Source organism: Streptomyces sp. NPDC001219 (assembly GCF_053597915.1).
The window spans coordinates 1-56,633 of sequence record NZ_JBSFJF010000053.1; the positions used below are offsets into that span (position 1 = coordinate 1).

Genomic DNA, 56,633 nt, shown 5'->3' on the forward strand with positions numbered 1-56,633 from the left:
CCGCTACGAGAAGACCGCAACCATCTACCTGGCCGGACTCCACATCGCAGGCATCTTCCTCTGGTCAGCCAGATGATCCAAACGAAACTGCCTAGGCGCGGGCGCAGGTGTGCTGTCGCGGTCCGGCCGCACGGCAGGCGACGTGGTGCAGGGGGCGTGGCGTATGAATGACCGTCAAAAGCCGGTGGAAGGTGCCGTGGGGGAGGACGGCGGTTATCTTCCCATTGCCGAGCACGGTCTGATCGGGGATCTGCGGACCGCGGCGCTGGTCGGCACCGACGGGCGGATCAGTTGGTTCTGCGCCCCGCGGTTCGATTCGCCGAGCATTTTCGGGGCGCTGCTCGACGCGGAGAACGGCGGACACTGGCAGATCGGCCCCGTCGCGGACGTCGCCAAACGGCAGCAGTACTACTTCCCCGACACCAACATCCTCATGACGCGGATGCTGACCGAGAACGGCATCGTCGAGATCCAGGATTTCATGCCGATACGGGCGGAGGGGGACCGGAATCACCGGCAGCGTCTGGTGCGGCGGGTGGTCAGTGTGCGCGGCAGTTCGCGTCTCCGCACCGTCGTCGCACCGCGGATGAATTACGGCCGGGACCCGCACAAGGTGGAGACCCAGCCGCACGGAGTGCGTTTCACCAGTGAGGCGCTGGATCTCTCGCTCCAGGCGAATGTGACCCTCCGTCCCGAAGGGCCGGATGCCATCGGCGAATTCGACCTGACGGAAGGCGGTTCCGCGCTCTTCGTGCTGGAGTCCACGAAGCCGTCCGAGGCCGACCCGTCCGTCGATCTGGTCGATACCCGAGCCGCCGAGGAGCTGTTTCGGTCCACCGTAGGGTTCTGGCGCCAGTGGCTGAGCCAGTCCACCTATACCGGCCGCTGGCGCGAAATGGTGCACCGCTCCGCGCTGACCCTCAAACTCCTGACCCACGAGCCCACCGGTGCCATGGTCGCCGCGCCGACCCTCGGACTTCCCGAACAACTCGGCGGCGAACGGAACTGGGACTATCGCTATGTCTGGATACGCGACGCGTCCTTCTCGCTGCACGCCCTGCTGCGCCTGGGGTTCACCCGTGAGGCGCAGGCCTTTATCAGCTGGCTGACCTCGTGTCTGCGCGAGGCGCAGGACGGTGACCGGGGGCCGCTACGGGTGCTGTACTCCATCGACGGCGTGGCCGAGCTGCCCGAGCAGGTCCTCGACCACTGGGCCGGCTACCGGGGATCGGCCCCGGTCCGGGTGGGGAACGGCGCCGCCGGCCAGCTCCAGCTCGACATCTACGGTGAACTCTTCGACTCCGTCTATCTGTTCAACAAGCATGGAGCAGGCATTTCCCATGACAGCTGGCGGGATCTGTGCGGCATTCTCGACTGGCTGCTGGAGCACTGGGACAGTCCCGACGCGGGAATATGGGAGACCCGGGCCGGTCAACAGCACCACACCTATTCACGGTTGATGTGCTGGGTGGCGGTGGAGCGCATGATCAGAATGGCCCGGCAGCGCGGGCTGCCCGCTGATATGGAACGCTGGATGGCAGAGCGCGACAAGATCTACCACCAGATCATGGAACAGGGCTGGAACGCGCGGGAGCAGACCTTCGTCCAACGCCTCAGCGAGGAGGAGGGGCAGCCGCCGGAGCACATTCTGGATGCCTCGCTCCTCGTGATGCCGATGGTCAAGTTCCTGTCGCCGGACGACCCGCGCTTCCGCTCCACCGTCCAGGCCATCGGCGAGAACCTCGTCACCGACAGCCTCGTCTTCCGCTACGACCCCAAGGTTTCCCCCGACGGCCTGGACGGCACGGAGGGAACCTTCTCGATCTGTTCGTTCTGGTGGGTCGAGGCGCTTTCCCGCACCGGGCGGATCGAGGAGGCCAGGGTGGCGCTGGAGAAGATGTTCACCTACGCCAATCACCTCGGTCTGTACGCCGAGCAGATCGGGATGACGGGCGAACACCTGGGGAATTTCCCGCAGGCGTTCACCCATCTCGCGCTGATCAGCGCGGCCACGAGCCTGAACGACTTCATGGGCTGAGCGGTGCTTTCCCGGGAAAACGCCGCACGGGCGACGGAATGGTGTCCGTTGTCCGCTGGGCAGCGGGCATACTGACCGGCGGTGCCGCCGGGGCACGAATTCCGGAGCGAAGCGCTGTCCACCCCAGGAAAACCGAAGGGCAGAAAGACCGTGGCTGACTTTCTCACCGACATCACCACCCTCCGCGAGCGCGCCCGCCGCGAGATGGAAAAGGGGCCGGTCACCGAGGCGTACGGAGCCGACCTGGAGCGCGTCCTGCAGGTGTTGAACGAGGCGCTGGCCACGGAAATCGTCTGCACACTGCGCTACAAGCGGCACTACTACACCGCTTCCGGTCTCTATTCGGAGCCGGTCGCCGCGGAGTTCCTGGAACACGCCGCCGAGGAGCAGCAACATGCCGACAAGGTGGCGCAGCGCATCGTGCAGCTCGGCGGAAAGCCCGACTTCAACCCGGAAACCCTGACGCAGCGGGCGCACGCCGGTTATGACGCCAGCGACGACCTGCTGGAGATGATCAAGGAAGATCTGGTGGCCGAACGCGTCGCCATCGCCTCGTACACGGAGATCGCGAAGTGGCTGGGCGACGGCGACCCGACGACGCGACGCGTTTTCGAAGAGCTGCTGGCGCAGGAGGAAGAGCACGCCGACGATCTGCGGGGACTGCTGGAACGCATTCCGCAGGAGAAGAAGACCGTTTGACGGACCCGCCGCGCGGCCAAGGCGCTGCTCCCGGAACCGTCATGACCGGGCCTCACATCCGAGCCGTCCGCGTCACCGCTCCGGCCCGCCCCGCACCCGACGAACGGGGTGGGTGTCCGGCAGCGGTGCCCGGCCGGGCGGCGCAATTGGCCTGATCATGGCGGTGGGGGCGGCGTTCCCGAGGGTGCCGGGGCGCGGTGCGCGCTCCTCTAGGCCGGGGGGTGCGGCGCGCGGACCCTCAGGACTCCAGGGCGTCGGCCATGCCGTCGGCCAGCGTGAAGTACCCGGCGGTGCCGGTGACATCGAAGAGCCGGTGGACGACCTCGCGGAACGGGCCGGCGACGATCAGCTTGCGCTGCTGCCGGTGGTGGGCACGCTGCGCGGCGAGCAGGACGTGCAGCACCGTGGAGTCGGCGAAGTCGGTGAGCGACAGATCGACGACGGTACGTGGAGCACCGGAAGCCTCCGCCAGCGCGCAGGCCTCTTCCAGGAGAGGGGCGCTGTCGTGATCGAGGGACCCGCTGACGCGGACGGCGAAGACGTCGTCCTCGACAGCGTGGGTCACCACAGCCGGTGTGTGAACGTACATGGGCGACAGCATGCCATGCCTTTCGGGCACAGGTTCTAGGCAGCCTCTTGTTCGGCCGGCCCAAAGACCGTCCCCCGTATGGCCCGCACGACCAGGTCACCGAAGTGGTGTCCCGGCGCTGGTGCCCTCGTTCTCCTCCGTCGAGTGCCGAGGAGCCCGTCGCACTTCTCATGAACTATTCAGGAATTCCGCGGACGGATGTCTCCGGTCCACCGGCTGCGCCACTCAGCGGGGTGATTGTTCCGCCGATCCGCATAAGGGCCACAACGCCGGGAAACAGGCCTGTTCAAACGACCTGAATCCCGGAGGTGGAGCATGAACACGGTTTTCGAGGACGTATGCGACACACAACTGCCGGCCCGCTATGACGGACCGTCAGCGAAGGTCGGAAGATATTCCACCGGGCTTCCGCGCATCGCGGATGCCGGGAGTGTGGCCCCGCAGGACGCCAAGGCGCTGTCGCCGCTGTTCTTCGAGCGGCTCGCGGAGGCCGAGGAGGGAACTCCCGAGTATCAGTACGCGCGCAATACGCTCGTCGAGATGAACCTGTCGTTGGTGCGCTATGTGGCGTCGCGGTACAGAAGCCACAGTGACCAGATGGAGGACATCGTCCAGGTCGGCACCATCGGTCTCATCAAGGCCATCGACCGGTTCGATCTCTCCCGCCGGACGGAGTTCTCGGCCTTCGCCATTCCCCATATCCTCGGGGAGATCAAGCGGTTCTTCCGTGACACCAGCTGGGCCGTCCATGTCCCGCGTCGTCTCCAGGAACTCCGCATCGACCTGGCCCAGGCGATGGAACATCTCTCGGCCCTCCTGGACCGGGAACCCACCGTCAGGGAGCTGGCCGAGCACATGCAGCTCACCGAAGAGGAGATCATCGAGGGAATCGTGGCCGGTAACGGCTACACGGCCGTCTCCCTGCACCTCTCCGGCGACAGCGAGGCGGCACAGGCCGGCGGCGGACCCGCCTTCGCCGACATCCTCGGCAGCACCGACCCGGCCACGGAGCAGGTCGAGGACCGGTACGCCCTGGCCTCACTCCTGGAACTGCTCGGTGAGCGCGACCGGCTGATCATCCATCTGCGCTTCGACCGGGAGATGACCCAGGCCCAGATCGGCGCGGTGCTCGGCATCTCCCAGATGCATGTCTCCCGACTGCTCGCCCGCATCATCAAGCAGCTGCGCCAGGGCATGCTCGGCCAGAAGTGACCCACGCGGTCCCATAGAGCTGTCAGCCGGACCACAGCTCCTCCTCGCCGTGGATGGTTCCGACCCGGCCGGGTACCGGGCTCCGGAAGGTCCGCCGACGTGCGGACGGGGCGACAGGCGAGGGGACGGCATGGCAGCAGAAGTCAGCGAGCGACGGACACCGGTGGCCCGCCCGGGCCGGGTTGCCCGGGTCCGGCGGTGGTGGGGACGGGCGCTGGGCTCGGAGGGCCATGAGCGCACCACGGTGCTGCTCATCGCCAAGGGCACGCTGGCGGCGACCATCGCCTGGGTGATCTCCGCGCACGTCCTGAACGCACAGTCGCCCGCGTTCGCCCCGTTCTCCGCCGTGCTGATCATGCAAGTGACCGTCTACCAGTCGCTGTTGCAGTCCTCGCGCTATGTGGCCGCTGTGGTGGCGGGGGTGGCGGTGCAGGCCGCGCTGGGTTTTCTCGTCGGGCCCGAGGTGCTGACGTTCGCCCTGGTGGCGGTGGTGGCGCTCACCATCGGCCGGTGGCCGGCGCTCGGCTCCCAGGGCTCCCAGGTGGCCACCGCGGCCTTCTTCGCCTTCTCCACCTATGTCTCCGCCACGTCGGCCCTCGACAAGGTCACCCAGCTGGGGCAGATCATCCTGCTGGTCCTCATCGGATGCGGGGTGGGCGTCGTCGTGAACGTCACCGTGCTGCCGCCGTTGCGCTACCGCAGCGCCGAACACGGCATCCGCACCCTGGCGCACGCCCTGTGCGACCTGGTGAGCGACGTCTATCCGGCGTTGCGTGAGCGGGGGCTCGACGAGGAGCGCACCGGCCGCTGGCGCTCGCGCGCCGACCAGACCGGAGAGCTGGTCACCCAGGCCCGGACCGGGCTGCGGATGGCCCAGGAGAGCCTCCACTACAACCCGCGCCGGATCTTCCGCCGCCGTGCGCACACCGACTTCCAGGGTTACGCCGCGGTCCTGGAGGCGCTGGAACGCACCCTGCGCCAGTTCACCGCCCTGACCCGGAGCCTCGACAAGTGGAGCGCGGACGAGGACCGTTACCGTTACGGCGCCTTTCTGGCGAGCTACGCGGACTTCCTGGAATCCCTCTCCCGGATCACCCGCGTCTTCGCGGACCTCGACGAGGATCGGCTCGGCGACCAGGTGCGCCGGCTCCGCGAACTCGCCGACCGGGCACAGAACTGCCGCCGGCAGCTGGCCGAACGGGCGGAGCGGGACGATCTGCCGCTCACGGACCCCGGCCGCCCCTATGGAGTGCTGGTCATCGAGGCCGCCCGTCTGATGGAGGAGTTCCAGTACACCTGCGACGTGCTCCGGCATCACGTCGACGCCTGAACTCCTGCCGTGGCGACCGGCGGTGTGCCGCCGGGATGCCGACGGGTGAAGGCCCGGCCTCGCGGCGTGAAGCCCCGCGCGTGAGCGGACCGGACGAGCAAGACAAGGGGGAGGGGCCACCGCACCATAACGGTGGCCCCTCCCCGCGCCGACGGCGCGCCGGAATCGGTTCTGGCCCGGCTCCTATTCCGGTCCGGGCCAGTTATTCCGCGCTCAGCGCTTGAAAGCGTCCTTGACCTTTTCCTTCGCCCCGCGGAGATCTCCCCTGGATTCCGTCGCGGAGCCCTCGGCGGTGGCGCTTTCGTTTCCGACGACTCGGCCGGCTTCCTTCTTGACCTTGCCGATGGCCTGCTCGGCGAGGGCCTTGGCCTTTTCGCTGGCACTCATGGTGGTCCTTCCGTTGGCGGCATTGAAGCGTGTGCCCCCGCATTGCGCTGTCAAACGGCGGAGCGGGATACGGGGGAGCGTGGGTGACCCGGAGCGGACGCTGTAATGGAGGTGAGTCCCCTGCGGGAACAGCGCCCGCCCCGGGCCGTACCTCTCGTGTTTCCCCGCGTGGGGTGATGATGCCTCGGCGAACACAGAAAATCGGGAGGGTCCGGACACCGCCATGGTGTCCGGACCCTCCCGCATGTACGGGCTGCTGTGTCTACCAGCGGTACCACCGGCCGCGCTTACCGCCGGCTCCCGCGGAACGCATGACGAATCCCAGTGCCCATATGACGAGTACGGCCACTGCGACAAACCAGAGTGCCTTCAGGGCGAATCCGGCACCGAAGAGCAGCAGCGCGAGCAGAAGGACGAGAATCAGGGGGACCATAGTTATCAACCTCCGAGAAGTCGTGTGCCCGGGCATGCGGCCCCCACACAACGTTTCTTCGGAGGAAAAGCGGGAAACTGCGTGCGGCCGACTCGATCTGACGCCGGAAAGCGGGGCTGATTCCCTGAAAACAGTCACCCTGTGCGGGCTTTGGGGCGTACGAGGTCCCTGTGGCACCGTTGTCCAGGGATTTCCGCGACCGAAAGGCATCGCGAACTGCCACCCGAGCAGCATCGTGCACGGCACCCCGAAAGGGACCGCAACTGTCCGCGCCCCCAGCGCTGTTGAATCCGTGGGCATGTCCCAGGCATGGGGTGGATGGATCGGGGTAGGCGGCCCGCTGCAGCGTCCGCGGGTGCCGGGCGCGCGGGAAGGCGAGATGACCACCATCGTGAGCGAGACCACCACCGCGCAGCGACAGGCGACCCCGGCTCCTGCTGTTCTGCCGGAGGTGATGCAACCCCAGAAGGTGGCTCCTCGCGACGCGCGGGAGTTGTCAAAGCAGTTCTTCGCACGCCTTCAGGTCCTCGAAGAGGGCACGCACGAGTACCAGTACGCGCGTAACACCCTCATCGAGATGAACATGTCGATGGTGCGCTATGTCGCCCGCCGCTACCGCAATCGCGGCGACGACATGGAAGACGTCATCCAGGTGGGCACCATCGGCCTGATCAAGGCCATCGACCGCTTCGACATCGAGCGGGAGGTGGAGTTCTCCACCTTCGCCGTCCCCTACATCCTGGGCGAGATCAAGCGGTTCTTCCGTGACACCGGCTGGGCGGTGCATGTGCCCCGCCGCCTTCAGGAGCTGCGCAGCGACCTGGCCAAGGCCAAGGAGCACCTCGCCGCCAAGCTCGACCGCGACCCCACCGTCCGCGAACTGGCCGCCCACCTCAACCTGTCCGAGGACGAGGTCATCGAGGGCATCGTCGCCGCCAACGGCTACACCGCCGGCTCCCTCGACACCCCCGCCGACCCCGACCCGTCCGAGCAGCGCCGCACCCTCGTCGACGTCCTGGGCGAGAACGACCCGGCGCTGGAGGCCGTCGAGGACTTCCAGGTGCTGGCCCCGCTGATCGACACGCTCAACGCGCGGGAACGGCGCCTCATCGAGCTGCGCTTCGGCCAGGAGATGACCCAGTCGCAGATCGGTGAAGAGCTGGGCGTCTCCCAGATGCATGTCTCCCGGCTGCTCACCCGGACCCTGACGAAGCTGCGCGCCGGGATGCTCACCGAGAAGTGAGACCACCGGTGCGGTGAGCGGGACCGCGGGCCCGTCGAACCGGCCGCGCAGCCTCGGCGACCTACGAGGTGTGCGGCGGCCGGTTCCGGGCATCCGCGACGGCAGACGCCTTTTCATGCGGGAAGGAAACCGGAAGATGCTGATGGCCCACCCTGCGGTGCTGCGGGAACTCGTCCAGGAATACGAAGCGCTGGAGTTGCTGCACGCGCGGCAGGGCAAGGCCGAGGTGCGCCGCAGGATGGACGACATCGCCTACACCCTGTGCGTCTCCACCGGCACCCGCGACGTGGACGCGGCACTGATCGCCGCCCGCCACCGCCTCCCCGGCGCCGGCACCCTGGACGACTCCCTCGTCACGGGCTGACCGGTCGCGCCGGCCGGCGTCCATGAGCTGCTCCACACGGGCCTCCGACTGTTCAGCGGCGGACGCGGTGGGCGAGGAGGGTGCCGGCCATGGCGAGTCCGAGCCCGCCGAGGGTGAGCGGGCCCGGCCGCTGTCCGAGCAGCAGCGCACCGAGTCCGGCCGTGGTCATCGGCACCAGCTGGAACAGGCTGCTGACCTGGCTCGTCCCATGGCGGCGAAGCAGGCGGTAGAGCAGGCCGACGCCGACGACGGAGTTGACCAGCGCGCTCCACAGGAGCACGGGCCCGAACGCGGCGGTGAGGTGCACGTCCCAGCCCTCGACGAGGAGCGCGGGCACCAGCACCACCAGGGCGGCGGCCAGCAGTTGTACGGCGTTGCCGCTCACCGCGTCCATCTCTCCGCAGAACCGCTTCTGGTAGACGGTGCCGAGGGAGATGCCCAGCAGCCCCAGCGCGATGAAGCCCAGCCCCGGCAGGCAGTCGGCGGACAGCTGGATGCCCTCGGCGACCGCCAGGGCCACCCCGCCGAGCCCGAGGACGAGGCCCAGCAACTGGCCCGCCGAGACCCGCTCATGGAGGAACGGCACCGCCAGCAGCGAGGCGGTCAGCGGGTAGAGGGCGATGATCAGGGCCGCGAGCCCGGACGGCACCCCGAGGTCCATTCCCCGGTAGATGCTGGAGAACTGCACGGCCTGGACGAGCACTCCGGCGACGGCCAGATGCAGCAGCCGGCGCCCCCGGGGCAGTCGCCGACGGCGGATTCCGGCGACGGCCAGCAGTACCAGCCCGGCCAGGGTGAAACGTAACGCCGCGAAGGTGTAGGGCGCCGCGTACCGCAGGCCGAGCATGCCGGAGAGGAAACCCGAACTCCAGACGACCACGAGGGCCACACGGGCGGGCAGTTCGGCGAAGCGTCCCGCGGGCCGTACGGCGGTGTCCGGCACAGCGCTCCGGGGCGCGGACCGGTCGGCGTTCACGAGCGGCGGGGTGGGGGGACTGGTCACGGCTGATACTCCCTTTGTCGTCGCGGGGTGTTCGATAAACTGCACGGTAGGGCAAAATATCGTTCACTACGACGGTTTTGTGCCCGGGGATGCGCGGAGCTGGTCATGGCTGCGGCCGTGAAACGGCAGTCCGGCCCCGGACGACAGAAGAGCCCCACGGACCGTGGTCCGCAGGGCAGTTGGGGGGAGTATGAGAAGCCTCAGTAGAGGCTGGAGAACAGTACGGCGATCATCTGGGCCGGCTCGTCGGTGTCATTGCGGAAGGTATGCGGATGACCGGCCGACCACTGGATGCAGTCCCCGGCGCGCAGCTCGTGATCCCGCCCGTTGTACCGGGCCACCAGAGTGCCCCGCGTCGCCATGATGAGATCGGAGCCCTCGTGCTGAAGGTCCTCGGTGAGTCCGCTGTGCGGTGCGAAGTCCCCCGTCACCACCTGATACCCGAGCTCCGGGGAGCGCAGCACCCGGTAGACGACGCCCGGCGCCCGGTTCAGGACCTCCTGCTTCTCCCGGGGGAAGACCGAGGGGGTGGCCCGCCCTCGGGAGAACCCCAGGAACGAGCCGACATCGTGGTCGAACACCTTGGCCAGACGCCCGAGCCGCTCCAGCGCGATATCGGTCTCCCCGCGCTCCAGAGCGGCGAGGAAGGACACCGACAGGCCGCACTCCGCCGCCACTTGGCGAAGCGACATCCCCTTCTGCGTACGGAGCCGGTGCAGCACCTCACCGGGCGGCGGGAATCCGAGCTCCGGGTCCCGCGCGGGAGGGGTGGAGGGGTCCGCGGCAGCCATGCCCGCATCCTAATGCCGCGGCCCGGGACGCCTGATCACCTCCTGCGGCCTGGTCCAGGCGCCGTTGCCGGAGCACCGTGCCGCAATTCGGGTGTGGACCGCCGGCCGTCGGGCTACGGTGCCCCGGTGACCACCACTCCCGCGCACCGCGACACCGGCCCTCCCGGCGTCGAGTCCGATGAGAAGTCCACGCTGCTGGCGTTCCTGAACTATGTGCGGGACGGGGTGACGGCGAAGACGCAGGGGCTCGCGGACGCGCGGGGACGGGCGCCGGGGGTGCCGTCCGGCACCAGCGTCCTCGGGCTGGTCAAGCATCTGACCGCGGCGGAGGTCTACTGGTTCGAGTGGGCCTTCGAGGGCTCCGGCGCCGCGCCTCCGGACCTGAGCATGGAGCTTGCCGAGGGGGACGGGGCCGAGCGGCTCCTCGCCGCCTATCGTGCCGCGATCGAGCGGTCCAACGAGATCGTCGAGCGCTGTGACGACCTGCGCCGTCCGTGCGCGCGGGCCGCGGGGAAGGCCGGTGCGGTGCGGTCGATGCGGTGGGTCCTGGTGCACATGATCGAGGAGACCGCCCGGCACGCGGGCCATGCCGACATCCTCCGTGAGCAGGCCGACGGCTCCGTGGGGAGATGACGGTGGCGGCGGCGCGGGGTGACGGGGCGCGCGGATGACCCCGATCCGTCTGCCGCGCGGATGACGCCCGATCCGCCCCCTCCCCGCACGGAAGACTCAACCCGCCCGTGGGCGCCGGGCTTTCGGCCCCGTCCCCCGGGAGGCGCGGCTCTGGTACCAGACCGCGGCGACCACCAGGGCGCAGCCGCCGGTCTGGGTCGGGGTCGGGCGTTCGCCGATGGCGAGGCCCAGGGCGAATGCCAGTACCGGCTGCAGGAGCAGCAGCGCGGCGCCGGCGTGCGGCGCCAGCCGGGGCAGGGCGGTGGTGATCAGGAGCCAGGCCAGGACCTGGCCCACCAGGGACAGGGCGAGCAGCCAACCCCACGCGGGCCAGCCCGGGTCGAGGTCGATGCCCGTCCACAGGCCGCCCAGTACCGCCGCCGCCACGGCGGCCGCCGCGGTCGAGGAGCACACCGGCGAGACGGTGTGCTCCCGGCCCCCGCCGAGCCGCATCAGGAACAGATACCCCGCATACGTCACGCCCGCCACGGCCCCGAACGTCACACCGGCGACCGGGTCGCTGCCCGGCGCCGGACGCCCGATCGCGCCGCTCGCCAGGGCGACACCCGTCAGCATCAGCGGGGCCAGCAGCACGAAGCGCCTGGAGAGCCGGGTGCCCGACACCAGCCGGGCGAGCAGCGGGAAGACCACGACCTGGAGGTTCAGCAGCACCGTGGCGACCGAGGCGCCGAGGGTGCGCACCGCGGCCGCCCAGAACACCATGTCGACACCGAGCAGTACCCCGGCCCCGAGGTCCATCGCGCGGTAGCGCAGCGGCCGGGCGCCCACCCTGCGTTCCTCCCGTGCGGCGAGCGGCACCAGGACGAACAGGGCGAGCGCACAGCGCAGAAACGCCGCCGTCCCCGCGTTCGTCCCCGAGAGCTTCATGAACACCGCCGAGGCCGAGATACAGGCCGATCCCGCGATGACCGCCATCACCGGGCGGGCCGTGGAACCGCCCTCCCGCCGTGCGCCGTTCGCGTCCGGGCGTGCGGACGACCGTCTCTCCTGCACCGTCATGAAGACCACTGTGCCCGGCGGGATTCATGACAAAAAGCGTTGATTCAACGGCGGTAATCGGTAGCATCCGTAAGGTGTTCGGACTGGACAGGCTTCGTGCCCTCGCCGCGGTGGCCGCCCACGGTTCGATCGCCCAGGCCGCCCCTGCGCTGCACATGACCCCCTCAGGGGTGTCGCAGCAACTGGCCAAACTGGAGCGCGAAGCCGGGCACGTCCTCCTGGAGCCGCACGGGCGCACCGTCCGCCTCACCCACGCCGGCCGGGTCCTGGCCGGCCACGCCGACCGGCTTCTCGCCCAACTCTCCGTCGCACAGAGCGACTTGGCCGACCTCGGGCGCGAGGTGCTGGGCCCGCTGCGGATCGGCGGTGTGGGCAGCGCCGTCCGTGCCCTGCTGCCCGACGCGCTGGCCGGCCTCACCGTCGACCACCCCCGGCTCACCCCGACCGTGGTCGACGGGGAGACCGTCGATCTGCTGCCCCGGCTGCTCCACGGCGAACTCGACCTGCTGCTGATCGAGAGCTGGGCAGACCGCCCGGTCGCCGCCCCCGCGGGCGTGACCCTGCGGACCCTGGTCAGGGAGGACGTCCGGGTCGCCCTGTCCGAGCGGCATCCGCTCGGCGAGCGCGGGACCGTCGACCTGGCCGACCTGGCGGGCACGCCGTGGGCCTGCTGTCCCCCGGGCACCGCGCCCCACGAAGCCCTCGTCCAGGCCCTGCGCAGCCGTGGCGTCGAACCCGACATCCGCTATCTCCTCGCCGAGCACACCACCCAACTCGCCCTGGTCGCCCGGAACCTCGCCGCGGCCCTCGTCCCCGCGATGTCCGGCCGGCAGGCGCCCGGCGTACGGTTCCTGGCCACCCGCCCCGCGCTGCGCCGCGAGATCCGGGCCGCCTGGCTCACCCGCGCCGAGAGCCCGCCCGTACGCGCCTGCGTCGCCGCCGTGGAGGCCCATCGGGAGACCGCCGGGGAGGTCCGTCCGGAGCGGGAGGACGGGTGACACCGGCCGTCCCGGTACCCGGTGGCGAGATCTGTGCCCTGAGGGGCGGGACATGCCGCTGACGGCGTAATGACCGGGCTGGTCTGTTTGGCCGCGTCAGGCTGTGGCTCTTGATCACACGTCAGGAGCCCGTGTGGACGGATCGGGTGGGTGGAGCCGGGTGTGGCCCGGACGGGACCGCGGGCACCCGGGCGGCCGGCTCGCGGAGGGCGTCGACAACAGGGGGTTCGAAGTGCCCCGGCCGCCCGCGTGGATGCGCTGGCTGCCGGTCGCCTACGTGGTGTTCGTCCTGCTGCTGGAGACCGTCACCCCCACGCCGTGGGCGGTGAGCTTCCTGCTCATCGCCCTGCCGGTGATCGCCGCCTACAGTTTCGGTCCGGTCCTGGTGGCGGTGGCCACGGTGTTCGCGGTCGCCCTGGAGGGGGTGCTGGCCGGGACGCCGTGCTGCACCGGCCACAACGTCCATGCGCTGTGGGAGAACCACCATGTCGCCGCGTATGTCGCCACCGGCCTGGTCGGTGTGCTCGGAGTGGCGCTGGCCGCCCACCGGCGGCGCCAGGAGCGGCACCTGGTGCGGGCCCACTCGGTCGCCGAAGCGCTGATGCGGACCCTGCTGCGGCCGGTGCCGCACCGGGCCGGTCACCTTCTCGCGGCCGGGCTGTACCGGTCCGGCGAGGTCGGCACCATGGTCGGCGGCGACCTCTACGACATCCGGGCCACCGCGTCCGGTGAGCGTGCCGTCATCGGCGACGTCCGCGGCAAGGGGCTCCAGGCCGTCCGCACGGTCGCCGACATCCTCGGCAGCTTCCGTGAGGCGGTCCACCTCCCCGGGGGCCTGCCGGCCGTGGCGGCCCGTATGGAACGGCGGATGGCCCGTGAGGCCGAAGAGCTCCCGGACGACGAGCTGTTCGTCACCGCCGTCCTGGTCGAGTACGACGCCGCCGCCCACCGGGTGACGATCATCAACCACGGGCACATCGAGCCGGTCCTGATCTCCCGCGGTGAGGTGACGCCGCTCATCGGGCCGCCCGCCCTCCCGCTCGGCCTGGGGGCCCTGGCCGACGAGGAACCCGTCGCCTACACCCACCCCTTCACCCGCGGAGACGTCCTGCTCCTGTGCACCGACGGCCTGATCGAGGCCCGCGACCAGAACGGCGCCTTCTATCCCCTCCTCGACCGGCTCCGGCACCGCTTCGCCGACCGGGCCGCCCCCGGGCCCGCCGATGTCATCGACTTCCTCAACACCGATCTGCCCCGCCACACCCGGGTCTTCCACGACGATGTCGCCCTGCTCGCCCTGGCGCCCTACGACGACGGCGCCTAGGCGAGGCGTGCGCGGGCCGGGCGTCCGGCCTGATGCTCTCCGCGGGGTTCAGTCCCGCTGATGGGCGTCCCGCGCCGCGTCCACGAACTCCTCCAGGGCGCGCCAGAAGGGGCGGTAGGCGGCGTCGAAGGCCTCGTGGCCCTCGGGGCCGCCGGTCAGGTCGGAGCGGAGGGCGGTGTAGAAGGGGCGGGTCGCCTTCTGGAGGGCGAGGGCCGGTGCGGCCGCCGAGGGCGGGCCCTCCAGTTCGACGACCCGGGCGCAGCGCCGGATCTTCGCGTACTCGGCGACCTCCCGGTCCTGGAGGGCGCCCAGTGCGGAGGTACGCGCCTCGGAGCGGGGGAGCCGCAGCACGCTGGAGATCTCCCAGAACAACTCGCCCATCCGGTGGGTCTGTTCGATCAGGTCCAGATAGGCGGTGCGGCGGCTCTCCCGCAGCCGCTCGGCACGCTGCGAGCGCGCGGCGATCTCCGCCTGCACCCTGGCGGCCCGGGTGCTGCCGCGGCTGGTGACCCAACTGGCGAGCACCGCCGTGCCACCGGTCACCGCCGCGATCGCCAGAGTCCATACCGTGCTGTCGCCCACGCGGCGCCACACTACCGAGCGGCTCCGGCGCACCGGCGGCCGCCCACTACGACGGGAACTCGCCGGGCGGCACCGTGCTCGTGGAGGCGTTGCCGCCGACCACCTTGTTCAGGGTGAAGGTCAGCACCGTGTACTGGGTCCCGCCGGTCACCCGCACCGTCCGGAAGTTCGCCCTGTCGTCGAACTTCTCGAAGCTGCACCCGCGGGTGAAGGAGTCCTTCGCGCCGTTCCAGTCCTCACCGGTGGTGAAGTACACCGTGTACGAACCGCTGTTGACGCTGCGGACGGTCGCCTTCGAGCCCTTGCGGACGTACACGGAGAACGCCGTCCGGCCGCCGCGGGTCAGCGTCACCACCGCGTCGGAGCTGGTGCCGTTGTTCACGGTCAGCCGGCCCAGGCCGCCCCGGCTGCCGTCGCGTACGAAGGCGCCGTTCGCCAGCCGCCGGTGCTTGGCCCGCTCCGTACGCGGCAGCCGCAGTGAGGCGTCGTAGCCGAGGGCCTTGAGCGCGCGGGTGGCCTCCCTGACGCTCTGCGGGCCATGGGCCGTGTCGAGTCCGACCCGGGGTGAGCTGGCGCAGCGGCCGCCGCTGCCGCGGGCGCTCCGCAGATCCTGGCTCAAGGCCCGTAGGGCGGTGGCGAGTTGACCGTTGCCCGAGATCGCGTTGTCCGGTGTGGCGGCCGACTGCAGTGCGTCGGCGGCGGCCTCGGCCCTGGTCGCGGCGGTGTCCAGCGCCCTGTCGAGGGCCCCGCCCTCATGCGCCCCGTCGACCGTGCGCAGTGCGCCGTCGAGGGGGCCGAGGGCGCCGGTCAGCGCGTGGCGGTAGGTGGCGGGGTCGACGGTCGGTGTGGGGCTGGGAGAGGGCGCCGCGCCGGCCGCCGCGCTGCTGGAGCCGCCCGCCGGATCGCCGCTCGCCCGGTCCGAAGAGCAGGCCGCCAGCGGCAGTGTCAGGGCGAGGGCCGCCGCCCCGATCGCGGCGGCCCGTCCCGTCCCGCGCGCCGTCCGTAACCGCGCCGTCCGGCGGGTGACGGCCCCGGCGCGGGGCCGCACGGGCCCCGATGCCCTGCCCGTGTCCGGCGACTTCCCGCCCGTGTCCGCCGATGTCCCCGCCGTGGTGCGCGCAGGCGTGTGCTTCACCATGAGTCCCCCGATTCCCCCGGTATCCCCCGACATCCGGCAACCGCCGGAAGAAACAGGCTTCTCCGCCCACAAGTGACTGTCAAGGCCGTTGTGGATAACGGCAGTTGTGCGGGGAGCGCGGCGGCGCGGGGATCTCCCGGAATTCTTTGTTCCGCACCGGTGTGCCGATCACCTGCGGATATGTAGAGTCCCCTGCCATGGCAGCGCTGAGTGATCTTCTCCCCGTGGCGGCCGTACGCCTCGACGTCCCTGTGGCGGACTGGCGGGAGGCGGTACGGACGGCGGGCGGGCTCCTGGTGGAGACGGGCGCCGCCACCGGCACCTATACGACGGAGATGATCCGCAACGCCGAGGAGAACGGGCCGTACTTCGTCATCGCGCCCGGCTTCGCCTTCGCCCACGCCCGCCCCTCGCCCGCCGTGCTCCGCACCGGGCTGTCGTGGGTCCGCCTGGAAGCGCCGGTGGAGTTCGGCCACGAGGCGCATGACCCGGTGCGGCTCGTGGTGGCACTGGCCGCCGCGGACTCCGGGGCGCACACGGCGGCGATGGCGGCCCTCGCGAGACTGCTCGCCGATCCGGCCACGGAGCGGACCCTGTGGGAGGCGGCCGACCCGGAGGCGCTGCACGCGGTGCTCGCGGGGGAAACCGGGGAGCGCGGCGAGACGGCGGGGGAGCGCGGCGAGCGGCCGCACGGCGGGCCGGCCGTCCACAAGATCCTCACGGTCTGCGGCAACGGCGTGGGCACCAGCCTCTTCCTCAAGAACACCCTGGAGCAGGTACTCGACCGCTGGGGCTGGGCCCGCCATGTGACCGTGGAGGCGACCGACACCATCTCGGCCAAGGGCAAGGCCGCCGAGGCCGTCGCGATCCTCACCTCCCGGGAGATCGCCAGGACGCTGGGCGAGGTCGGCATACCGGTCACCGTCGTCGAGGACTTCACCAGCGCCGTCGAGATCGACCGCGCACTCCGCGCCACCTACGACGTCTGAGCGGCGGCGCCCGCCCCCGACACCCCACGCCCCATCCACCGAGCCGGGAGGACGGACACCACCATGGACTGGCTCATATCCCTGGCCACGTTTCTCGTGAACGAGATCCTCAGCCAACCCGCGTATCTGATCGGCCTGATCACGGCGGCCGGTCTGATCGCGCTGAAGAAGTCCACGGGCCAGGTCGTCGGCGGGGCCCTCAAGGCCACGCTGGGCTTTCTGCTGATCGGCGCCGGCGCGGGCCTGGTGGTCAGCTCCCTCGGCCCGCTGGGCGGCATGATCCAGGGGACGACCGGCGCCCACGGCGTGATTCCCACCAATGAGGCGATCGTCGGCATCGCCCAGGCGCAGTTCGGCGCCCGGGTCGCCTGGCTGATGATCCTCGGCTTCGCCGTCGCCCTGCTGCTGGCCCGCTTCACCCCGCTGCGCTATGTCTTCCTGACGGGCCACCACATGCTGTTCATGGCGACCCTGCTGACGATGGTCCTGGCGACCTCCGGCCGGTCAGCGGTGAGCGTGGTGGTCGTCGGCGGACTGCTGCTGGGTGTCCTCCTGGTGGCGCTGCCCGCCTTCGCGCACCCCTGGACCAGGCGCGTCACCGGCAACGACAGCATCGCCATCGGCCACTTCGGCACCACCGGCTACGTCCTGGCGGGCGCCGCCGGACAGCTCGTCGGCCGGCGCAGCCGCAGTACCGAGGACATGAAACTGCCCGAGGGCCTGCGCTTCCTGCGGGACTCGATGGTCGCCACGGCACTGTCCATGGTGCTGCTCTACGTCCTCATGTCGCTGGCCTATCTGGCCAGGGCGGGCCGCGCGACGGCGTTCAAGGCGTTCGCTGCCGACGGCGGCAGCGCCGCCACCGGCCTCGGCAACTACGTCATGCAGTCCGTCATGCAGGGCCTCCAGTTCGGCATCGCGGTCGCGGTGATCCTCTTCGGCGTCCGGACGATCCTGGGCGAGCTGGTCCCGGCGTTCCAGGGCATCGCCGGCCGGCTCGTACCGGGCGCGGTGCCGTCGCTCGACGCCCCGATCGTCTTCCCGTACGCGCAGAACGCCGTGCTCATCGGCTTCCTCGCCAGCTTCCTCGGCGGCCTGGCCGGTCTCGCGCTGCTCACCTGGGTGGGCCATCCGGCGTTCGGCCTCGCGCTCGTCCTGCCGGGACTCGTACCGCACTTCTTCACGGGCGGCGCGGCCGGTGTCTACGGCAACGCCACCGGCGGCCGGCGCGGTGCGGTCGTCGGTGCCTTCCTGAACGGTGTGCTGATCACGCTCCTGCCCGCGCTGCTGATCGAGGTGCTCGGCGCGTTCGGCAAGGAGAACACCACCTTCGGCGACGCCGACTTCGGCTGGTTCGGCACCCTGATCGGCAACGCCGCCAAGGCGGGCGCCACCGGAGGCAGCATCGCGATACTGGCGATCGGTGCCGTCCTGCTCGGTGCCGCGGTCCTCTTCCAGAAGCGCGTCGTGGACACCGGCTGGGACCCGGGCGCCCGCCGCGACGCCGTCCTGCCGCGCGCGACACCCGCACCGGGCGGCACGGCCACGGCGGCGGGCCGGACCCACCCGAAGATCGCCCCACCACCGGGGGCGCCGGTTCCGCCGCCCCCTCCTGAGGCGGGCTGACCGGGGGCGCTCCCGGGTGGGCCGTTCGATACCCCGCCCCGCGCGTCCCGGTCCGCGGGTCCTCCCCGGACCTAAAATCGGAGCATGCCCGCAGGGAGTCCCACCCCGCCCGCTGAGGACGGGCGCCGGTGTCCAGCGGCTGATCCGGAGGGCACATGACCACCGACGACGAGGGCGGACGGGAACGGCTGACCGGCCCCGCGGGGTCGGACGAACGGCCCCCCTCCCCGCCCGCCCGCACTCCCGACGGGCCCGGCCCGTACGCGGCCGCACCCGGAGCCCCCGGCCCGTACCCGCCCGCTCCCGACGCGGTGACCTGCCGCGCCCTGCGCTACTCCTTCGGCGAGACCAAGGCCGTGGACGGCGTCGACCTCGCTGTCCGGCCCGGCGAGGTCTTCGGCCTATTGGGCCCGAACGGCGCGGGCAAGACCACCGCGATCCGCTGTATCACCACCCTGCTGCCCGTCCCCGCCGGCATGGTGCGCGTCTTCGGGCATGACGCGGCGAAGGAGCGGATGGCGGTGCGCCGGCTGCTCGGGTACGTCCCGCAGCAACTGTCCGCGGACGCCGGGCTGACCGGCCGGGAGAACGTCGCGCTGTTCGCCCGGGTCTTCGACGTCTCCCGCCGCGAGCGTGCCGCCCGCGTCGCCCAGGCGCTGGCGGCGGTCGGCCTCACCGACGCGGCCGGCCGGCTCGCCCAGACGTACTCCGGCGGCATGATCCGCCGTCTCGAACTCGCCCAGGCCCTGGTCAGCGCGCCCCGGCTGCTGATGCTCGACGAGCCGACGATCGGCCTCGACCCGATCGCCCGCACCAGCGTCTGGGAACACATCAACGCCGTACGGGCCGCCACCGGGATGACCGTCCTGGTGACCACGCACTACATGGACGAGGCCGACCAGTACTGCGACCGTCTCGCCCTGATGCACCAGGGCCGGATTCGCGCCCTCGGCACCCCCGAAGAGCTGCGGTCCGCCCTGCGCGCCCGCCGCGCCGCCCGGGCCGCGGCGCCCCCGCACCCGGCGCCGCACACCCCGGGCACCGCCACCCCGGCCGACGCCCCGGCCCCGCCCGCGCCCGCCACTCCCTCCTCCTCTTCCTCTCCGCCGTCGGTCCCATCGCGCCCGGACGACGCCGCGCCGACCCTGGAGGACGTCTTCCGGGACGTCGCCGGCAGCGGCCTCGACGAGCAGTCAGGAGACTTCCGCGATGTCCGAAGCACCCGCCGCACCGCCAACCGGGTCGGCTGACCCCGCCACCGGCCCCGGCCGGCTGGACCTGCTGCTGGTACCGCCGCGCGCCCGCACCGGCTGGCGGGTGCCGGCCGCCCGGGTCGTCGCGATGTGCGTCGTCGAACTGCAGAAGCTGCGCCACGACCGCACCGAGCTGTACACCCGCGCCGTCCAGCCCGCCCTGTGGCTGCTGGTCTTCGGTGAGACCTTCACCCGCCTCAAGGCCATCCCGACCGGCGGCACCCCGTACATCGACTATCTGGCGCCCGGCATCATCGCCCAGTCCGCGATGTTCGTCGCGATCTTCTACGGCATCATGATCATCTGGGAGCGGGACGCCGGCATCCTCACCAAACTGCTGGTCACCCCGACCCCGCGGTCCGCCCTGATCGCCGGCAAGGCCTTCGCGGCCGGGGTGAAGGCGATCGTCCAGGCCGTGGTGGTGATCGTCATCGCCGCGCTGCTAGGGGTGGCCATGACCTGGAACCCCCTCCGGCTGCTCGCGGTCGCCGTCGCCGTGATCCTCGGCTCGGCGTTCTTCTCCTGCCTGTCCATGACGATCGCCGGAATCGTGCTCACCCGGGACCGTCTGATGGGCGTCGGCCAGGCCATCACCATGCCGCTCTTCTTCGCCTCCAACGCCCTCTACCCGGTGGCCATCATGCCCGCCTGGCTCCAGACGGTCAGCATGATGAACCCCCTCAGCTACCAGGTCGACGCTCTCCGCGGCCTCCTCCTGGGCACCCACGCCCATCTGGCCCTCGACTTCACCGTCCTGGTGGTCGCCGCCGCACTGGGCATCGCGGCCGCCGCCTCCCTGCTGGGGCGTCTGGCCCGTTGAGGGGGTGGGGTTTTCGGGACGCGTACGGGAGCGGGACCGGCGTCGAGGAAGTCCCGCGAACTCGACCAGGGAGTCGGCCCGGTGGCGAACATCAGCTGTCCGGTCCGCGCTTCGCCCGGCGCCCAGGGAATGCGCAGAGACCGGAGGCGAGAAGTCGGCGGTGGGGTGCAGTGGTTGCAGTCCTGTCCCGGTGCGCCGCTCACGGCCGACGGTGCTCGACGCGGCGTGCAACGCCGTCTGCTGGACCGACGACGTGTTTTCGCCGACAAAGGAGCGCGCTGGGCGAGGTCCACAATCCGGTCCATATCGTGGAGCATCATCGAGGTCTGGACGCACGCCGGGCGCTGGATTTCGTCCGTGCCGCCACCTCGACCGAGACCAGGCTGTTCCTCGCGAAGAGCGGGACCTTCTGGAGACCTGTCCCGAGCACCAAGCGCTGTCGCCCCGTGGCAGGCGACGAGGAATACGGCCGGACGAGTACTTGGAGGCGAGCCTCATGAAGGTGGACCAGTGACCACGAGAGAGGGAAGACCGGCAGGCGTACGGCCCGGCTCCGCCGCCCCCGGGAATTCCGCCGCCCCTGATGCCTGGCGCCTCCTCAAAACGGCCCGGGAGCTGACCGAGCCGGAACTCCGCAAAGCGGTGGACCGCCTCGCCGAACCGGCCCGCTCGGTCGCCGGCTACCACTTCGGCTGGTCGGACGAGCGCGGCCGGCCGGCGAACGGGGCGGGCGGCAAGGGCGTACGCGCGGCCCTGGTACTGGCCGCGGCGCAGGCCTTCGGGGTGGCGGCCGAGGAGGCGGTGGCGCCCGCCGCGGCGGTGGAACTCGTCCACAACTTCTCGGTCGTGCACGACGACCTCATGGACGGCGACCCCATGCGCCGGGGCCGCCGTACGGCGTGGTCGTTGTTCGGCACCACACAGGCGATCCTGGCGGGCGACGCCCTCCTGGCCGTCGCCGTCGACACCCTCGCGCACCGTTTTCCCCAGCGGTGCCCCGAGGCCGTACAGGAGCTCTCCGGGGCCCTGCTCGCCCTGGTCGCCGGCCAGGGGGCCGACCTCGTCTTCGAGGACCGGGCGGACGTGGGGCTGGACGAGTGCCTGGACATGGCGGCCGGCAAGACGGCGTCCCTGCTCGCCGCTTCCTGCGCGCTCGGCGCCCTCGCCGCGGGTGCCGGGGCGGAACGGGTGGACGCCCTGCGGGAGTTCGGCCGCCACCTCGGCCTCGCCTTCCAGCTCGTCGACGACCTGCTGGGTATCTGGGGCGACACCGCCGTCACCGGAAAGCCGGTCGGTTCGGACCTCCGGTCACGGAAGAAGAGCCTGCCCGTCGTCGCGGCCCTGCGCAGCGCCACCCCGGCCGGCGACCGGCTCGCCGGGCTCTACCACCGTACGGAGCCCCTGGGCGACGCCGAGATCCGTACGGCCGCCCGGCTGATCGAGGAGGCCGGTGGCAGGCGCTGGGCACAGGAGGAGGCCGAACGGCAGCGGACCGCGGCGCTCGGCCGGCTGGCCACCGCCGAGGCCACTCCCCACGGCACCCGCGCCCTCACCGCGCTCGCCGGCCTGATCACCCGCCGGGACCTCTGACCTCACGCGGGGAGGTTGTTCACAGCCAGTCCCGCCGTTTGAAGATGAGGTACAGACTGGTGCAGACGACCGCCATCAGCACGATCGCGAAGGGGTAGCCGAATGCCCAGTGCAGCTCCGGCATCTGGTCGAAGTTCATGCCGTAGATGGTCCCGACCAAGGTGGGGGCGAAGAGGATCGCCGCCCACGAGGAGATCTTCTTCACCTCCTCGTTCTGCTCGAAGCCGGCCTCGGCCAGCGCGCGCATCTCGGCGTTCTGCTGCTGGTTCACCAGGGTCGCGTTGACGGTGAGAATGTCCTGCAGGGCCTGCCGGAAGCTGTCCACGCGCTCCGTGATGTGCAGGACGTGATCGGCCACATCGCGCAGATAGCGGCGCAGTTCCTCGTCGATCGCGTATTTCTCGAAGCCCGCTGTCAGCCCCTCCAGGATGCCGTTCAGCGGGCGGGTGGCGCGCTGGAACTCCACGACCTCGCGGGAGAGTTCGTAGATGCGCCGGGAGACCCGGGGGTCGCCGCCGAAGACCTCGGTCTCGATCTCGTCGATGTCGTTCTGGACGCCGTCGACGACCGGCGCGTAGTCGTCGACGACCTCGTCGAGGATCGCGTAGAGCACGGCCTCGGGGCCGCGTTTGAGGAGTTCGGGGGTGTCCTCCATGCGCCGGCGGACGGCCGAGAGGTCGGGGGCGCCGCCGTGCCGCACGGTGATCACGAAGTCGCGGCCGACGAAGACGTGCAACTCGCCGAAGTCGACCTCCTCGGCGTCGTCGAGGTAGCGCGCGGCCCGCAGCACGACGAAGAGTGTGCCGCCGTAGCGCTCCAGCTTGGGCCGCTGGTGCGCCTCCAGGGCGTCTTCGATGGCGAGCGGGTGGAGGTCGAACTCCGAGGCCAGGGTGACGAGTTCGGCGGGGGTGGGGCGGTGCAGGCCGATCCAGGCGAGGGTGCCGGAGGTGGCGCGCTGCTGGCGGAAGGCGTCGGCGAGCGTGTCATGGGTACTGACGCGGCGTCCCTCGCGGTAGAGGGCGGCGCTGATGACGCTGCTGCCGTTCCCGGCCGGCGGCTCCGGCGTGGCGGAGTTGTCCGTGGTCTCGGCGGGCGGGGGTCCGGCAGGCCGCTTCTTCGCGGGTTTGCGCAGGCCACGCAGGCCACGTGGCCGACGACCGGGAGGCTCGGAGCTCACTGCGGAACGGACCTCCGTCACAAGCGGGGATGAAGAGGCACACAGAATCTCGACGCAGGATATCTGCCGAGGATGTCAGCACAGGTCAGCGGCCATGGTGCAGGATGGAACCGGACGTGACGCGGAGTGTGTCGCGTCCGCCGGGCTTTGTATGTTTATCTCTAGAATTGTGCGATGCAGATACCGCAGACAGCGCGCACTCCCCTGGGTGAGGTGATTCGGTGAACGGCCCCGATGCCACCGACGAGCAGTGGGAAGGGCTTGCCGAGGTCGTCCCGCTCCGCAGCAGCAGCGAATGGCCTTCCTGGCCCGACCACCGTGCCCTCCCCGAGGAGGAGCCGGCGGAGCAGATGCGGCGGTTCATCGTCATCCGCGTCCAGACCTTCGCGGACGCCCGCGAGGTCGCCGAGTACCTGATGGCGCAGATCCCCGTGCTGCTGGACCTCAGCAGCGCCGACTCCGATGTCGCCAAGCGCATCCTGGACTTCTCCAGCGGAGTCGTCTTCGGGCTCGGCAGCGGGATGCACCGTGTCGACACCAATGTCTTCCTGCTGGCGCCTGTGGGCACCGAGGTCGCGGAGACGGCACTGGGCGGCGTCCCCCGTTCGTAGGAAGAGCTGTTGGGCGTAACGGTTCTCCGGTCGGGGCGCTGCATAGCGTCCCGGCATGAATACCGACACCGTCCGGCCCGCGGTCACCGAATTACGGCTGTCCGCCTTCAAGATCCATCGTGGCGTCACCCTCCCGCTCACCCGGCTGACACTGCTGAGCGGCGAGAGCGGAAGCGGCAAGTCCAGTGCGCTGCAGGCGTACGAGATCCTCGCCCGGCTCGGTAGCGGGGAGTCGCTCGCCCGTGCCGTGCGGGAGGTGGCGGGCAGCCCGGCGGCGTGTGTGCCGGCGGGTGCGCGCCCCGACGAACAGGGGCGGCGGGGCTTCCGTATCGGCTGCACGGTCGACGGTCCGGCCGGTCCCGTCAGCCTCGACCTCGCCGTGCAGGCCGAGCCCGAACTCCGCATCGTCGGCGAGCGGTTGACCGGCGGCGGCGAGACCCTGCTGACCACCGCGCTCACCGACCCGGACCGCCCCACCGTCCAGGCGGCCTGGCACACCGCGGGTGCGACCCCGGTGACGCGCGCCCCGCTGCCCGACGACCGGCTCGGGACCTCACTGCTGCCGCTGCGCGTCGCCGGCAAGACGGCGGGCCAGCGGCTGGTGCTCGCCGCGGCCGAACAGGTCGTGGTGGCGCTGCGGTCGGCGTTCGTGTGCGACCCGCGGCCGGAGGTCATGCGGGGAACGGGGCCGGACGGCACGGGGGAAGCCGGGCCGGGCGGTGGACACGGTGCGGACGGTGCCGAGGGGGCGGGCCGCGGCGCCGGAGCGCGGCGGAGCGGCCGGGAAGCCGGCTCGCGCGGCGGGCCGGGGAAGCCGGTCGGGGTCGCCGGAGCCCGGGAAGCGCGGAAGCGCAAGGGGAACGGCGGCGGTGACGCGGGCGGCTGGGGCCACGAGGCGGAGGGGGCGCGCGGCGAGGGGCGGCTGCGGTCGTGCTGCGACAACCTGCCCGCGGTGCTGGAGCGTACGAGCCAGGAGTGCACGCGGCGGCACGCGGTGCTGGTCGCGGCGGTACGGGAGGCGTGTGCCGGGCCCGTCGAGGGGCTGCGCGCGGTGCCCCGGCAGACGGGCGGCGGGGGAGCGGAGACCGTCGCCGCCGTGGTGACCGGGCCGGGCGGCTCACCGGGGGCGCGGGCCGGGGCGGCGGTGCGCGCCGTCCTCGACCGGGGAGAGCTGGGTGAGCTGCCCGTCGAGCAGCTCGGCGACGGCGAGCTGCGGTTTCTCGCACTGGCGCTGGTGCTGCTCACCGGGCCGGACGTGCTGGCCATGGACCCGGTCGGGGAGGTCCCGTCCGCGCACCAGCAGATGACGGTGATGGCGGACGGTATGGACCGCTGTATGGACCCCAGGCAGGCGCGCGAGCTGGTGTCGCTCGCCCTGCGGATGACCGAGCGCGGGCATGTGCGGCTGCTGGGGACGGTGCGGGACCCCTCGGTCGCCGAAGGGCTGCCCGGTGTACAGGTGCTACACCTAGGGGTATGAGCGAGGATCTTCATGCGCTGCAGCGACGCCTGGCCGAGTTCGCGGCCGCGCGGGACTGGCAGCAGTACCACACGCCCAAGAACCTGGCCGCGGCGCTCAGCGTCGAGGCCGCCGAACTCGTCGAGATCTTCCAGTGGTTGACGCCGGAGGAGTCGGCGAAGGTGATGGCGAACCCGGCGAAGGCCGCCCGGGTCGAGGACGAGGTCGCGGATGTGCTGGCGTATCTGCTGCAGTTCTGCGAGGCGCTGGGGATCGACGCTCTGACAGCGCTCGCCGCGAAGATCGAGCGCAATGAGACGCGGTTCCCGGCGGTCCGCTCGGCCCGGCCGGACCGGCCGCGGAAGGGCGAGGAGTAGGGAACGGGCGAGGGGCGGAAGGCGCCAGGGGGATAGGGGACAGGGGCGGGGCCGGCGGGGCGTGAGCGCCGGTCCCGCCCCTGTCGTTGCGGCTCGCGGTGCTCGGCGGACGGTGTGGCTGGCCTTCGCTCCGGCTCGGCTTCGCCCGGCTCGTGCGGCGTGGGCGACTCGTACTTCGCCGGCGCCTCTTCGGGGGTTTCACGTGGCATGTGCCCGTCGTGTGAGGCGTGGGGGCGTTGGGGCGGGAGGGGAGGGAGCGGGGCCGTAGCCGTCGCTCGTCACTCTCCGGAGTGGTGGATCTTTCCACACCGCCTTGCTTGTCCACAGATTTGCGAATTCCCCTGGCTTTTTTGGGTGTTCACCTTCACTCTGGGTAGTGAGGAGAGTGCAGGGTGCATGCGAATGAGAGGAAAGGAGGGAGCGAATGGACGCGGTGCGGATCATCGCGGCAAGCCGGCGCGGACTGGCGGAGGCGAACACGGTGCAGGGAGTGATCGTCGAGGCATGGCAGGCGCAGGCCCTGGCGGAGGCGGTCGGCAGCCATCTCGCGATATTCGGGCCGTACGAAGTGCGGTCCAGGGCCCAGGGTCTGGGCAACGCGGGCGGGCGGTTCAGCGGGGGACTGCTGTGCCCGGCCTCGGTCACCGGCGGGCTGCGGGCGGCTCAGCTGTCCGAAGTGCGCGATGCCAAGGCGGCGTTGACCGGCCTGTGCCGGCTGCTGAGAGAGGTGTGCGAGGCGCTGGTGGCCGTGGTGCTGCTGGCGGACGAGGAGGGGATGTACTGGACGTGCGTCGAGGCGATGGACACGGTCGATGAATCGAGAGACCGCGTGGCCGGAATACTGGAGAAACTGGAGGTGCGCGACCGGAATCCCGCCTGAGCGGAACCCCACCGAACCGACCGCGACCACGCGGTCTCCACGCCCCGAGCGGTAACGCACCGACCGCGGGCCGGGAGCGCTCGCGCCCAGGGCCCCGACACCCGCGAAACCCCGGACGCTCGATGGCACGTCCGAGCCGTCGCCGTCGCCGTCGCCGCTGTCGCGGACGCCCCTGGGGATGCCCCTGCTGATCCCGCCCTGACCCGCACGGCCATGACGGCCCAGCGCGCGTCACCGTGCGACCCGCCCCGCCCATGGCCCCGGCCGTCCACCCTCAGCACTGCCTCGGCCCGCACGCCGCTCATGCACCTGCGCCCACTCACCTCCCCACGCCGCCCACCAACACCACCGTCAACGGCCACCACCAACGGCCACCACCAACTACGCCCCGCATGCAGCCCCAGCCCGAGCCCGCCGCACGCCCGAACGACCGACCCAAAGCACCCCGACCACCCAGCCCGCCCCATGCGCAGTCCCACCAACAGCCCCGCTGAACCGCGCCGCTCTCCGGCGGTTGGGGGTCGTCCGGAGTGCAGGATGGAGGTATGGACCTACGAATCTTCACCGAGCCCCAGCAGGGGGCGTCCTACGAGACTCTGCTGAAGGTCGCCAAGGCCACCGAGGATCTTGGATTCGACGCGTTCTTCCGCTCGGACCACTATCTGCGGATGGGGCAGGCCGACGGGCTGCCGGGCCCGACCGATGCCTGGATCACGCTGGCCGGCCTCGCGCGGGAGACCCGGCGCATCCGTCTCGGGACGCTGATGACGGCAGGCACCTTCCGGCTGCCGGGTGTGCTGGCCATCCAGGTGGCCCAGGTCGACCAGATGTCCGGTGGCCGGGTCGAACTGGGCCTCGGGGCGGGCTGGTTCGAGGAGGAGCACAAGGCGTACGGCATTCCGTTCCCCAAGGAGAAGTTCGCGCGGCTGGAGGAGCAGCTGGCGATCATCACCGGCCTCTGGGCCACCGGCACAGGAGAGGAGTTCAGCTACGACGGGACCTACTACCGGCTGGAGAATTCGCCCGCGCTTCCCAAACCCGCCCAGGGCAAGGTGCCGGTGCTGGTCGGCGGACACGGTGCGACGCGTACGCCACGGCTGGCGGCGCAGTACGCCGATGAGTTCAATATCCCCTTCGCCTCGCTCGAGGACAGTGAGCGCCAGTTCGGACGGGTGCGGGCGGCCGCCGAGGCCGTCGGGCGGAAGGGCGACGAGCTGGTGTACTCCAACGCCCTGGTGGTCTGCGTGGGGAGGAACGACGCCGAGGTGGCGCGACGGGCCGCGGCCATCGGGCGCGATGTGGACGAACTGAAGGCCAACGGCCTGGCGGGCTCGCCCGCCGAGGTGATCGACAAGATCGGCCGCTATGCCGCGATCGGCGCGTCCCGTGTCTACCTGCAGATGCTGGACCTGGACGACCTGGACCACCTCGAACTGATCTCGGCGCAGGTGCAGTCGCAGCTGGGCTGAGGCCGGCGGCGCTGCCGGAAAACCGGTGGGGATCGGGCGGCCGTGCGGCGATACTCGGACGCGTGTTCCTGACGATAACCACCACCGGCAGCGCCGAACGTCCCGCGACCGACCTCGGATTCCTGCTGCACAAGCATCCCGACAAGGCGCAGCGGTTCTCGACGTCGCACGGCACCGCGCATGTCCTCTATCCCGAGGCCGACGCGCAGCGGTGTACGGCCGCGCTGCTGCTGGAGATCGACCCGATCGCCCTGGTCCGCCGCAGCCGCGGCAAGGGCCGTGGCGGCACTCCGGATTCGGCGCTCGGGCAGTATGTGAACGACCGGCCGTACGCGGCCTCCTCGCTGCTGGCGGTGGCGCTGCGGAGCGTCTTCGCGAGCGCGATGAAGGGGCAGTGCACGGCCCGGCCCGAGCTGGTGGAGCGGGCGATGCCGCTGCGTATCGAGGTGCCGGTGCTGCCCGCCCGGGGCGGCCCGGAGCTGGTGGAGAAGCTGTTCCGGCCGCTGGGCTGGACGGTGCGGGCCGAGCCGGTGCCGCTGGACGCGACGTTCCCGGAGTGGGGCGACTCGCGCTACGTCCGGCTCGTACTGGAGGGGGAGCGCCTCCTGTCCGAGGCGCTGCGGCATCTGTATGTGCTGCTGCCGGTGCTCGACGACGCCAAGCACTACTGGGTCGCGCCCGACGAGGTCGACAAGCTGCTGCGGGCGGGCGAGGGCTGGCTGGAGGACCACCCGGAGCAGCGGGTGATCGTCGGCCGCTATCTCGCGAGGCGCTGGTCGCTGACCCGCCGGGCCATGGAGCGGCTGGAGCTGGAACGGCTCGCCGAGTCGGACGACGTGGCCGCCGAGGAGCTGGACAACGCGGTGGACGAGGAGGCGGACACCGAGGAGAAGCCGGTGCCGCTCGCCGTGCGGCGGCGGGAGGCGATCCTCGCGGCGCTGCGCTCGGCCGGGGCGGCGCGGGTGCTCGACCTGGGCTGCGGGCAGGGCCAGTTGATCGGTGCGCTGCTCAAGGAGGGGCGGTTCACCGAGATCGTCGGCGTGGACGTGTCGATGCGGGCGCTGCACGAGGCGCGGCGCCGGCTGCGGCTGGACCGGATGCCCGAGCGCCAGGCGGACCGTGTCCGGCTCGTACAGGGATCGCTGGCGTACACCGACAGCCGGCTGAAGGGGTATGACGCGGCGGTGCTCAGCGAGGTCGTCGAGCATGTCGATCCGGCGCGGTTGCCGGCGCTGGAGTACGCGGTGTTCGGGTCGGCCAGGCCGCGCACGGTCGTGGTGACGACACCGAACGTCGAGTACAACGTGTGCTGGGAGTCGCTGCCGGCCGGCCAGGCGCGGCATGCGGACCACCGCTTCGAGTGGACCCGGGAGGAGTTCCGGCAGTGGGCGTGCGCGGTGGCCGCCCGGCACGGCTACGAGGTGGACTTCGGCCCGGTGGGCCCGGACGACCCCGAGGTCGGCCCGCCCACCCAGCTCGCGCACTTCCGCAGAGTCGGCGATGAGAGCGGTGGTCCCCAGGACGGCGGACGGGGAAGTGGGGACCCCGGAGAGGACAACAGCGCGGCGGACAGCGGCGCTTCGAGGAGCGGGAAGGAGGCCGCGGCATGACGGACGACGACCGTACGGAGCACGGCCGGAAGAGCCGGCACGCGCAGGAGGACCGGCCGGAGGGCGGTGCCCGTCAGGAGGACGGGGAGGGGTCCGGGGCCGAGCGGGCGGCGCGCACGCTCGCCGTGCCCGACCTCTCGCTCGTGGTGCTGATCGGCGCCACCGGCTCCGGCAAGTCCACCTTCGCCGCCCGCCACTTCCGGCCGACCGAGGTGCTCTCCTCCGACTTCTGCCGCGGGCTGGTCAGCGACGACGAGAACGACCAGGGCGCCAGCGGTGACGCCTTCGACGTCCTGCACTTCATCGCGGGCAAACGGCTGGCCGCCGGGCGGCTGACGGTCGTGGACGCCACCAATGTGCAGTCCGAGGCGCGCGCCCAGCTGGTGCGGCTGGCCCGGGAGCACGACGTCCTGCCGGTGGCGATCGTGCTGGACATGCCCGAGCAGGTCTGCGCCGCCCGCAACGCGGCGCGCGCCGACCGGGCCGGGCTGCCCCGCCGGGTCATCCAGCGCCACCAGCGTGAACTCCGCCGTTCCCTGCGCCACTTGGAGCGGGAGGGGTTCCGCAAGGTGCATGTGCTGCGGGGCCCGGAGGAGGCGGAGGCCGCCGAGATCGTCACGGAGCGGCGGTTCAACGACCTGCGCCATCTCACCGGTCCGTTCGACATCGTCGGCGACATCCACGGCTGCCGTTCCGAGCTGGAGACCCTGCTCGGCAAGCTGGGCTACGCGCTGGTCCGTGACGAGCGCGGCCGGCCGGTGGACGCGGTCCACCCGGAGGGCCGTACGGCGGTCTTCGTCGGCGACCTCGTCGACCGCGGGCCGGACAGCCCCGGAGTGCTGCGGCTGGTGATGGGCATGGTCGGGGCCGGGCACGCGCTGTGTGTGCCGGGCAACCACGAGAACAAGCTCGGCCGCTACCTCAAGGGCCGCCAGGTCCAGCACACCCATGGGCTCGCCGAGACCGTGGAGCAGCTGGAGAAGGAGGACGCCGCGTTCCGCACCGAGGTCGGGGAGTTCATCCGCGGCCTGGTCAGCCACTACGTCCTGGACGGCGGCGGTCTCGTGGTGTGCCACGCCGGGCTGCCGGAGAAGTACCACGGCCGGACGTCGGGACGGGTGCGCTCCTTCGCGCTGTACGGCGACACGACCGGCGAGACCGACGAGTTCGGCCTGCCGGTGCGCTACCCCTGGGCCGAGGACTACCGCGGCCGCGCCGCCGTCGTCTACGGCCACACCCCCACCCCGCGCGCCAACTGGCTCAACAACACCCTCTGCCTGGACACCGGCTGTGTCTTCGGCGGCGCGATGACCGCGCTGCGCTGGCCGGAGCGCGAGCTGGTGGACGTCCCGGCGGAGCGGGTCTGGTACGAGCCCACGAAGCCGCTCGCGACGGAGGCGCCCGGTGGGGCGGGCGGCCGCCCGCTCGACCTGAACGACGTGACCGGACGGCGGATCGTGGAGACCCGCTACATGGGCCGGCTCGCGGTGAAGGAGGAGAACGCCGCGGCCGCGCTGGAGGTGATGAGCCGCTTCGCGATCGATCCGCGGCTGCTGCCGTACCTCCCGCCGACGATGGCGCCCTGCGCGACCTCGTCGGAGGAGGGGTATCTGGAGCACCCCGCGGAGGCGTTCGCCGGCTACCGGGCCGACGGGGTGCGGGAAGTGGTGTGCGAGGAGAAGCACATGGGGTCCCGTGCGGTGGCCCTGGTGTGCCGCGACGAGAGCGTGGCCGGTGAGCTCTTCGGCGTGCCGAAGGGGGTGTCGGGCGCCCTTTACACCCGTACCGGCCGGCCGTTCTTCGACGACCCGGAGGCGGCTGAACGGATTCTGCGGCGGGTCAGGGACTGCGCCGAGGAGGCCGGCCTGTGGGCCGAGCTGGAGACCGACTGGCTGCTGCTGGACGCCGAGCTGATGCCCTGGTCCCTGAAGGCGACGGGTCTGCTGCGCCGGCAGTACGCGGCGGTGGGCGCGGCGTCCGGGGCGGCGTTCCCCGGTGTGCTCGGTGCGCTGGAGGCGGCGGCCGCCCGCGGTGTCGAGGTGTCGCCGCTGCTCGACAGGCAGCGGGACCGGGCGGCGGACGCGGCCGCGTTCACGGAGGCGTACCGGCGCTACTGCTGGCGCGTCGGGGCGGAGACGGCGGACGGCGGGGCACCGCAGGAGCCGGACGGCGCCGGGCTCGGAGCGCTGGACGGCATCCGGCTCGCGCCGTTCCAGATCCTCGCGGTGCGGGGCCGCAGCCTCGCCGGGCTGCCGCACACCGACCAGCTCGCCCTGCTGGACCGGCTGATCGCGGCCGAGGGCGCGGTGGCGGCCCGGGACGGCGGCGCCCCGGACCGTCCGGGGCTGCTCGCCACGACCCGGCGGCTCCTCGTCGACACCGAGGACGAGTCCTCGGTCGCGGCCGGTGTCGCCTGGTGGCAGGAGCTGACCGCGGCCGGCGGCGAGGGCATGGTGGTCAAGCCGGTGCAGGCACTGCTCCGGCAGGCCGACGGACGGCTCGTCCAGCCGGGCGTCAAGTGCCGTGGCCGCGAGTACCTGCGGATCATCTACGGGCCGGAGTACACCCGCCCGGAGAACCTCCGGCGGCTGCGCGTCCGTCATCTGGGGCACAAGCGCTCGCTGGCCCTGCGGGAGTACGCGCTCGGCCTGGAGGCGCTCGACCGGATGGCGGACGGCGAACCGCTGTGGCGGGTCCACGAGGCGGTCTTCGCGGTGCTCGCGCTGGAGTCGGAGCCGGTGGACCCGCGGCTGTAGAACGGGCCGGGAGGGGAGGGACGTCCCTGGGGAGAGGACGGACCGTCGCTCCCCTCCCGGCCCCGGCCGTGCGGCCGGACCGGACCAACATCGCCCGACTCCCTCCGCCGGGCCGTCCGAACGGCCAAGATGGGTGGATGGGATTCCAAGTCGACTCCGAGGCCGGGCGACTGCGCCGGGTCATCCTGCACCGCCCCGATCTGGAGCTGAAGCGGCTCACGCCCTCGAACAAGGACGCCTTGCTCTTCGACGACGTGCTGTGGGTGCGCCGGGCGCGGGCCGAGCACGACGGGTTCGCGGATGTGCTCCGGGACCGTGGCGTGGAAGTGCACCTCTTCGGGGACCTGCTGGCCGAGAGCCTCCAGATCCCCGAGGCCCGCCGGCTCGTCCTCGACCGGGTCTTCGACGAGAAGGAATACGGACCGCTGGCGACCGATCATCTCCGGGCGGCCTTCGACGAGATGCCGGTGGCGGAGCTGGTCGAGGCGCTGGTCGGCGGCATGACCAAGCGGGAGTTCCTGGAGCGGCACGCCGAGCCGATCTCGGTGCGCTTCCATGTGATGGACCTGGACGACTTCCTGCTGGGCCCGCTGCCCAACCACCTCTTCACCCGTGACACCTCCGCCTGGATCTACGACGGGGTGTCCATCAACTCGATGCGCTGGCCCGCCCGGCAGCGCGAGACCGTGCACTACGAGGCGATCTACCGGCACCATCCGCTCTTCCGCGACGCGGGCTTCCACGTCTGGTCCGAGGGGCAGGCGGACTTCCCCTCGACGATCGAGGGCGGCGACGTCCTGGTGATGGGCAGCGGCGCGGTCCTGATCGGGATGAGCGAGCGGACCACGCCGCAGGCCGTCGAGCTGCTGGCGCGGGGGCTGTTCGCGGCGGGTTCGGCGCGCACCATCGTGGCGCTCGACATGCCCAAGCGCCGCGCCTTCATGCACCTGGACACCGTCATGACGATGATCGACGGCGATACCTTCACCCAGTACGAGGGGCTGGGGATGCTCCGCTCGTACACCATCGAGCCGGGCTCGGGCGAGCAGGACCTCAAGGTCACCGACCATCCGCCGGAGCACATGCACCGCGCCATAGCGGCCTCGCTGGGCCTGTCGGACATCCGGGTGCTGACCGCGACCCAGGATGTGCACTCGGCGGAGCGTGAGCAGTGGGACGACGGCTGCAACGTGCTGGCGGTGGAGCCGGGCGTGGTGGTGGCGTACGAGCGGAACGTCACCACGAACACCTTCCTCCGCAAGCGCGGCATCGAGGTGATCACGATCCCGGGGAGCGAGCTGGGGCGCGGCCGCGGCGGGCCGCGCTGTATGAGCTGTCCGGTGGCGAGGGACGCGGTGTCCGGGGCAGCCTGAGCGTGACCGGTACTCCGCCGGGGACCGGGCACCGGCCCGTACGACACGGAGCGGCCCGTATAGGGATACGAGTGTTCGTATATAATTCCAGGGTCCGAGTCCGTTCCGACCGCCGCGAAAGCAGGAGCCCACCCATGGCGATAGACCTCACGGGCCGCCACTTCCTCAAGGAGCTGGACTTCAGCGCCGAGGAGTTCCGCCGACTGATCGACCTGGCGGCCGAGCTGAAAGCGGCCAAGCGGGCCGGCACCGAGGTCCCCCGCCTCCAGGGCAGGAACATCGCCCTGATCTTCGAGAAGACCTCCACCCGGACCCGTTGCTCCTTCGAGGTCGCGGCCGCGGACCAGGGTGCCTCCACCACGTACCTCGACCCGTCCGGCTCGCAGATCGGGCACAAGGAGTCGGTGAAGGACACCGCCCGGGTCCTGGGCCGGATGTTCGACGGTATCGAGTTCCGCGGCAGCCGCCAGTCCGACGTCGAGGAGCTGGCCGCGTACGCCGGGGTGCCGGTCTTCAACGGGCTGACCGACGACTGGCACCCGACCCAGATGCTCGCCGACGTCCTGACCATGGTCGAGCACGGCGGGGGCCGCCCCCTGACGGAGACCGCCTTCGCCTACCTCGGTGACGCCCGCAACAACATGGGTAACTCCTACCTCGTCACCGGCGCCCTGCTCGGCATGGACGTACGGATCGTGGCCCCGCGGCAGCTGTGGCCCGAGGAGGCGGTGGTCGCCGAGGCGCGGCGGCTGGCGGAGACCAGCGGGGCCCGCGTCACGCTCACCGAGGACGTGGCCGAGGGCGTGCGCGGTGCGGACTTCGTGACGACCGACGTCTGGGTCTCCATGGGGGAGCCCAAGGAGGTCTGGGACGAGCGGATCGCGCTGCTCGCGCCGTACGCCGTCACGATGGACGTGCTGCGCGCCACCGGCAAGCCGGAGGTGAGGTTCCTGCACTGCCTGCCCGCCTACCACGACCTGGGCACGGCGGTCGGCCGGGAGATCCACGCCCGGCACGGACTCTCGTCGCTGGAGGTCACCGACGAGGTCTTCGAGTCCGCGCACTCCGTCGTCTTCGACGAGGCGGAGAACCGGATGCACACGATCAAGGCAGTGCTGGTCGCGACACTGGGCCGCTAGGGCCGTCCGCCGCCGGGCGGACGGAACGGGGCAGCGCACAGCCCTGCGTACGGCCGGGCGATCATTCGGCGCCGGCGGTTACCATCGAGCGCTCGCGGGGTTCGGACCCACCGGTCCGGACCCCGCTCCGTGCGTGGCCCACCCGCGCCGCGCGCACCGCACCACCAGAGAGAGAACCACCGTGCGCCCGCCCGCCCTCCGTCCGTCCGGACTGCGTATCAAGTCGCCCGACCTCCTCGTCGCCGAATCCGGCGCGGACCTCGAAGGCAACGGCCTCCGGCGCAGCATGGGGCTCTTCCAGCTCATCTGCTTCGGCGTCGGCGCCATCGTCGGCACCGGCATCTTCGTCGGCCTGTCCGACACCGTCGCCGAGGCCGGCCCCGCCGTCATCGTCTCCTTCGCGCTGGCGGCCGTCACCTGCGTCTTCACCGCCTTCTCCTTCGCGGAACTGGGCGGCGCGATACCGGTGTCCGGCAGCGCCTACTCGTACGCCTACGCCACCCTCGGCGAGCGCATCGCCTTCCTCGTCGGGTGGTGCCTGCTGCTCGAATACGGCATCTCGGTCTCGGCGGTCGCCGTCGGCTGGGGCCAGTACCTCAACGAGCTGCTCGGCAGCCTGGTCGGCTGGCAGCTGCCCGCCGCACTCTCCCAGCCGCCCGGCGACGGCGGGATCATCAACATCCCGGCCGTCGTCGTCATGGTGCTCGCCGCGCTGCTGCTGGTCCGCGGCATCCGGGAGAGCGCCCGCGCGACCGCCGCGATGGCCGTGCTGAAGCTCGCGATCCTGGTGCTGTTCTGCGTGATCGGCCTCAGCGCCTTTCGGGCCGGCAACCTGACGCCGTTCGCCTCGGAGGGCGTCGCCGGCATCACCTCCGGCGCCTCGCTCGCGTTCTTCTCCTACATCGGCTTCGACGCGATCACCACGGCCGGTGAGGAGGTCAGGGACCCGCGGCGGAACATCCCCCTCGCGATCATGGTGTCCCTCGGCGTGGTCACCGTCCTGTACTGCCTGGTCGCGGTCTCCGCCATCGGCGCGCTCTCCGCCGACCAGGTCGCCGGCCGGCCCGCCGCGCTGTCGCTGATCGTCAACCACGTCACTCACTCGGCGCTCGGCGGCGGCGTGATCGCGTTCGGCGCCGTCGTCGCCATCGCCTCGGTGGTCCTCGCGGTCCTGTACGGCCAGACCCGCATCCTGATGTCGATGTCCCGCGACGGACTGGTCCCGCGGATCTTCGAGCGGGTCTCGCCCCGGACGTCCACCCCCGCCGCCAACACCTGGATCGTCACGGCCGTCTTCGCCGTGCCGGCCGCGGTCGTCCCCCTGGACGCGGTGATGAACCTGTCCACCATCGGGACGCTGGCCGTGATGGCCGTGGTCAACCTCAGCGTGCTGCTGCTCCGCCGCACCCACCCCGGCCTGTCGCGCCGCTTCCGCGTCCCGCTCTTCCCGGTGAGCCCGGTGCTCGGCATCGGCTTCTGCCTCTACCTGATGTACGGCACCGGCCCGGCGACCTGGCTGCAGTTCGCCGGGTTCCTGGTGGCCGGTGCGCTGGTCTACGCGTGCTACGGCCGCCGTCACTCACGGCTCGGCGCGACGCCCCGGCCTCCGGTGACCGAGGCCGACGCGACCGAGGCCGACGCGACCGCCGCGCCCGGCGTCAGCGTCGGCGCGGGCGCCGCAGCTCGGGAAGGGTGAACCAGACCGCCTTGCCGCGCGGCGTCGGCCGGCACCCGGAGGCCGCGCTGAGGGACCGGATCAGCAGCAGACCGCGTCCGTCGTGGTCACCGCAGCCGGGGGCGGCGGGGGACACGGCCTCGGAGTCTCTTGCTACGTCGGTGTTGGTGTCGGTGTTGGTGTCGTCCGTGGCGTGAGCCCCGTCGGCGGTGTCCGGGCCGTGGTCGGCGCGGGCGCCGGGACCGGGGCCCTCGCCCCCGTCGGCCGCCTTGTGCCCGTCGGCCTCCTCCGAGCCGTCCCGGCCGGCCCCGCCACCGTCCTCGTCGTGCCCGTCCTCCGGCCTGTGCGCGCTCTCCGCCCCGCGCCCGCCGTCCGGGGCGTCCCCGTCCCCCTCGCCGTCGCCCGGCTCGTCCCCGGGCCGCCCCTCCCGCCCGGGGTCCTCCGCGCGCTGTGCCGGTACGTGGCTGTCGGCCGGGCCGGGCCCGTCCGCCGTGAGGACCGGCGGGAGAGCGGCCGGTGCCGTCGCCGCCACCGGGGTGCCCGGTTCCGCGAGCGGGAGCGGATCGCCGAGGCCCTCGACGAGCAAGGGGTTGTCGTCGTGCACCTCGATGCGGCAGCCCGCCGGCCGCAGCTCCACCACCAGCTCGATGGGGTCGGCCCCGTGGGTGTGCTTGAGGACGTTGGTGACCAGTTCGGCGGTCAGCAGTTGTGCGGTGGTCCGGTCGGCCGTCGCCCGGAGGTCCTGCATGGCGGTGCGGACCATGGCACGGGCGATGGGGACGGCGGTCGCGCCGCGCGGCAGCGTGATGTGCCAGGTCGCGGGGGTGTGCGGTTCCAGCATGCGCGGTTCGTCCGTTCGCGAAAGGCCGGGTCGGCGGCCCGAGACGGGATCGGATGACTCCACCGTAGGAAGCGCGCGGGCGGGGAATCAGGGGCGGGCGACCGGAGACGGCATGACCTAGGTCATGCGCCGCCAGGACCTTCGGCAGGTGCACCCGGACGGTTCCGGCGGGGCGCGGAACGCTGTCGTCCGGCTGTGTCGTATCGCGTTCTCATGACGACGGTTATGAAGGGGTGATAACTTCGAGGAGCATCCGGAACAGCATCCACCGGCCGACCGGCCAAAGGGGGCAGACGGCCCGATGAGCCCGTTCGCAGGATCAGCCCGCGGTACCGATACCTGGCAACACCTCCACGTGACGAGGCGGGACGGGGTCGCCACCGTCACCCTGGCCCGTCCGGACAAGCTCAACGCGCTCACCTTCGAGGCCTACGCCGACCTCCGCGACCTGCTCGCGGAGCTGTCCAGGGAGCGTTCGGTACGCGCCCTGGTGCTCGCGGGCGAGGGGCGCGGCTTCTGCTCCGGCGGCGACGTCGACGAGATCATCGGCGCCACCCTGGGCATGGACACCGCACAGCTGCTGGACTTCAACCGGATGACCGGGCAGGTCGTCCGGGCGGTGCGGGAGTGCCCGTTCCCGGTGATCGCGGCGGTGCACGGGGTCGCGGCGGGGGCGGGCGCGGTGCTCGCCCTGGCCGCGGACTTCCGGGTCGCCGACCCGTCCGCCCGGTTCGCCTTCCTCTTCACCCGGGTCGGACTGTCCGGCGGAGACATGGGCGCGGCCTATCTGCTGCCCCGCGTCATCGGCCTCGGGCACGCCACCCGGCTGCTGATGCTCGGTGACACCGTCCGCGCGCCGGAGGCCGAACGGCTCGGCCTGATCAGCGAGTTGGCCGAGGAGGGCCGGGCCGACGAGACGGCCGCGGCACTCGCCCGGCGGCTCGCCGAGGGGCCCGCGCTGGCACACGCCCAGACCAAGGCGCTGCTCACCGCCGAACTCGACATGCCGCTGGCCGCCGCCGTGGAGATGGACGCCGCCACCCAGGCGCTGCTGATGAACAGCGACGACTACGCGGAGTTCCACGCCGCCTTCACCGAGAAGCGGGCCCCCAAGTGGCAGGGGAAATAGCCATGCGGGTCGCCGTCATCGGCGGCGGGCCGGGCGGGCTCTACGCCGCCGCCCTGCTCAAGCGCCTCGACCCCGCCCGCGAGATCACCGTATGGGAGCGCAACGCACCCGAGGACACCTTCGGCTTCGGCGTCGTGCTCTCCGACGAGACCCTCGGCGGCATCGAGCACGCCGACCCGGAGGTCTACCGCGCCCTCCAGGCGGAGTTCGTCCGCTGGGACGACATCGACATCGTCCACCGGGGCCGCACCCTGACCTCCGGCGGGCACGGATTCGCCGCGCTCGGCCGGCGCCGGCTGCTGGCCGTGCTCCACCAGCGCTGCCGCGACCTCGGCATCGAGCTGCGCTTTCGCACCGAGGCCCCGCCCGCCGCCGAACTCGCCCGCACCCACGACCTGGTGATCGCCGCCGACGGTGTGCACAGCGCGACCCGCACCGCCCACGCCGACGCCTTCGGCCCGCGGCTGACCACCCACCGCTGCCGCTACATCTGGCTCGCCGCCGACTTCGCCTTCAACGCCTTCCGCTTCGAGATCGCCGAGACCGAGCACGGCGTCGTCCAGCTCCACGCCTACCCCTTCGCCCGGCCGGAGGGCCCGGTGGAGGGCGCCAGCACCGTCATCGTCGAGATGCGCGAGGAGGTCTGGCGGGCGGCCGGACTCGACCGCTGCGACGAGCGCGAGTCGGCCGAATGGTGTGCCAAGGCCTTCACCGAGGCCCTGGGCGGCCGCTCGCTGCGCGGCAACAACTCCGGCTGGACCGCCTTCCGCACGGTCGTCAACGACCGCTGGTCGCACGGCAACACCGTGCTGCTCGGCGACGCCGCGCACACCGCGCACTTCTCCATCGGCTCCGGCACCAAGCTCGCCGTCGAGGACGCCCTGGCGCTGGCGGCCTGCCTCCAGGAACAGCCCGACACCGCCACCGCCCTGGCCGCGTACGAGGAGGAGCGCCGCCCCGTCGTCGCCTCCACCCAGCGCGCCGCCCGCGCCAGCCTCGCCTGGTTCGAGGAACTGGCCACCTACCTCGACCAGCCGCCGCACCAGTTCGCCTTCAACCTCCTCACCCGCAGCCGCCGGGTCACCCACGACAACCTGCGGCTGCGCGACGCCGGATTCGTCACGGCCGTCGAGGACGAGGCGGGCACCCCGCCCGGCACACCCCCCATGTTCCTGCCGTTCCGGCTGGGGGACCTGACGCTGCGCAACCGCGTCGTGGTCTCCCCGATGGACATGTACTCCGCCGCGGACGGCAACGGCACCCCCGGCGACTTCCACCTCGTCCACCTCGGGGCCCGCGCGATGGGCGGCGCCGGACTGGTGATGACGGAGATGGTGTGCGTCAGCCCCGAGGGGCGGATCACCCCCGGCTGCACGGGGCTGTACGCGCCGGAGCACGAGACGGCCTGGCGCCGGGTCACCGACTTCGTGCACACCTCCGCCCCCGGTACCGCCATCGGCGTCCAGCTCGGCCACTCCGGCCGCAAGGGCTCGACCCGGCTGATGTGGGACGGCATCGACCAGCCGCTCCCGCACGGCAACTGGCCCCTCGTGGCGCCCTCCGCGCTGCCCTACCGCCCCGGCGTCAACCAGACCCCGCACGCCCTCGCCGAGCCCGAACTCGCCCTCGTCCGCGACCAGTTCGTCCGCGCCGCCCGGTCCGCCGCCCGCGCCGGCTTCGACCTGCTCGAACTCCACTGCGCCCACGGCTATCTGCTCTCCGGATTCCTCTCCCCGCTCACCAACCACCGCACCGACGCCTACGGCGGCGACCTCACCGGCCGGCTGCGCTTCCCGCTGGAGGTCTTCGACGCGGTCCGCGCCGTCTGGCCGGCCGGGCGCCCGATGACGGTCCGGATCTCCGCGACCGACTGGGCGGACGGCGGCACCACCGCGGCGGACGCGGTGGCGATCGCGCGGGCCTTCGCCGCACACGGCGCCGACGCCATCGACGTGTCCACCGGGCAGGTCGTGCCCGACGAGCGCCCCGACTTCGGCCGCTCCTACCAGACCCCGTTCGCCGACCGCATCCGCAACACCCTCGGGGTGCCGGTCATCGCGGTCGGCGCCATCTCCTCCTGGGACGACGTCAACTCCCTGGTGCTGGCCGGGCGTGCGGACCTGTGCGCGCTGGCCCGGCCGCACCTCTACGACCCGCACTGGACGCTGCACGCCGCAGCGGAGCAGGGGTACACGGGCCCCGGCGCGCCCTGGCCGCTGCCCTACCAGGCCGGCAGCCGCACCCCGCCCACCGGGCGCACCGACGCGCCGAAGCCCCGCCTCACGCTGCGGTGACGGGGAGGCCGAGCAGCGGGGCGGGGCCGTGAGGGGGCCGGTCCGGCGGGACGGGCGGCGGAGAGGGCGGTCAGGGGTCCGGAGGGCCGGTGCCGCGACCGCTCAGGGCGTCGGCACGCTGGTGATCTGCGCCGCGACGACCGGCCGGCCGTGCTGTTCGACGGTGACCTCGACCTGGCGGCGGTCGTCGTCGCCCCGGCCGGTGGTCCGCGCCTCAACCCAGGACGGCGCGTCGAGTTCGGCGTAGCGCGAGAAGGAACAGTCCAGCGAGACCGGGAGCGTGACGCCGGGCGTGGCGGCCTGCGCGGCCTGCCGGGCGGCCTCGACCATCAGCATGCCGGGGGCGTGGTCCACGGGGTGGTCGAAGAGGACCGGGTGCGAGGTGTCCACCCGCAGTTGCCAGCGGTCGGGGCGGTCGGTGGGGGAGAGCACCACATCGCGGTCGTGTTCCCGGGCGACCAGCCGCGGGTTCACGGCCTCGGGCAGCGGCAGCGCCCGGGAGTTGGCGAGCGCCAGATCGCTGTACTCGCCGCGCAGCCGGCGGTAGACGGCCGGACTGTGACAGGAGTAGTCGAGCGTCGCGGAGGCCAGTTCGGCGCCGTCACACACGATCCGGAACTCCTGGAGGGCGCTCACCAGCCGCTTGCCGCGGAAGACCATGTCGTGGTCGGTGATGTGCAGCGTGACCTCGGCGGGCCGCTGGGCGGTGCGCAGCGCCTGCGGCACGAGGTCGTAGCGGACCCGCTGCCAGATGATCGGGTGGTCGAGCGGCACCCGGTGCACGACGTGGCTCAGTAATATGCCGGTCTGCCGCACCGTCTCTATCAGCAGGATCGGGTCGTGCAGTCCGTGGAGCGGGCCGTAGAAGGTGTGGGCGCGCGGCCACTGGGCGCTGACCACCCAGGTGTCGGCCGCCGCGCCGCGCCGCCAGTTCGTGAGGAAGACCTCCGACACCGCGGTGCGGTGGACGTACTCCCGCGGCACGGTCGTGGTGAGCGCCGACGGTCGGTTTGCGTCGTCGGCCCGGCCGTCGCTGTCGTGGTGCTGATCGCGTAAGTGCGGCGCGAGCGTAGCGCTGGCCATGGGGGGTTCCTTTCCGAGGTGCGGCTCTCGTGCCCTTGACGGGCGGAGGCTTGGTAGCGGCCCTGCCACACTAAGATACGGACCATGTGGTTTGTTTTCCAGGGCCCGTGAAGAGCCGATGACTCGTCAGGGCGTGCTGGTGGCGTCAGACCGGGATCTGTACGCAGCGGCCGTGCGGGTCCAGGTGACCCAGCGCGCCGGGCGAAGCGAGGCCCGGAAGCGTGTGCTTCCACAGGGCCGTGACCCGCTCGGGGAGGTCGGCGCGGTTGGTCGCGGCACGCGAGAACAACTGCACCCCCATATAGGCGGCGACGAAGAACTCGGCCGCCCGGTCCGGTGCCACACCGGGCAGCAACTCCCCGTTGTCCCGGGCCTCGGTGAACATCGTGGTGATGATGTCGGTCCAGGCCTGGTAGGGGACCAGCGGGTCCTCGCTGAAGGTCGTCTCCACCGCGATACGCGTGCCGGCCTGCAACAACGGGTCGCTGCGCAGGGCCAGTGCCACCTGGTGGGTGAAGTCGATGGCGTCCTGGAGCCGGGACTCACTCACCTGTGGCAGAAACGGATCGGTCTGCTCCGTTATGACCGCGCGGGCCAGCGCGTCCTTGGACGTGAAATGGAAGTACACCGCTCCTTTGGTGACCCCCGCGCGCTGGATGATCTCGGCCATCGTGGCGGCCTGGTACCCGCGGGTGCCGATGACATGAGCCGCTGCTTCGAGGACGGCGCGTCGGGTGCGCACTGCGCGTTCCTGCTTGACCACCGATCATCCTCCGTATGCTCTCTTGGAGTTGTTGTGCCTGGGCGCGACCCGCTGCCGTGGCCGCGCAGTCTATTTCCGCATCATAAAGAAGCCAACCATGCGGTATTGAATTTGCGCCCGGCGGGGGAGCGGACCGGCCGGGTACGCACCGGCGTCGCCCTCCGGCGCGGCGCCGTCGAGGCCACGAGCGCGAGGAGCTGTCCGATGTCCCCCACCGCCTTCCCCGCCATACCCGACGTGCACCGGGAGGTCCGGCTCGCGGCCCTGGCCCCGGGCGAGCCGGCCGCCCGCCACTTCATCCTCGCCGAGGTGCCCGTACCGCAGCCGCGGGCGGATCAGGTCCTGGTGCGCAACCAGGTGATGGCGGTGACCGCGGCGATGCGGACGCAGATGACCGGAATCCGGCTGCCGATGCCGTCATTCGCACCGGGTGCGGCGCTGTGGGGAGCGGCGGTCGGCGAGGTGGTGGCCGCGCCCGGCGGCGGCCTCACACCCGGCGAACTGGTCCATCACCCCTTCGGCTGGCGGGAGTTCGCGGCGGTCGACGTGTCGCGGGTACGGCGTCTCGACGCCGATGCGCTGCCGTCGCCGGCCGCGCATCTGTCCCAGGGGGCGACCGCCTGGGGCGCGCTCCGCCGGGCCGCCGGGATCAGGCCGGGGGACACGGTGTTCGTCAGCGGTGCTGCGGGCGGCGTGGGCAGCATGGCCGGGCAGCTCGCGCGGCGGCTGGGCGCCGGACGGGTGGTCGGCAGCACCGGCTCGGAGCGCAAGGCCGCCCGGCTGCGCGCCGAGCTGGGCTACGACGACACGGTCGTACGCGGCGCCGGGTCGATCGAACGCCAGCTGCGGCGGGCGGCGCCGGACGGTATCGACGTGCTGCTGGACACCGTGGGCGGCGAACAGCTGACGGCGGCACTCGCGGTGGCCCGGCCCGACGCGCGGTTCGCGCTGGTCGGCGCGCTCTCCAGTCAGTTGGGCGGGGACGGCGGTGTCATCGCCCCGGTGGAGCTGGACCCGGGGCTGATCATCACGCGGCGGGTCGCCCTGCGCGGGTTCGGGCTGTACGCCCACCCGGACCTGCCGCAGGAGTGGACGAAGGAGTTCGGTGAGGGCCTGCGGGAGGGCACGCTGATCTTCCCGCATGCCCTTCTGAAGGGGATCGAGCAGGCGCCGCGGGCGCTGTGCGAACTGGCACAGGGATGTCATATCGGGGCCGTGCTGGTCGAGTTGTGAGACCGGCGGCACGGTGCCGGGGCGGTGCCGGGGCCCGGTCAGCCGACCGCCGGGAGCTGCGCCGGCTCCGGCACGGCGGCCGGGATGCGCCCCGGCGCTGACGGCAGCAGCGCCCACAGGTCGACGACGGCCTCCTTGTCCCACCAGGTCCCGTCCTCGCTGCCCAGATGCAGCAGACCCACCACGATCGAGGTCAACAGCTGTGCGGTGCGCCGCGGTTCGGCGTCCGAGGTGTGCGCCCCGGCGGGCCCGCCCGTCCCGCAGGTCATCGCTTTGTCGAGAAACAGCGCATACCAGCGCTGCTCCAGGGCGTAGATACCGAGCCCCGGCGCGGTCTCCGGCCGCAGCCGTAGTCCGGCGCGCAGGACGGCGTCCGCCTCCACGCGGGTGAAGAGCGCGACGGTGAAGTCCCGTACGGCGGCGGCCAGTGGCTGCGGGGAGCGGGTGAAGGCGTCCTCGAGTTCCCGCAGGGCCTCCAGCGCGGCGTCCCGCACCGCGAGCGTGAGGTCGTCCTTGGACGTGAAGTGGAAGTAGAGGGCCCCTTTGCTCAGCCGGGCCCGCCGGCTGATCTCGACCATGCCCGCTGCGGGAACCCCCTTCTCCAGGAAGGTCTCTGCGGCCGAGCGGATGAGTGCCTGGCGGCTCTGGATGGCGCGATGCTGGGTGGGCACGGTGTCCGTCCCGTCTCTAGTACGGCTGCGAGCTCATTGCAGTCTACATAGAAAACCAACCATGCGGTTCGATATGCTCCGCGGGATTGGCCGGAACTGGCGGGCCGTGACGCGAAGCCGGCGCTCGGCCGTTCGTCCCGGTGCGGACGCCTCAACGGGGCGGCTGTCCCCAGTCTGGCCCCGCGAAAGGGTGTTGTCGACCCGTCAGCAACGACCAGCATGCATTGACAAACAGCGCAGGCGGTTTTTAAATCTCGGAAGGCGGTCAACGGGGTGTCTCCCTTCCGTTGCACCGCCTCGACGGTTGCGTACCGCCCCGGACGGCGGTGCGCCATGGCGAGACCGCCGCTGTTGTTGCCCGTCGTCGACCGCAGGCCGCCCATCAGCCGAGCCGGCCACACCCCCGAGCCCTGCACCCCCCATCGGAATCCGGAAAGGTCTCCAGCCATGCGCGTAGCAACGGAAGTCGCTGAACGTCCCGTGAGAGGTGTGCGGGGCGCCGGAGGTGAGACGATCAGGGCCGCTGTCTTCGATCTGGACGGCACACTCGCCAACACTCTCCCCGCGATCAGCAAACTGCTGACCAAGGTGGCCGCGGAGCAGGGCTGTTCGGTGACCGCCCGGCAGGCGGCCGCCGCCATCGGCAAGCCTCCCGGACCCGCCTTCGGCCGGCTGCTGGGCCGGCCCGAGGATGACGGCCGGGTGCAGGCCGCGATCTCCCGCTACCGCGAACTGTTCGCCTACGAAGTGCTGTGCCTGGGGCCGCAGCTGCTCTTCCCGGGCGTGACCGCGGGCCTGTCCGCGCTGCGTGCCCACGGGGTCGAGCTGGCCGTCGCCACGTCCAAGACCACCCGCAGCGCCGAGGCGCTGCTCGACGTCATGGGCATCCGCGACCTGGTCGGGCCGGTCATCGGCCAGGACATGGTCCGGCGCGGCAAGCCGCACCCGGAGATGGTGCTGCGGGCGGCCGGCCGGATCGGTGTCGCGGCCTGGCAGAGCGCGTATGTGGGGGACACGGTGGGGGACATGAGGATGGCGGTCACCGCGCGCATGGAGCCGGTCGCGGTGACCTACGGCGTCGGCACGTTCGGTGAGCTCGCCGGGGTCGCCGGTACCCGGATGTGCGGCTCCTTCAAGGACGTGGTCTCGGTGATCGCCGCCGCCCGGCCGCGCGCGGGCGTCCCGGTGGGGGCACAGCAGCGCCGTCGCTGAGACGGGGGAGACGGGGGAGACGGGGGCGGGGCCGCTACGCCCCGTTGATCGCCTCGTGCGCGTAAGGGGCCCCGGCGTCCCGGAGTTCGGCGTGCAGACGGCCGAACACCTCCGCCGCGCGTCCGCCCGGCCAGTCCTCAGGCAGGAGGGGAGAGGGCAGTCCGGGATCGGCGTAGGGCAGCCGGCGCCAGGCGTCCAGCGCCAGCAGATAGTCGCGGTAGGCCGCTTCGGGGGGAACCGAGCGGCGCCGCGACCACCGCTGGAGCACCGGCTCCTGCGCGTCGAGGAAGGCGCGGTACTGGGCGGCGACGGCGTCCAGGTCCCACCAGCGCGCCACGGCGTCCGCGGTGGGCGCGAAACCGGCGTGCGCGCCGGTGAACAGGTCGACGTACGGGGACAGTTGCAGCCGCTCCAGGGTGTGCCGGGTCTCCTCGTAGAGCTGCGCGGGGGCGATCCACACCCCTGGTGCGGCGGTGCCGAAGCCGAGCCGGGCCAGCCGCGAGCGCAACAGATGCCGCTTGTGCCGCTCCTCCTCGGGGACGGAGAAGACGGCCAGCACCCAGCCGTCGGACAGCTGCGCGGCGGGGCGGCCGAAGATCCGGCGGTCGCCGTCCTCCAGCAGCTGGCGGGCCGCGTCGGACAGCCCGTAGGCGGCCGCGCCGGACGCCGTGCGGGCGGGCTCCAGCAGCCCGCGCCGCTTGAGCCGGGAGACCGCGGAGCGCACCGACGGCGGATCGACCCCGAGCGCACCGAGCAGCCGGATCAGGGCGGCCACCGGCACCGGAGCGGCCGTGCCGCCCGGCTCCCCGGGGCCGCGCCCGTACGCGCCGTAGAACGTGACGATCAGGGACCGTGGGGTGCGCTGCGTTTGCTGGTCGTTCACCGGGTCACTCTAGAGGGGCCCCGCGCAGCCGGAAGCGCTGGAGCTTGCCGGTCGGGGTGCGGGGCAGCGCGGAGTGGAAGACGATCTCGCGCGGGCACTTGTAGGGCGCGATACGGGTCTTGGTGAAGGCGCGCAGTGCGGCGACGGTGTCCTCGCCCCGGGCGACGCCGGCCCGCAGCACGACATGGGCGACGACCACCTGCCCGCGGTCCTCGTCGGGCCGGCCGACCACCGCCGCCTCGGTCACGTCCGGGTGCCGCAGCAGCGCGTCCTCCACCTCGGGACCCGCGATGTTGTAGCCGGCCGAGATGATCATGTCGTCCGCGCGGGCCACATAGCGGAAGTAGCCGTCGGGTTCGCGGACGTAGGTGTCGCCGGTGATGTTCCAGCCGTCCCGTACGTACTCCGTCTGCCGGGCGTCCGCGAGATAGCGGCAGCCGGTCGGCCCGCGGACCGCGAGCAGCCCCGGTGCGCCGTCCGGCAGCGGGGCGCCGTCCGCGTCCACCACCCGCGCCTGGAAGCCGGGGACCGGCAGCCCCGTCATCCCGGGCCGGATGTCGTCGTCGGCGGCCGCGATGAAGATGTGCAGCAGCTCGGTGGCGCCGATGCCGTTGATGATCCGCAGACCGGTCGCCTCGTGCCAGGACTGCCAGGTCGCCGCGGGCAGGTTCTCCCCGGCCGACACACACCGGCGCAGCGAGGAGACCTCGTGCCCGGCGAGCTTGGGCAGCATCGCGCGGTAGGCGGTCGGCGCGGTGAACAGCACCGAGATCCGGTGCGCAGCGATGTCGGTGAGCAGCTGCTCCGGCCCGCCCCAGTCGGCGAGATAGGCGGAGGCGCCCGCGCGCAGCGGGAAGATGACCAGTCCGCCGAGGCCGAAGGTGAAACCGAGCGGCGGGCTGCCGGCGAACACGTCGTCCGGCTCGGGGCGCAGCACCTGTGCCGAGAAGGTGTCCGCGATGGCGAGCACATCGCGGTGGAAGTGCAGACAGCCCTTGGGGCGCCCCGTCGTGCCCGAGGTGAAGGCGATCAGCGCGACGTCGTCGGCGGCGGTGGCCACGGCCGGGTACGGCGTCCCGTCCGGCCGGGCGAGCTGCCGCAGATCGTCCGGACCGTCCCCGCCGAACGTGGTGATCCGCAGGTCCGGGACCTCGGCCTTGGCGAGGTCGTCCACGGACCGCACCTCGCACAGCGCGTACCGCACCTGCGCGATCCGGCAGATCGTGGCGAGTTCCTCGGGGCGCTGGGCGGCCAGCACCGTCACCGCGACCGCCCCCGCCTTCATCACGGCGAGCCAGCAGGCGGCCAGCCAGGGTGTGGTGGGGCCGCGCAGCAGGACGCGGTTGCCCGGCAGCACCCCCAGCCGGGTCGTGAGCGCATGGGCGATCGCGTCCACCTGCGCGCGCAGCTGCCCGTACGTCCAGACCGGCCCGCTCGCGTCGCGGACCGCCGGCCGGTCGGCACCGAGCCGCGCGATGGTGCCGTCCAGCAGCTCGGCGCCGCAGTTCAGCCGGTCCGGATAGCCCAGATCGGTGAGGTGCGGCCACTGTTCGGGGGGCGGCAGCCGGTCGCGCGCGAAGGTGTCGGTGTGGGCCGAGGACCGTAGCTCCATGACGGGTGCCCCCTAGGGCGGCCGGGAGAGGAACGGGGACGGTGGAGGCCGGTGCGGGAACCGGTCGGGGACTGCGCGGTCGGCTGCTCGTCCTGCGGTCGAGGACTGCCGCTCGGATCGTTCGTCAGCGTAACGTGTTCGTGACGGCAGTCAACAGACCGCGATAGAGGACCGCTACCAGGGAGCCGCCCCGTGACCGTGTTCGCGCTGGGACCGGAGGAGCAGGAATGGTGTGCCGCGCTGCGCGCGCTGACCGCCGAACGGCTGAGCCCGCTGGCCGAGAAGGGTGAGGAGGGCCGGGTCAACCGCCCGCTGGTCGCCGCCCTCGGTGAACTGGGCCTGCTGCGGCGGCTGTTCCCCGCCGACGGCGCGCCGCGCGCCCTGGACCTCTGTCTGCTGCGGGAATCCCTCGCCCAGGAGTGCACCGCGGCGGAGACCGCGCTGGCGCTCCAGGGCCTGGGCGCCTGTCCGGTGGCGCAGTCCGGGACCGCGGCCCAGCGTGCCCGCTGGCTGCCGGAGGTGGCCGCGGGCCGCGCGGTCGCGTCCTTCGCGCTGAGCGAGCCGGACGCGGGCTCGGACGCCGCCGCGCTGTCCCTGGCCGCCGAGCCGGACGGCCCGGACGGCTGGCGGCTCACCGGTGAGAAGTGCTGGATCTCCAACGCCCCCGAGGCCGACTTCGCCACCGTCTTCGCCCGCACCGGCGGCGCGGCGGGCGCGCGCGGTGTCACCGCCTTCCTCGTCCCCGCCGACCGCCCCGGCCTGACGGGCGCGCACCTGGACATGCTCAGCCCGCACCCGATCGGCACCCTGGTTTTCGACGGCACGCCGGTGACCAGGGCGGATGTGCTGGGCGAGGTGGATGGCGGCTTCGCCGTCGCGATGGCCACGCTGAATCTCTTCCGGCCGAGCGTCGGCGCGTTCGCGGTCGGGATGGCGCAGGCCGCGCTGGACGCGGCGCTGACGCACGCGGGCGCACGCACCGCGTTCGGCGGCCCGCTCAAGGACCTCCAGTCCGTCGGCCACCAGCTCGCCGAGATGGCCACCCGGGTCGAGGCCGCCCGCCTCCTGGTCTACGCGGCGGCCTCCGCGTACGACACCGGGGCCCCGGACGTCGCCCGCCGCTCGGCCATGGCCAAGCTGCTGGCGACCGAGACCGCCCAGTACGTCGTCGACGCCGCGGTGCAGATCCACGGCGCCCGCGCGCTGCGCCGTGGTCACCTGCTGGAGCACCTCTACCGTGAGGTCCGCGCGCCGCGCATCTACGAGGGCGCGACGGAGGTGCAGCGCTCCCTGATCGCCAAGGAGCTGTACCGGTCGCGGGCCTGAACTCCCGTGCGGAACAAGCCGGTTGTGCGCCTCACCTGTTCGTCTTCCAGACCTGGCCCAGCTTGCACCGGCCCGCCTTCGGCCCCCGGCTGTCGGGGCTCCTGACGAGGGTGCCGGAGACCGAGGCGGGCCGGGTGCGGCCGACGGGCACCCCGCTGACCGAGATCTCCGCCGAGCCGAAGTCCGACTCGGGCGGGGTGGTGGCCCCGGCGGCCGGCGAACCGCCCGTGCTGGTGCTGGTGCCGGGCGCCGGTCAGCGCGACAACGACCAGTGCGCACGCGGCCACAGCGCGGACAGGGCGGAACTGCATGGTTATTTCTCCCCGTGTGACGGCCGCCCCTGAGGACGGCCGCTCCGTACGCGTACTCATACGCGTATGCGTGTGGTGATGCGCTCGCCGGATGTGGTTGACGAGCGCGCGTCAGGCTGGCGAGCGCGGGCGGGGCCGCCGTATTCCGGCCGACGGGCGCGTGCCGGTGGCGGATGTCAGGCTGACAGCAGAGGAGATCCGCGAAGGGAATCGCCATGATCACTACTGACTTCGTTCCCGGCTCCCCGTCCTGGCTCGATCTCGGCGCCCCGGATGTCGAGGCCGCAACGGCCTTCTACCGGGCCGTGTTCGGCTGGCAGGCCGAACCGCACGGCGGCCGGGACACGGGCGGCTACACCCTGTTCCGGCTGGACGGCAAGGCCGTCGCCGCGGTCGGCCCGCTCACCGAGGACGGCGCCCGCTCCGCCTGGACGCTCTACTTCCAGACCCCCGACGCGGATGCCACGGCCCGCTCGGTGGAACGGGCAGGCGGGACGGTCCGGGTGCCGCCGGTCGGGGCCGGCGCGGACGACGGGCGGTTCGCCCAGCTCACGGACCCACAGGGCGCGCAGTTCGCCGTCTGGGAACCGGCCGCGTACCCCGGCATGGAGGCCGCGGACGAGCCGGGCACGCTGGTCTGGACCGAGCTCTACACCACCGATCCGGCCGCCGCGCAGACCTTCTACCAGTCCGTCTTCGGCTGGACCACCCAGGACATGCCACTCCCCGGCGGCAACGGCACCTACACCCTCCTCACCCCCGCGGGCTGCGGCGACGACCGGATGCACGGCGGCCTCATGGGCGTCCCGGCAGACCTCCTCGGCCCCGGCGGCAAGCCGTACTGGCACCCGGTCTTCGGCTGCCAGGACTGCGATGCCACCGTCGGTCTGGCCACCGGCAACGGCGGCACCCTGTCCATGGGCCCGGAAACCGCCGAGGGCGTCGGCCGCCTCGCCGTCTGCAACGACCCCGCGGGCGCGGAGTTCGTGGTGCTGACTCCGGAGGGAGAGCTGTGATGCTGCGGGCGGCCTGAGGGATGTCCTGCCGCTGTCGGCGGGTCGCGACGTGATCCCGGCGTGGCTGGTGTGATCGCGGACGCGGCTGTGGGACACGTGGGGCGCAACCGGGTGGAGCGCCGGTCGGCATCCTGCTTGCCTCCCGGCCAGGGCTTCGACGTCAAGGGCGTTGTTCCGTCCCCGCCGAAACGCGGACGTCCGACCTGCCGCGCGCCCTGGCCGGTGGCCGGCTCATACCGTTGTGGGCCGGCCGAGGAGTGAGCGCATCGCTTCCGCCACCGACGGGAGTTGGCTGTCGAGGTAGAAGTGGCCGCCGTCGAAGGAGATGAGGTCGCCCGGACAGGTGGAGTGGGCGAGCCAGCCGCGGGCGTCGTCGACCGTGACGATCGGGTCGGCGGTGCCGACCATGGCGGTCAGCGGGATGTCGAGGGGCGGCCCCGGCAGCCAGCGGTAGAGCCCAAGGGCCCCGTAGTCGGCGCGGAGGGTGGGCAGCACCATCTCCAGCAGTTCCGGGTCGTCGAGGACCCGGCTGCCCGTTCCGCCCAGGCGGCGGATCTCGGTGATCAGGGCCGCGTCGCCGGCCAGGCGATCGCCGGCCCGGGGCTCCGGGCTCGGGGCGCCACGCCCGGAGACGATGAGATGCCGCGGCGCGGCCAGGTTGAACTCGCTGAGCACACGGGCCGTTTCATAGGCGACGACCGCGCCCATGCTGTGGCCGAAGAACGCGTACGCGCGCTGCGGGGCGCGGGCCAGTTCCTCGGCGACGGCACGCGCCAGATGGGGCAGGGAGGTCAGCGCGGGTTCCAGACGACGGTCCTGACGCCCCGGGTACTGGACGGCCACCACGTCGATGTCGGGTGCCAGGGCCCGGGTCAGGCCCAGGTAGGCGCTGGCGGAGCCGCCCGCGTGCGGGAAACAGATGAGCTCGAGCTTGCTGCCCTCGGCGCTCGCGAACCGCCTTAACCAGCGGCTCTCCTCTACGGACATGTCAGGTCCAATCCAGCGGCAGCCGCGCCCCGGCCGGTCGGGTGAGGCGAGACGGGGCAGCCGCTTGTCGTCGCGAATGGTTGAGAGAGGTGGAACAGGGTCAGGCGGAGCGGTGTGCGTCCGCGTCCGCCGGCGGAAGGAAGCCGGTCTCCGCGAAGAAGGAGACGTACCTCCGGAACAGGCCGGCTGTCATCTTCGGGCACTCGATCCCGGTGTCCTTCAGCGCCTGTTCGGCCACGCTCGTGTCGACCGGCGGATAGAAGACCCCGTCGCCCTTCGCCATCATCTCGAACGCCTCCAGCAGCGGAAGCATCACATTGTCGGGGTCCGACCTCACGAGGGCGCTCCAGGCGTCCCAGTCCAGCTCCTTCAGGGAGTGTCCCCGCGCCGTCAGCTCCGAGACGAACTCGGCGTAGGTCATGTGGCTCTGATTGTAGAGATGGAAGGTGCTCGGGTGGGTCCGCCCCGACAGCGACAGAGCGACCACGGCGGAGCTGACGTAGTCCACGGGCGTGAGCGGGACCTCGGCGTCCAGACCCTTCGGGACGGCTCCTGCCTGGAGCAGCCCGCGCAGGCTCAGCCAGACGAAGTCGCGTGTCTGGCAGGCGCCGTTGACCTGATCGCCCGAGACGACGTCCACGCGGTAGACGGAGACCGGCAGACCTCGGTCGCGGGCGATGCCGATGACCTGCTCGGCGACCCACTTGCTGCGCAGGTAGCCGCTGGGCAGTGCCTCGGCGGGCCCGGTTGGGTCGTCCACTCTCAGCGGTCGGCCTCCCGCACGCTCGCCCGCGAAGACGCCGATGGTGGAAACGTGGTGGACCGGAACGGTGCGGTGCCGTGCCGCGAGCCGCAGAACCTCCTGCGTACCGCGTACGTTGGCCGCCTTCAGCGTGCTGAACGGGTGCAGCCAGTGCACCTGGGCGCCGCCGTGGTAGACGACGTCGACAGTGCGGGCGAGATCGTCGAACTCCTCCTCGCTCAAGCCGAACCTGGGCTCGGCGAGGTCACCGACGACCACCTTGATCCGGGCTGGGTCCACCTCGTCCCAGACGCGGTAGTACCGCAGGTTCTCACGCAGCCGCCGCAGGCCATCGGCCGCGTCGCTCGCACGGACCAGGCAGTGCAGGGTGCCCCGGGTGGCGTGCGAAAGATCGCGCAACAGGAACGCGCCGAGGAAGCCGGTGGCGCCGGTCAGGAAGATGTCCGCCGGGTCGTCCACCTGGAGTACGACCTCGGCGGAGGGCCGGATCACCTCGTCCAGGCGGATCTCCGCCGCATAGTCCTCCACCTGCACCTGGTGGACGGCCGCGGCTGCGCCCGTGCCGCCGTCCGCCCCGTCCACCAGAGCGGTCCGCAGGAACTCCGCCAGGGCGCGGGGCGTGGGGTGGTCGAAGACCAGTGTGCCGGGCAGGCGCAGGTCCAGCTCCGCGGCGAGACGGCCGCGCAGTTCCACCGCGGTGAGCGAGTCGAATCCGAGCCCGGTGAAGGCCTGGTCGACAGCGAGGGACGACGGGTCGCCGTGGCCGAGGACCCCCGCCGCGGCGGCGAGCACCACGTCCAGGACGAGGGCGAGCTGTTCACGTTCGCCGGCTGCGGCCAGCCGCCGCCCCAGATCGCCCGTCGCGCGCTCGGAGTTGTTGGCGGCGCGCCGCACCGGCCTGCGCGCCAGGGAGGCGAGCAGCGGCGGCACCTGTGTGGGACGCTCCCGCATCACGTCGAGGTCCAGCGGGGTGATGACGGGGGTGGGGTGGGGCAGGGTGAGAGCGAGATCCAGCAGCCGGGGGCCCTGTTGCGGGGAGATGACCCCGAAGCCGGCGCGGGTGATGCGGGCGATGTCGGCCTCGTCCAGGTCGCCGGTGATACCGGAGTCCTGGGCCCACAGCCCCCAGGCCACGGAGGTGGCGGGCAGGCCCCTGGCGGCGCGCAGCGCCGCGAGCCCGTCCAGGAACGCGTTGGCCGCCGCGTAGTTGGCCTGGCCGGCGCCGCCGATGACTCCCGCGATCGAGGAGAACAGGACGAAGGCGGACAGGTCCAGCCGCTCGGTGAGTTCATGCAGATGCCAGGCGGCGTCGGCCTTGGGCGCGAGCACGGCGTCGAGGCGCTCCGGGGTCAGGTTGGCGACCAGACCGTCGTCGATGACGCCGGCCAGGTGCAGGACGCCGGTCAGAGGGTGATCGGCGGGGACGGCGTCGAGGACGGCGGCCAGGGCGGCACGGTCGGCGATGTCGGCGGCGACGACGGTCGTCGTGGCGCCCAGCGCGGCCAGTTCCGCCCGCAGGCCCTCGACACCCGGCGCGGCAGGGCCCCGGCGGCTGACCAGGAGCAGATGCCGCACTCCGTGCTCGCGCGCCAGGTGGCGTGCGAACAGGGCGCCGAGGCTGCCGGTGCCACCGGTGATCAGGACCGTGCCCTCGGAGTTCCAGGGTCTGGTGCCGTTGTCCTCGGCACGGGGAGCGCGGAGCACGCTCGGCAGCAGGACGCGGCCGTCGCGGATCGCGGCCTGGGCGGCGCCGGAGGCGACCACCGCGGACAGCGGGCCCGCGAGAGCGTCCATGTCGTCCGTGTCGGCGTCCACGAGGACGATCCGGTTCGGGGACTCCGACTGCGCCGAACGCAGCAGGCCCCAGTCGGCCGAGCCGGCCGGGTCGAGGAACTTCTCGTCTCCGGTGGCCACCCCGCCCCGGGTCACCACGACCAGCGGTACGGCGTCGGGCCGCTCGTCGGCCAGCCACCGCTGGACCATGCCGAGTGAGGCGCGGGTGCGCGCGTGAACGGCGGCCATGACGTCCGCGTCCCGTAGGTCGACGGCGGGCCTGAACACCACGACCGCGTCGGCATCGCCGCGCTGGGCCCGCCCAACGGCCTCGGCCATGGTGAGGCGGTCGGAGTCCTCGCCGACGACGGCGAGGGCCAGGGCGCTGGGGGGCGCGGGCAGCGGGGTGGCCCGCCAGTACAGGTGGAACAGGGCATCGGCGTCCCGGGCCGAGGCGTCGCGCATCCGGCCGGCGCCCACGGTGCGGCGGGTGACGGCCCGCGCGAAGGCCACCGGCCGGCCGGAGCGGTCGGCGAGACGCAGGGCGACCGTGTGCTCGCCCGTCGGGACGAGATGGGCGCGCAGGGCGGTGGCGCCGGTCGCGTACAGCTGGAAGCCGCTCCACTCCACGGCGAGCGTCTCGTCGTCCCCTTCCGCGTGCGGGCCGGTCAGCGCCCCGGCGTACAGGGCCGAGCGCAGCAGCGTCGGGTGCAGGCCGAAGTCGGCGGCCTCGCCGTGCAGCGCCTCATCGAGGACGAGGTCGGCGAACACCTCGTCGCCGAGCCGCCAGGCGGCGATGACGCCCCGGTCCGTGTCCTTGAGGGCGAGTGCGGCGGCCTCGGGCGGCGGCCACGCGGCCGGGCCGAACGGCGCCGTGGAGATGCCGTGGCCCAGCCGTCCCCGGGCACACACCGCCCACGGCAGGTCCCCGCCGTCGGGGCGCGCGTGCAGGGTGAAGGCCCGCGCCAGGTTCGCGTCCGGCTCCTCGACGGACAGCTGGAGCTGGAGCCGGCCGTCCTCCGGCAGCGTCGGCGGCATGTCCAGTACCAGTGACTCCACGGCGCTCGCGTCCAGCTCGTCACCGGCGCGCACGAGGGCGTCCACCAGGGCCTCCGGCGGCAGCACGGTCGCTCCGCTGAGGGTGTACCGGGTCAGCCACGGGTGGCTGCGCGCCGAGACGCGGCCGGTGAACAGCGCGCCCCGGCCGTCCGCGTGTTCCACCCGGGCACCGAAGAGCGGGTGTCCGCCCGACCGCAGACCGAGACCGGCAGCATCCGAGACACCGGCGACGGACGTGATCCAGTAGCGCTCGTGCTGGAAGGCGTAGGTGGGCAGGGGCGGCTCGACGCGGCGGGCGCCGGTACCGGCGAAGAAGGCCGGCCAGTTCACCCGCACGCCGTGGGTGTGCAGGGCGCCGACCGCCTGGACCGCGGTCCGGTTCTCGTCGTGGTCGCGGCGGAGGAGGGGGATGGCGGTGGTGTTGTCGAGTGTGTCGCGGGTGAGGGCGGTGAGGGTGGTGTCCGGGCCGATTTCGATGAATACGCGGGTGCCGGCTTGGTGTAGTGAGGTGAGTGCGTCGGTGAATTTGACGGTGTTGCGGATTTGGTCGGTCCAGTAGCGGGGTGTGGTGAGTTCGTCGGGGGTGGTGAGGCGTCCTGTGAGGGTGGAGACGATGGGGATGTGGGGTTTGTTGTAGGTGATGGTGGTGGCGATTTGGTGGAAGTCGTCGAGGATGCTGTCCATGTGGGGGGAGTGGAAGGCGTGTGAGACGGTCAGGCGTACGGCCTTGCGGCCGTGCTCGTGCCATCGCGCCACCTGTCGTTCCACGGCGTCTTGGTCGCCGGAGATCACTGTTGACAGTGGGGAGTTCACGGCTGCTACCGCGATGGCTCCGGTTTCGTTGGCGAGTGCGGTTTCGATTTCGTCCTGTGTGGCTTGGATGGCGGCCATGGCGCCGTCTTGGCGGGCGGCTTGCATGAGTCGTCCGCGTGCGGTGACCAGTCGTGCGGCGTCTTGGAGTGAGAACACTCCTGCGATGTGGGCGGCGGCGAGTTCGCCGATGGAGTGGCCGGCGAGGTGGTCGGGGGTGATGCCCCAGGAGTGGATGAG

General features: G+C 72.1%; 47 protein-coding genes and 1 pseudogene. 31 read left to right on the forward strand and 17 right to left on the reverse strand.

Translation table 11 applies throughout. From position 1 onward, the window contains the following. Positions 1–163 precede the first annotated feature (163 nt). Together ACWC9R_RS27575 and ACWC9R_RS27580 are read left to right on the forward strand one after the other, a co-directional pair. Entirely contained in the window at positions 164–2,038 is a 1,875-nt protein-coding gene (locus ACWC9R_RS27575) for a glycoside hydrolase family 15 protein (protein ID WP_450735477.1), read from the forward strand. A 150-nt stretch (positions 2,039–2,188) separates the two neighbouring features. Continuing rightward, entirely contained in the window at positions 2,189–2,737 is a 549-nt protein-coding gene (locus tag ACWC9R_RS27580) for a ferritin-like domain-containing protein (protein WP_450735479.1), read from the forward strand. A gap of 238 nt (positions 2,738–2,975) precedes the next feature. Here the strand turns inward: ACWC9R_RS27580 and ACWC9R_RS27585 are convergent, their stop codons facing one another. Continuing rightward, positions 2,976–3,305, reverse strand: coding sequence for an STAS domain-containing protein (locus ACWC9R_RS27585; RefSeq protein ID WP_450735481.1), 330 nt, complete (start codon positions 3,303–3,305; stop codon positions 2,976–2,978). A 336-nt stretch (positions 3,306–3,641) separates the two neighbouring features. Between ACWC9R_RS27585 and ACWC9R_RS27590 the strand changes: the two genes are divergently transcribed. Together ACWC9R_RS27590 and ACWC9R_RS27595 are read left to right on the forward strand one after the other, a co-directional pair. Next, positions 3,642–4,538 carry a SigB/SigF/SigG family RNA polymerase sigma factor gene (locus ACWC9R_RS27590; RefSeq protein ID WP_450735483.1) on the forward strand — a complete coding sequence of 299 codons (897 nt, stop codon included), beginning with the start codon at positions 3,642–3,644 and terminating at the stop codon, positions 4,536–4,538. Positions 4,539–4,668: 130 nt separating this feature from the next. Next, on the forward strand, positions 4,669–5,868 hold the full coding sequence (locus tag ACWC9R_RS27595) for an aromatic acid exporter family protein (RefSeq protein WP_450735485.1): 1,200 nt from the start codon (positions 4,669–4,671) through the stop codon (positions 5,866–5,868). Positions 5,869–6,081: 213 nt separating this feature from the next. On the opposite strand, the gene ACWC9R_RS27600 is transcribed toward ACWC9R_RS27595, so the two are convergent. Both ACWC9R_RS27600 and ACWC9R_RS27605 read right to left on the reverse strand, forming a co-directional pair. Next, positions 6,082–6,255: a CsbD family protein gene (locus tag ACWC9R_RS27600; protein ID WP_450735487.1), complete on the reverse strand. Its 174-nt coding sequence runs from the start codon at positions 6,253–6,255 to the stop codon at positions 6,082–6,084. Positions 6,256–6,517: 262 nt separating this feature from the next. After that, complete coding sequence (locus tag ACWC9R_RS27605) at positions 6,518–6,688, reverse strand: hydrophobic protein (protein ID WP_362607307.1); 171 nt, start codon at positions 6,686–6,688, stop codon at positions 6,518–6,520. A gap of 379 nt (positions 6,689–7,067) precedes the next feature. Between ACWC9R_RS27605 and ACWC9R_RS27610 the strand changes: the two genes are divergently transcribed. Together ACWC9R_RS27610 and ACWC9R_RS27615 are read left to right on the forward strand one after the other, a co-directional pair. Next, positions 7,068–7,931, forward strand: a complete 864-nt coding sequence (locus tag ACWC9R_RS27610; RefSeq protein WP_450735489.1) for an RNA polymerase sigma factor SigF — start codon at positions 7,068–7,070, stop codon at positions 7,929–7,931. Positions 7,932–8,067: 136 nt separating this feature from the next. Next, positions 8,068–8,295: a DUF5133 domain-containing protein gene (locus ACWC9R_RS27615; RefSeq protein WP_362607305.1), complete on the forward strand. Its 228-nt coding sequence runs from the start codon at positions 8,068–8,070 to the stop codon at positions 8,293–8,295. Between the two features lie 52 nt (positions 8,296–8,347). Here the strand turns inward: ACWC9R_RS27615 and ACWC9R_RS27620 are convergent, their stop codons facing one another. Continuing rightward, a complete protein-coding gene (locus ACWC9R_RS27620) occupies positions 8,348–9,298 on the reverse strand; it encodes a DMT family transporter (protein ID WP_450735491.1) in 951 nt (316 codons plus the stop codon). Between the two features lie 200 nt (positions 9,299–9,498). Further along, the gene (locus tag ACWC9R_RS27625; protein WP_450735493.1) at positions 9,499–10,089 is read right to left on the reverse strand and encodes a helix-turn-helix domain-containing protein; all 591 of its coding nucleotides are present in this window, start codon (positions 10,087–10,089) and stop codon (positions 9,499–9,501) included. Positions 10,090–10,215: 126 nt separating this feature from the next. Here ACWC9R_RS27625 and ACWC9R_RS27630 point away from each other — a divergent pair, with 126 nt between their 5' ends. Continuing rightward, a complete protein-coding gene (locus tag ACWC9R_RS27630; RefSeq protein ID WP_450735495.1) occupies positions 10,216–10,722 on the forward strand; it encodes a DinB family protein in 507 nt (168 codons plus the stop codon). 96 nt (positions 10,723–10,818) lie between these two features. Here the strand turns inward: ACWC9R_RS27630 and ACWC9R_RS27635 are convergent, their stop codons facing one another. Continuing rightward, entirely contained in the window at positions 10,819–11,781 is a 963-nt protein-coding gene (locus tag ACWC9R_RS27635) for a DMT family transporter (protein ID WP_450735497.1), read from the reverse strand. Positions 11,782–11,855: 74 nt separating this feature from the next. Between ACWC9R_RS27635 and ACWC9R_RS27640 the strand changes: the two genes are divergently transcribed. Together ACWC9R_RS27640 and ACWC9R_RS27645 are read left to right on the forward strand one after the other, a co-directional pair. Further along, a complete protein-coding gene (locus ACWC9R_RS27640) occupies positions 11,856–12,779 on the forward strand; it encodes a LysR family transcriptional regulator (RefSeq protein ID WP_450735498.1) in 924 nt (307 codons plus the stop codon). A 133-nt stretch (positions 12,780–12,912) separates the two neighbouring features. Then, a complete protein-coding gene (locus tag ACWC9R_RS27645) occupies positions 12,913–14,103 on the forward strand; it encodes a PP2C family protein-serine/threonine phosphatase (RefSeq protein WP_450735500.1) in 1,191 nt (396 codons plus the stop codon). 48 nt (positions 14,104–14,151) lie between these two features. Here the strand turns inward: ACWC9R_RS27645 and ACWC9R_RS27650 are convergent, their stop codons facing one another. Both ACWC9R_RS27650 and ACWC9R_RS27655 read right to left on the reverse strand, forming a co-directional pair. Then, positions 14,152–14,685 carry a hypothetical protein gene (locus ACWC9R_RS27650; protein ID WP_450735501.1) on the reverse strand — a complete coding sequence of 178 codons (534 nt, stop codon included), beginning with the start codon at positions 14,683–14,685 and terminating at the stop codon, positions 14,152–14,154. A 46-nt stretch (positions 14,686–14,731) separates the two neighbouring features. Beyond that, positions 14,732–15,823, reverse strand: coding sequence for a hypothetical protein (locus ACWC9R_RS27655; RefSeq protein ID WP_450735502.1), 1,092 nt, complete (start codon positions 15,821–15,823; stop codon positions 14,732–14,734). 197 nt (positions 15,824–16,020) lie between these two features. On the opposite strand from ACWC9R_RS27655, the gene ACWC9R_RS27660 reads away from it, so the two are divergent. From ACWC9R_RS27660 to ACWC9R_RS27680, 5 genes are all read left to right on the forward strand, one after another. Next, positions 16,021–16,812 (forward strand): PTS sugar transporter subunit IIA, encoded by a 792-nt coding sequence (locus tag ACWC9R_RS27660; protein ID WP_450735504.1) that lies wholly within the window; start codon positions 16,021–16,023, stop codon positions 16,810–16,812. Between the two features lie 63 nt (positions 16,813–16,875). Continuing rightward, positions 16,876–18,438, forward strand: coding sequence for a PTS ascorbate transporter subunit IIC (locus ACWC9R_RS27665; protein ID WP_450735506.1), 1,563 nt, complete (start codon positions 16,876–16,878; stop codon positions 18,436–18,438). 155 nt (positions 18,439–18,593) lie between these two features. Beyond that, the gene (locus ACWC9R_RS27670; protein WP_450735508.1) at positions 18,594–19,688 is read left to right on the forward strand and encodes an ATP-binding cassette domain-containing protein; all 1,095 of its coding nucleotides are present in this window, start codon (positions 18,594–18,596) and stop codon (positions 19,686–19,688) included. Further along, complete coding sequence (locus tag ACWC9R_RS27675; RefSeq protein ID WP_450735510.1) at positions 19,648–20,511, forward strand: ABC transporter permease; 864 nt, start codon at positions 19,648–19,650, stop codon at positions 20,509–20,511. The genes ACWC9R_RS27670 and ACWC9R_RS27675 overlap by 41 nt, the downstream gene beginning before the upstream one ends. Positions 20,512–21,021: 510 nt before the next feature. Then, positions 21,022–22,101: a polyprenyl synthetase family protein gene (locus ACWC9R_RS27680; protein WP_450735512.1), complete on the forward strand. Its 1,080-nt coding sequence runs from the start codon at positions 21,022–21,024 to the stop codon at positions 22,099–22,101. A gap of 19 nt (positions 22,102–22,120) precedes the next feature. Here ACWC9R_RS27680 and corA read toward each other — a convergent pair whose 3' ends face one another. Continuing rightward, positions 22,121–23,278, reverse strand: coding sequence for a magnesium/cobalt transporter CorA (gene corA / locus ACWC9R_RS27685; RefSeq protein WP_450735514.1), 1,158 nt, complete (start codon positions 23,276–23,278; stop codon positions 22,121–22,123). Between the two features lie 221 nt (positions 23,279–23,499). Here corA and ACWC9R_RS27690 point away from each other — a divergent pair, with 221 nt between their 5' ends. The 10 genes from ACWC9R_RS27690 to ACWC9R_RS27735 all read left to right on the forward strand — a co-directional run bounded on the left by ACWC9R_RS27690 (position 23,500) and on the right by ACWC9R_RS27735 (position 36,648). Continuing rightward, the gene (locus ACWC9R_RS27690) at positions 23,500–23,889 is read left to right on the forward strand and encodes a cell division protein SepF (RefSeq protein ID WP_362607282.1); all 390 of its coding nucleotides are present in this window, start codon (positions 23,500–23,502) and stop codon (positions 23,887–23,889) included. A gap of 55 nt (positions 23,890–23,944) precedes the next feature. Continuing rightward, a complete protein-coding gene (locus ACWC9R_RS27695; RefSeq protein WP_450735515.1) occupies positions 23,945–25,369 on the forward strand; it encodes a biotin transporter BioY in 1,425 nt (474 codons plus the stop codon). Continuing rightward, on the forward strand, positions 25,366–25,725 hold the full coding sequence (locus tag ACWC9R_RS27700; protein ID WP_450735517.1) for a nucleotide pyrophosphohydrolase: 360 nt from the start codon (positions 25,366–25,368) through the stop codon (positions 25,723–25,725). The genes ACWC9R_RS27695 and ACWC9R_RS27700 overlap by 4 nt, the downstream gene beginning before the upstream one ends. A 424-nt stretch (positions 25,726–26,149) precedes the next feature. After that, positions 26,150–26,605 carry a DUF6099 family protein gene (locus tag ACWC9R_RS27705; protein ID WP_450735519.1) on the forward strand — a complete coding sequence of 152 codons (456 nt, stop codon included), beginning with the start codon at positions 26,150–26,152 and terminating at the stop codon, positions 26,603–26,605. A 545-nt stretch (positions 26,606–27,150) separates the two neighbouring features. Next, entirely contained in the window at positions 27,151–28,074 is a 924-nt protein-coding gene (locus ACWC9R_RS27710) for an LLM class F420-dependent oxidoreductase (RefSeq protein ID WP_450735521.1), read from the forward strand. A gap of 62 nt (positions 28,075–28,136) precedes the next feature. Beyond that, positions 28,137–29,684 carry a 3' terminal RNA ribose 2'-O-methyltransferase Hen1 gene (locus ACWC9R_RS27715; protein WP_450735523.1) on the forward strand — a complete coding sequence of 516 codons (1,548 nt, stop codon included), beginning with the start codon at positions 28,137–28,139 and terminating at the stop codon, positions 29,682–29,684. Next, on the forward strand, positions 29,681–32,440 hold the full coding sequence (locus ACWC9R_RS27720; protein WP_450735525.1) for a polynucleotide kinase-phosphatase: 2,760 nt from the start codon (positions 29,681–29,683) through the stop codon (positions 32,438–32,440). The genes ACWC9R_RS27715 and ACWC9R_RS27720 overlap by 4 nt, the downstream gene beginning before the upstream one ends. A gap of 137 nt (positions 32,441–32,577) precedes the next feature. Continuing rightward, positions 32,578–33,813 carry an arginine deiminase gene (locus ACWC9R_RS27725; RefSeq protein ID WP_450735527.1) on the forward strand — a complete coding sequence of 412 codons (1,236 nt, stop codon included), beginning with the start codon at positions 32,578–32,580 and terminating at the stop codon, positions 33,811–33,813. A 134-nt stretch (positions 33,814–33,947) separates the two neighbouring features. Then, complete coding sequence (argF, locus tag ACWC9R_RS27730; RefSeq protein WP_450735528.1) at positions 33,948–34,952, forward strand: ornithine carbamoyltransferase; 1,005 nt, start codon at positions 33,948–33,950, stop codon at positions 34,950–34,952. Between the two features lie 181 nt (positions 34,953–35,133). After that, positions 35,134–36,648 (forward strand): amino acid permease, encoded by a 1,515-nt coding sequence (locus ACWC9R_RS27735; protein WP_450735530.1) that lies wholly within the window; start codon positions 35,134–35,136, stop codon positions 36,646–36,648. Here the strand turns inward: ACWC9R_RS27735 and ACWC9R_RS27740 are convergent. Next, entirely contained in the window at positions 36,611–37,468 is an 858-nt protein-coding gene (locus ACWC9R_RS27740) for a hypothetical protein (RefSeq protein WP_450735532.1), read from the reverse strand. The two genes, ACWC9R_RS27735 and ACWC9R_RS27740, sit on opposite strands and share 38 nt — an antisense overlap. A 301-nt stretch (positions 37,469–37,769) precedes the next feature. On the opposite strand from ACWC9R_RS27740, the gene ACWC9R_RS27745 reads away from it, so the two are divergent. Continuing rightward, on the forward strand, positions 37,770–38,597 hold the full coding sequence (locus ACWC9R_RS27745; protein WP_450735534.1) for an enoyl-CoA hydratase family protein: 828 nt from the start codon (positions 37,770–37,772) through the stop codon (positions 38,595–38,597). A 2-nt stretch (positions 38,598–38,599) separates the two neighbouring features. Continuing rightward, complete coding sequence (locus ACWC9R_RS27750; protein WP_450735555.1) at positions 38,600–40,891, forward strand: bifunctional salicylyl-CoA 5-hydroxylase/oxidoreductase; 2,292 nt, start codon at positions 38,600–38,602, stop codon at positions 40,889–40,891. 102 nt (positions 40,892–40,993) lie between these two features. Here the strand turns inward: ACWC9R_RS27750 and ACWC9R_RS27755 are convergent, their stop codons facing one another. Both ACWC9R_RS27755 and ACWC9R_RS27760 read right to left on the reverse strand, forming a co-directional pair. Beyond that, positions 40,994–41,974, reverse strand: coding sequence for a ScbA/BarX family gamma-butyrolactone biosynthesis protein (locus ACWC9R_RS27755; protein ID WP_450735536.1), 981 nt, complete (start codon positions 41,972–41,974; stop codon positions 40,994–40,996). A 145-nt stretch (positions 41,975–42,119) separates the two neighbouring features. After that, positions 42,120–42,716 carry a ScbR family autoregulator-binding transcription factor gene (locus ACWC9R_RS27760; RefSeq protein ID WP_450735537.1) on the reverse strand — a complete coding sequence of 199 codons (597 nt, stop codon included), beginning with the start codon at positions 42,714–42,716 and terminating at the stop codon, positions 42,120–42,122. Positions 42,717–42,941: 225 nt separating this feature from the next. On the opposite strand from ACWC9R_RS27760, the gene ACWC9R_RS27765 reads away from it, so the two are divergent. Further along, complete coding sequence (locus ACWC9R_RS27765; protein WP_450735539.1) at positions 42,942–43,970, forward strand: MDR family NADP-dependent oxidoreductase; 1,029 nt, start codon at positions 42,942–42,944, stop codon at positions 43,968–43,970. A gap of 38 nt (positions 43,971–44,008) precedes the next feature. Here ACWC9R_RS27765 and ACWC9R_RS27770 read toward each other — a convergent pair whose 3' ends face one another. Beyond that, a complete protein-coding gene (locus tag ACWC9R_RS27770; RefSeq protein ID WP_450735541.1) occupies positions 44,009–44,641 on the reverse strand; it encodes a TetR family transcriptional regulator in 633 nt (210 codons plus the stop codon). Positions 44,642–45,130: 489 nt separating this feature from the next. On the opposite strand from ACWC9R_RS27770, the gene ACWC9R_RS27775 reads away from it, so the two are divergent. Next, complete coding sequence (locus ACWC9R_RS27775; protein ID WP_450735543.1) at positions 45,131–45,853, forward strand: HAD family hydrolase; 723 nt, start codon at positions 45,131–45,133, stop codon at positions 45,851–45,853. A 34-nt stretch (positions 45,854–45,887) separates the two neighbouring features. Here ACWC9R_RS27775 and ACWC9R_RS27780 read toward each other — a convergent pair whose 3' ends face one another. Together ACWC9R_RS27780 and ACWC9R_RS27785 are read right to left on the reverse strand one after the other, a co-directional pair. Continuing rightward, positions 45,888–46,736: a PaaX family transcriptional regulator gene (locus ACWC9R_RS27780; RefSeq protein WP_450735545.1), complete on the reverse strand. Its 849-nt coding sequence runs from the start codon at positions 46,734–46,736 to the stop codon at positions 45,888–45,890. A 4-nt stretch (positions 46,737–46,740) separates the two neighbouring features. Then, positions 46,741–48,476, reverse strand: a pseudogene (locus ACWC9R_RS27785) (AMP-binding protein). A 64-nt stretch (positions 48,477–48,540) separates the two neighbouring features. On the opposite strand from ACWC9R_RS27785, the gene ACWC9R_RS27790 reads away from it, so the two are divergent. The 3 genes from ACWC9R_RS27790 to ACWC9R_RS27800 all read left to right on the forward strand — a co-directional run bounded on the left by ACWC9R_RS27790 (position 48,541) and on the right by ACWC9R_RS27800 (position 51,001). Beyond that, positions 48,541–49,674 carry an acyl-CoA dehydrogenase family protein gene (locus ACWC9R_RS27790; RefSeq protein WP_450735547.1) on the forward strand — a complete coding sequence of 378 codons (1,134 nt, stop codon included), beginning with the start codon at positions 48,541–48,543 and terminating at the stop codon, positions 49,672–49,674. Positions 49,675–49,784: 110 nt separating this feature from the next. Continuing rightward, positions 49,785–50,018 (forward strand): hypothetical protein, encoded by a 234-nt coding sequence (locus ACWC9R_RS27795; RefSeq protein WP_450735549.1) that lies wholly within the window; start codon positions 49,785–49,787, stop codon positions 50,016–50,018. Between the two features lie 182 nt (positions 50,019–50,200). Beyond that, the gene (locus ACWC9R_RS27800; protein WP_450735551.1) at positions 50,201–51,001 is read left to right on the forward strand and encodes a VOC family protein; all 801 of its coding nucleotides are present in this window, start codon (positions 50,201–50,203) and stop codon (positions 50,999–51,001) included. A gap of 231 nt (positions 51,002–51,232) precedes the next feature. Here the strand turns inward: ACWC9R_RS27800 and ACWC9R_RS27805 are convergent, their stop codons facing one another. Both ACWC9R_RS27805 and ACWC9R_RS27810 read right to left on the reverse strand, forming a co-directional pair. Then, on the reverse strand, positions 51,233–51,988 hold the full coding sequence (locus ACWC9R_RS27805; protein WP_450735553.1) for a thioesterase II family protein: 756 nt from the start codon (positions 51,986–51,988) through the stop codon (positions 51,233–51,235). A 100-nt stretch (positions 51,989–52,088) separates the two neighbouring features. Then, a complete protein-coding gene (locus ACWC9R_RS27810) occupies positions 52,089–56,630 on the reverse strand; it encodes a thioester reductase domain-containing protein (RefSeq protein WP_450735556.1) in 4,542 nt (1,513 codons plus the stop codon). Positions 56,631–56,633 lie beyond the last annotated feature (3 nt).

Bases quoted from the DNA above. Each gene is read 5' to 3' on its own strand.
- ACWC9R_RS27575 (WP_450735477.1), top strand. From the start codon at position 164: ATGAATGACCGTCAAAAGCCGGTGGAAGGTGCCGTGGGGGAGGACGGC.
- ACWC9R_RS27590 (WP_450735483.1), top strand. From the start codon at position 3,642: ATGAACACGGTTTTCGAGGACGTATGCGACACACAACTGCCGGCCCGC.
- ACWC9R_RS27595 (WP_450735485.1), top strand. From the start codon at position 4,669: ATGGCAGCAGAAGTCAGCGAGCGACGGACACCGGTGGCCCGCCCGGGC.
- ACWC9R_RS27600 (WP_450735487.1), bottom strand. From the start codon at position 6,255: ATGAGTGCCAGCGAAAAGGCCAAGGCCCTCGCCGAGCAGGCCATCGGC.
- ACWC9R_RS27605 (WP_362607307.1), bottom strand. From the start codon at position 6,688: ATGGTCCCCCTGATTCTCGTCCTTCTGCTCGCGCTGCTGCTCTTCGGT.
- ACWC9R_RS27610 (WP_450735489.1), top strand. From the start codon at position 7,068: ATGACCACCATCGTGAGCGAGACCACCACCGCGCAGCGACAGGCGACC.
- ACWC9R_RS27615 (WP_362607305.1), top strand. From the start codon at position 8,068: ATGCTGATGGCCCACCCTGCGGTGCTGCGGGAACTCGTCCAGGAATAC.
- ACWC9R_RS27625 (WP_450735493.1), bottom strand. From the start codon at position 10,089: ATGGCTGCCGCGGACCCCTCCACCCCTCCCGCGCGGGACCCGGAGCTC.
- ACWC9R_RS27635 (WP_450735497.1), bottom strand. From the start codon at position 11,781: ATGACGGTGCAGGAGAGACGGTCGTCCGCACGCCCGGACGCGAACGGC.
- ACWC9R_RS27655 (WP_450735502.1), bottom strand. From the start codon at position 15,823: ATGGTGAAGCACACGCCTGCGCGCACCACGGCGGGGACATCGGCGGAC.
- ACWC9R_RS27660 (WP_450735504.1), top strand. From the start codon at position 16,021: ATGGCAGCGCTGAGTGATCTTCTCCCCGTGGCGGCCGTACGCCTCGAC.
- ACWC9R_RS27665 (WP_450735506.1), top strand. From the start codon at position 16,876: ATGGACTGGCTCATATCCCTGGCCACGTTTCTCGTGAACGAGATCCTC.
- ACWC9R_RS27670 (WP_450735508.1), top strand. From the start codon at position 18,594: ATGACCACCGACGACGAGGGCGGACGGGAACGGCTGACCGGCCCCGCG.
- ACWC9R_RS27675 (WP_450735510.1), top strand. From the start codon at position 19,648: ATGTCCGAAGCACCCGCCGCACCGCCAACCGGGTCGGCTGACCCCGCC.
- ACWC9R_RS27695 (WP_450735515.1), top strand. From the start codon at position 23,945: ATGAATACCGACACCGTCCGGCCCGCGGTCACCGAATTACGGCTGTCC.
- ACWC9R_RS27700 (WP_450735517.1), top strand. From the start codon at position 25,366: ATGAGCGAGGATCTTCATGCGCTGCAGCGACGCCTGGCCGAGTTCGCG.
- ACWC9R_RS27705 (WP_450735519.1), top strand. From the start codon at position 26,150: ATGGACGCGGTGCGGATCATCGCGGCAAGCCGGCGCGGACTGGCGGAG.
- ACWC9R_RS27710 (WP_450735521.1), top strand. From the start codon at position 27,151: ATGGACCTACGAATCTTCACCGAGCCCCAGCAGGGGGCGTCCTACGAG.
- ACWC9R_RS27720 (WP_450735525.1), top strand. From the start codon at position 29,681: ATGACGGACGACGACCGTACGGAGCACGGCCGGAAGAGCCGGCACGCG.
- ACWC9R_RS27725 (WP_450735527.1), top strand. From the start codon at position 32,578: ATGGGATTCCAAGTCGACTCCGAGGCCGGGCGACTGCGCCGGGTCATC.
- argF (WP_450735528.1), top strand. From the start codon at position 33,948: ATGGCGATAGACCTCACGGGCCGCCACTTCCTCAAGGAGCTGGACTTC.
- ACWC9R_RS27740 (WP_450735532.1), bottom strand. From the start codon at position 37,468: ATGCTGGAACCGCACACCCCCGCGACCTGGCACATCACGCTGCCGCGC.
- ACWC9R_RS27745 (WP_450735534.1), top strand. From the start codon at position 37,770: ATGAGCCCGTTCGCAGGATCAGCCCGCGGTACCGATACCTGGCAACAC.
- ACWC9R_RS27750 (WP_450735555.1), top strand. From the start codon at position 38,600: ATGCGGGTCGCCGTCATCGGCGGCGGGCCGGGCGGGCTCTACGCCGCC.
- ACWC9R_RS27755 (WP_450735536.1), bottom strand. From the start codon at position 41,974: ATGGCCAGCGCTACGCTCGCGCCGCACTTACGCGATCAGCACCACGAC.
- ACWC9R_RS27765 (WP_450735539.1), top strand. From the start codon at position 42,942: ATGTCCCCCACCGCCTTCCCCGCCATACCCGACGTGCACCGGGAGGTC.
- ACWC9R_RS27800 (WP_450735551.1), top strand. From the start codon at position 50,201: ATGATCACTACTGACTTCGTTCCCGGCTCCCCGTCCTGGCTCGATCTC.
- ACWC9R_RS27805 (WP_450735553.1), bottom strand. From the start codon at position 51,988: ATGTCCGTAGAGGAGAGCCGCTGGTTAAGGCGGTTCGCGAGCGCCGAG.